Origin of the sequence: Paraburkholderia sp. CNPSo 3274, from assembly GCF_024206475.1 — a bacterium.
Classification (GTDB): domain Bacteria; phylum Pseudomonadota; class Gammaproteobacteria; order Burkholderiales; family Burkholderiaceae; genus Paraburkholderia.
Genome location: NZ_JAMBPR010000055.1, coordinates 1 through 55859, shown reverse-complemented (window position 1 = coordinate 55859; position 55859 = coordinate 1). Strand labels below are relative to the sequence as shown.

Genomic DNA, 55859 nt, shown 5'->3' with positions numbered 1-55859 from the left:
AATGGGCTGCTGAAGCTCATGCACGCTCTGGGCCTCAACTACGGCGCCGCGGATTTCATCCTCACCCCCGACGGCCGTCACTGCTTTCTGGAGGTCAACCCGGTCGGCGAATTCTTCTGGCTGGAAAAGCACCCGGGGTTACCGCTCTCGGGTGCGATTGCCGACCTGCTCGTTTCGAACAAACGAGGTTCGTGACAAAAGGGAGGCGCCGACCTGCGCGCCCCGTCACGGCCTCGACCTCAAATCGGTTTTTCGATCGCCGCCTGGCCGCGAGGCGTCACCGTTTGCTGCCCGTCCTTGTCGAAGCCGCTATAGGTCCAGTCCAGTTTTCCGGAAGTGGTTGCGACCGAGCGGGTCAGGCCGATGCCGTATTGAGTCAGATACGTTCGACGCGTCTTGTTCTGGACGATGCCATCTTTCGTCTGCTCGCAGTCCAGGTCGATCGCTTTGCCGGTGAGCGCGGCGTTGAACTGGGAAGCCGGATAGTAGCGGCTTGTATGGCAGGTCCATGTGAGCGCCCGGAAGTTGACGATCTGGACCGTCGTGCCGAACTCGAACGTCGTGGTATAGGTTTCGTTCTCCTGCGGCACGTTGAAAGCGAACTGGCTGTTGTCGGCGTCGTGCGCGACGAAGGGGATGAACGCCGCCGTCTGCGCGTAGTTCGCCGTTTCCTCTTTCAGGCTGTAAATGTTGAGGTAAGAGAGGCTGAACGTTGCGGCGGCGGGCACACCATTCGCCGAGCTTTCAAATACCTGCTGGACCATGCCCGTATCTTGCGCGTTGATCAGCACGGTTTTGAAGTCGCGCTCGATTCCCGCTGTGCCAACGTGGCCCGTTACCTTGCCAAGCACCGTCAAGACCTTGAAGGGCAGCATGTGCGTGCCCGGTGCCGGCATCTTTTCGCGAACGCTCGTGGGCAAGGAGTCCACCGCAAAGTGCGCCGCGAGATAGCCGGGCTTGTCGTTGGCCATATCCTTGACCGGCACGAACTGGACGCATCCTGACAACAGCGCCGCGGATGTGAGGGCAGTGCCGACGAGCAGGCGGGGTATTCTGTTTCGCATCTTTTTCTTCGATTCTCTGTCAACGGATGGGCTGCCGGTCAAACGAGCACGGCTTGGCATGCATATCGGCGCGGTACGAGAGTTCTTTAATCGAAGATCGAAGCGAGCCCCCTCAACTAACCACCCCGAGTACCGGTAACAGTCTCGCCACACGGCAAAGGCATGTCGACGGCTGACGCTTGCTTCGATGCATAAGATACCGGTTTCCGGGCTCGTGCTGCTGCTGGGCGTGGATCGCTTTCTGAATGAAGCTCGCGCGGTGACGAATCTGATTGGTAACGGCGTGGCGACGATCGTGGTCGCGCGGTATAGCGAAAAACCGCAAACGCGCATGACGAGCCCGAGCACGACCACGACGAAGAAGATCGACGTCACGTACAGACAAAGCATCAACTCGCCAAATGACGCCAGCGTGCCGAGTCCGTACTTCGCGATGGTGAACGCCATGCCGCCAAACGCGCCCACGGGCGCGACGTACATGACGATACGCACGACGCCGAACATGCCCTGCAAAAACATGTCGAGCATATCGACGAGGGGTGCGGTGCGCGGGCCGAGCTTCGCCAGTGCAATGGCGAACAGCACCGAGAAAAAAATAATCGGCAGAATTTCGCCGTTCGCAAACGCGCCGACGATGCTGTTCGGCACGATGCTCATGAGGAACCCGAGCGCCGTGTGGTCGTGGGCCGCGTGCGCGTAGCTGGCGATAGCCGAGCTGTCGAGGTGCGCCGGATCGATGTTCATGCCGCTGCCTGGCTTGATCACGTTCACGACGACGAGGCCCACGAGAAGCGCGATGGTCGAAGCCACTTCGAAGTAGAGCAGCGCCTTCACGCCTACGCGGCCCGCTTCGTGCAGATCGTTCATTCGGGCAATGCCCACGACGACCGAAGCGAAGATGATCGGCGCGAGCGCCATGCGGATCAGCTTGATGAAGAGGTCGCCAAGCGGTTTGAGATCGGCTCCGATATCCGGATAGAAGTGGCCGACGAGAATACCCGCCACAATACCGATCAAGACTTGTATGCAGAGCTTCGAAAGATACTTTTTGAGTTTCGGGGGCCGCATGTCTGTCTCCTGAGCATGGCGCCATCCAGATGAATCCGGGCGACCGCCAACCGCCATGCGTGCGGCGATTGTGTTTTCGGTCGCGCTTTTCTGTTCGCTTCTCTTCGCTTGGGCGTCAAGCCGCGAGCTTCTGCATTTGCTCAAACAGATCGGCTTTGCCCTCAAAGCCGATGCCGGGCAGGTCGGGCATGGTGATGTAGCCGTTGTCGACCTTCACGCCATCGGGGAAGCCGCCATAAGGCTGGAACAGATCGGGGTATGACTCGTTGCCGCCAAGCCCGAGGCCCGCAGCGATGTTGAGCGACATCTGATGGCCGCCGTGCGGAATGCAGCGGGTCGCGGACCAGCCGTGCTGATGCAGCATCTCCAGCGTGCGCAGATATTCGACGAGGCCATAGCTCAACGCGCAGTCGAACTGCAGCCAGTCGCGGTCGGCTCGCATGCCGCCGTAGCGGATGAGGTTGCGCGCGTCCTGCATCGAGAACAGATCCTCGCCGGTCGCCATCGGCTTGTCGTAGTAGTTGCGCAGCGCTGCCTGCAATTCGAAGTCGAGCGGGTCGCCCGGCTCCTCGTACCAGAACAGGTCGTATTGCGGGAGCGCTTTCGCGTACTGGATCGCGGTGTCCAGATCGAAACGGCCGTTGGCGTCGACGGCAAGCTTCTGGCCGTCGCCCAGCACGCTCAGGATCGAATCGATGCGGCGCAGGTCCTCGTCGAGCGACGCGCCGCCAATCTTCTTCTTCACGACCGTGTAGCCGCGGTCGATATAGCTGCGCATTTCGTCTTTGAGCTTGTTGTGGTCCTGGCCCGGGTAGTAGTAGCCGCCCGCCGCATACACGAAGATCTTGCGGTTGGGCTGGCCGTTGCCGTAGCGCTCGGCGAGCAGCTGGAAGAGCGGCTTGCCTTCGATCTTCGCCACGACGTCCCACACCGCCATGTCGATCGTGCCGATCGCAACCGAGCGCTCGCCGTGACCACCCGGCTTTTCGTTGGTGAACATCGTGGCCCAGATCTTGTGCGGGTCGAGGTTGTCGCCCGCGTCGTTCACGAGCGACGCGGGATCGGCTTCGAGAATGCGGGGGATGAAGCGCTCGCTCATCAGCGTGCCCTGGCCATAGCGGCCATTCGAGTTGAAGCCATAGCCGATGACGGGCTTGCCGTCGCGGATCACGTCGGTGACCACGGCGACGAGACTGAGCGTCATCTTGCTGAAGTCGATGTAGGCGTTGCGGATCGAGGAACTGATCGGAACGGTTTTTTCGCGGATTTCAACGATTCTCACGGGGGTGTCTCCTGGTGGCACGGCCAGCATGCGCGGTCGTTCGCGTGGTCGTTCGCGGTTAGCTGGCTGTGGGAGACGCTAGGTTATGCGCCCGGATCGGTACTATGATTCACTTGTTTTCACATCTTTATTAACCTGCGGTGAAGAATGATCTGACCTCCTACTTGGAGTTTTTCGTCCTGCTCGGGCGCTATGGAAGCCTTTCGAGCGTCGCGCGGGACATGGACATCACGCCGCCGGCGGCGACCAAACGGCTCGCGCAGCTCGAGGCGCGCCTGGGTGTGCGGCTCGTCAACCGGACCACCCGTAGCGTGAGCCTGACCGCCGAAGGCGAGACCTTTCTGCACTACGCGACGCGCATTCTCGCCGAAGTGAAGGAAATGGAAGACGTGGTGTCGTCGAGCCGCTCCGTGACGCGCGGCTTGCTGCGTGTGAACGCGACGCTCGGCTTTGGGCGCACGACGATCGCGCCGCTCGTTTCGGAGTTTGCGAGGCGGCATCCGCATGTCGAAGTGCAGCTCGATGTCACCGACCGGCCGATCGACCTCGTCGAAAGCGGCGTGGATCTGGCGATCCGTTTTGGCGAGTTGCCCGACAAGCGGCTCATTGCGCGGCGCATCATGACGAACCGCCGCTTGCTGTGCGCGTCGCCGCGCTATCTGGAGATGCAGGGCACGCCCGCAACGCTTGCCGATCTCGCCAATCATCAGTGCATCGTGCATCGACAGAACGACAATGCCTACGGTATATGGCGCCTCGCGCGCGGTGGCGAGGCGCATTCGGTGAAGGTGCACGGCATGCTGTCGAGCAACGACGGCGATATCGTGCTCGGCTGGGCGCTCGACGGGCACGGCATTCTGCTTCGCTCGGAGTGGGACCTGGCGAAGTATCTGGAGAGCGGGCGGTTGCGCGTCGTGCTGCCTGAGTTCGTGCAGCCGCTTGCCGATTTGTTCGTGTATTACCCGAACAAGCGCAATCAATCGGCGCGTGCGCGTGCGTTTATCGATTTTCTGGCGGAGCGGTTCAATCGGCAGACTGCGGTGGCTGCGCCCGCGCAATCGGGCGCGTGAAGACCTTTAAGGACGAACGACGCTCACGCGCTGGACGCCTCGCTTACAGTCGCGGGGCAGGGCAAATTGGCTCCGCGCTGCGCAGACAGTCCATCCGGCTGGAAAGGGAGCGGTGGTCGTTACAGCCGGCCAATGTTTGCGGTAACGTGCGCGTTTGCAGAGGCTGGATTGACGCGACGAACAGGAGAGAGACAGATGACAAAGCGAGTCATGGTGACCGGCGGCAGCGGCCTTGCCGGCAAATGGGTGGTCGAGAACCTGGTAGCGCACGGCTACGAGGTGTTGAATCTGGACCGTGTGCCCATGCCGAAGCGCATCGCGCGCACGCTGATCACGGACATCACCGACGCGGGCCAGGTTTTCAATGCGATCGCATCGACCACGGCGCCGGTGGAATTCGCCGACGACCTGGAGCCGAAACCGATCGACGCGATCGTTCACTTCGCGGCGATTCCCCGCATCATGTTGACGACCGATAACGAGGTTTACCGGATCAATGTGATGGGGACCTATAACATTCTCGACGCCGCTGCGAAGCTGGGGGTCCGCAAGGTGATCGTGGCCTCGAGCGAGACGACGTACGGCGTGGTGTTCGCCCACCGGCATCGCGATCCCGCGTACTTTCCGCTCGACGAGAACTATCCGGTGGATCCGATGGACAGCTACGCGACCTCGAAAGTGGTCAACGAAGTGACCGCGAAGGCATTTCAGGCGCGCACCGGGTCGGACATCTACTGCTTTCGCATCGGCAATGTGCTCGATCCCGAGGACTACGCGAAGTTCTCCACGTGGCTCAAGGACCCCGCGCTGCGCAAGCGCATTGCGTGGAGCTATATCGACGGGCGAGACCTCGCCAACGCGTGCCGCCTCGCCATCGAAACGGACGGGCTCGGCTTCGAGATCATGAACGTCGCGGCGGATGACGTGTCGTCCGACTTGCCGACCCAGACGCTGCTGGATCGCTACTATCCGGGCGTGCCGGTCAAGAAGGCCCTCGGCGAGTTCGAGACGCTGCTCAGCAACGAGAAGCTCAAACGGCTGCTCGGCTGGCAGCAGCAGCACTACTGGCGCGACGAGGCAAAACGTTTCAATCCGTAAGCGCTGCAAACGCGCGGGGCCAGCAAGTGCTGGCCCCGTTCACGACATCTACGCTCCTGGCGTTATGCCGCCAGCTTGAGCGCTTGCGAGAAGTCCGCGATCAGGTCGTCGATATCCTCGATGCCCGCCGAAAGCCGCAGCATGCCGTCGGAAATGCCCATTGCCTTGCGCGTTTCCGCGCCGGCTTCGAAAAAGATCGTCGGCGCGACGGGAATGATGAGCGTGCGCGTGTCGCCGAGACCGGTCGCCTTGATCGGCAGTTCGAGCGCATTGACGACGTCGATCATGCGCTCCGCGTTGAGTAATTCGAACGAGAGCAGCCATGACGCGCCCTTGAACAGTGCCTGTGCGACCTCGTATTGCGGATGGCTCTTCAAGCCCGGATAGAACACCTTGCCAATGGCGGCGTGGCTTTCGAGAAACTGCGCGAGTGCGAGCGCATTGTCGCTGCTTTGCCTCACGCGCAGGGCGAGCGTTTCCGCGCCCATTGCGATGGCGTGCGCCTGCTCGGACGACAATGATGCGCCCATGTCCCGCAGTCCCTTCTTGCGGATCTGCAAGAGCCCCTGATCTTTCGCCGCCGAACGCCGGTAGTCGTCGGCAATATTCGGGTACGCGCTCCAGTCGAACAGGCCCGTGTCGGTCACCGCGCCGCCAAGCGCGGCGCCATGGCCCGCGATGGTCTTCGTCAACGAGTTGATGACGAGGCTCGCGCCGACCGCCTTCGGCTGGAACAAGGCGGGCGACGTAATCGTGTTGTCGACCACGTAGGCAATGCCGCGCTCGCGGCACAGTTCGCCGATGCCTTGCAGGTCGGGAATCTGCGTGCCCGGATTCGCGATGGTTTCGACGAACACCATGCGCGTATTTGGCTGGATGGCGTTCTTCACGTTCTCGGCGTCGCAGGCGTCGACGGTCGTGATTTCCACGCCGAGCGTGCGCAACGTGCCGAACAGGCTGTTGGTGTTGCCGAACACATAACGGCTCGACACGAGATGATCGCCCGCGCGCAGCAGCGTGAGGAAGGTCGCCGTGATCGCGGCCATGCCGGTGCTGAAGCAGACCGTGCCGGTACCGCCTTCCAGGCTCGTGATCTTGCGCTCGAGCGCGGCCGTCGTGGGGGTGCCTTGCCGCGCGTAGTTGAAACCGCCTTTCTTCGTGCCCTGAAACACGCCGATCAGGTCCTCGACGCGCTCGAAACCATATTGCACGGACGTATGAATCGGCTGGCGCACGCCGCCGTGCTCGGTGCCCGCGATCCTGTCGCCGTGAACGATGCCAGTGGTGAAGCCTTGCTTGCTCATTCTTACTCCGTTTCTCAAGTCGATTGCGCCTGGCACATTATCGCCTGTAACGCGTGTTGCCGGCATTGGGGCGCGCCGAGCCACTGCGCTAACGCAGTTCGGACTCCGACGGTTCCAGCACGCTGCGCAGCTTGCCGAGCAGCCAGTTCACCAGCGCGTTGTTGTGCCGGTAGTGATTCCAGGTGGGAATCTGGCGGGCGCCCAGAATGCGCTTGAACTCATAGGAAGTCGCGCCCAGCTCGATTTCCTCAAAGCCTTCGCGAATGCCGAATTCGACCGTGCGAATGAACATGGCGAAGTACAAGCCGTATTCCTGGCTCTTTTCGTAGTCGAGCCCGATATAACGGTTGACGAGGTGCCGTCCCTTGCCGATCAACTGGGTGAAGCCAATCAACTCGTCGTCCAGAAAGTACAGCAGATAATGGCTAAGGCTGCGGGTATTGGCGAAATACTCCGGCGTGAGCTTCTCGAACTTCAACTCGGCTTTTTGCCAGGTGTTCAGATAGAGCGCATACACACGGGCGACGAGGTGATCGGGCAGGCCCGCGCACTCTTCATAGCGCAGTGCGGCGGCTTTCTTCAGTTTGCGCTTGAGCAGGTTCCTGCGGTCGCTCTTCATGGCCTGGTAGTAGTCCGGGCCGATCGACAGCACGGGCACGGGCAGGCCTTTTGCTGCCACGAAGCCGCGCAGCGGCAAATCCTCGGCGAAACCCTTGTACGCGAGCAGGCTCCCTTTCTTCGCAAGCGCCGCGCTGATGAGCGCGAGCGTCTCCTGCGAGACTTCGCCCTGGATGCGGCCGGCATCGACGGTCGGATGCCCGATGCAGGCCAGCTTGAAGCGGATCCAGCTCAAGCTGCGCTTCAGCCAGCCGCTCGGAAGCAGGGTGTTGAGCCGGAAATCCATCACGAAGTAGGGCGCCACGGTAACGAGCGCGCTGTCCCGGTACACGGCGAAATAACCGAAGCTGAAATCATCCAGCCGGGCCGTCTGAAAGGCTTGGTAAAACTCCGCCCCCTCCGGCTCGTCGCGCAGAAACCCCTCTGGCGGATTGGCCAGATCCTCGATGTACAGCATGGATTGCGGTCCCTTTTTCTGATTGCTTTGTTGACTGCCCAATGTCGGGCACCGATTGTCGGCGATCTTCGCTTCGTTGTCGATTGGCAACGCGGCGCTCGCGCAGGCGTCGCAGACATCATCGACGCGTCACAGCTGCGAATCGAGGAGGGCGGCCGCGTGTTCGAGCAGCTTTTCGTGGAGCGAACGGCGGCGCCAGTCTTCAAGCGTGATGCGTTTCGCCAGGGCGACGTCGGCATCGAAAATGGCCGTCTGCTGGCGCGCGAAATCGCGGTCGTAGATGTTGAGATTGGCTTCGTCGTTGAGCTTGAACGAGCGGCTGTCGAAGTTGGTCGAGCCGACCGACACCAGATACTCGTCGACGACGATCAGCTTGCAGTGGAACATCGTCGGCTGATACTCGTACATCTCCACGCCTGCCGCGAGCAGATCGCCCCAGCACGCGCGCGACGCCTCGCGCACCGTGTGGGTGTCGATGCGCTTGCCGGGCGTGATGATGCGCACCCTCACGCCACGCTTCGCCGCCTCGACGATCGCGTTGATCGTCAGCTTGTCCGGCACGAAGTACGCCGTCGACAGGTGGATCGAGCGCGCCGCGGCGGTGATCGCCATGAGGTACATCAGCTCCATGTCGTCGCTGCCGCCCGAGGGCGAACTGCTGAACACGTGCGCGAGGCCGTTGCCCGCGGCGTCGATCTCGGGAAAGTATTGCGGGCCGTGCAACACATTGCCCGTCGACTTGACCCAGTTGTCCATGAAGACCGCCTGCATCTGTCCGACCGCCGGGCCTTCAACGCGAAAGTGCGTATCGCGCCAATGCTTTTCGTCCTGCGCATGGCCGGTCCATTCGTCGGCGATACCGACGCCGCCCGTGAATCCGATGCGTCCGTCGATCACGAGCAGCTTGCGGTGCGTGCGGTCATTCATGCGGCCAAGACCCGTCCAGTGCGGCTTGTGATACAGCACGAGCTGGGCGCCCGCCTCGCGCAGCATCCGTTGATAGCGCTTGTCCATCTTCGACGAGCCGACCCAGTCGAGCAGCACATGCACGGCGATACCCGCGCGCGCCTTGTCGGCCAGCGCGCGTGCGAATTCCTCGCCAATCGCCCCGGACCAGTAAATGAAGGTCTCGAAGGTGATCGTGTGCTGCGCGGAGCGCATGCCCTCCAGCATCGACGGAAAGATCTCGTCGCCGTTCACGAGCGCCTCGAAGCGGTTGCCTCCCACGACGGGCGGCCCGAGCAGGAGCCCCATCGAGCGGATGAACTGCGGACTGTCGCTCGCGTAAAGCCGTTCGATCTTGTGCTCGATCTTCTTTTCGCCGCTCGTGAGGTTTGCGATCACCAGGATGACGACGAGCGTCACCGCGACCGTCACGACAATGAGGGCAATCGTCGGCATGCGTGGGCCTCGCTTCGCGGATGGGGGCGATGCCTTGCTGTAGCACATTGCATGCGCAAGCGACGCCGGGCGGTCAAGCCGGCTCGTCGGCTCCAGCCATGTGGTCTAGATTCGCCAGCAATTTGTTGATGACGCGGTGCAAGGTCTTGATTTCATTGATGGTCACGCCATCGGAGAGGCGGTTGACCCAAGGGGCCTGAAGACGCATGGCCGCTTCGAAGGCTTGCCTGCCCTCGTCGGTCAAAACGACAAGCTGCGCGCGGCGATGGTGAGGGTTAGCCTCGAAGCGGACCAGACCGTCGTTTGCGAGGTCGTTCACGATCCGTTGCACGTTTTGCCGATTGGCCCCCAGATCCCGGGCGATCCAGGCCACTGGCTGTGGCCGTTGCGCGGCACTGATGGCGCCGAGCATTTGCCAGCGTGCGCTCGTGAGCCCGAGGCCCTCGACCAGGCGGTCGCCCGAGGTGAGCAGTCCGCTATTGAGGCGAAAGAGATCGAGCATGATGCTCGACAGCAGGTCGCCGGCCGGTGTTCTCGCAGGTTCGCGCATATGTCACCATATTTCTAAATTGACATCATCATGCCAATTTACTATAAGTTGACCATGTCCGGTTGACATCATGCTTTTAGAACCAGGAGCGCACCATGCAACTACGACCGCTCGATCCTTCCTGCCCGATCGAACGTCAACTTGAGATTGACGCCGAGCCCGTTGTGCTCGTGAACGTCTTCACACTGGATCTGGCCGATGAGGCGAAATTTCTCGAGGTCTGGAGAGACGATGCTGCGTTCATGAAGCAGCAACCCGGTTTTATTTCAACCCAACTCCATCGCGCGCTCGGAGAGCATCCGGCTTATATGAATTACGCTGTCTGGGAATCCACCGCGCATTTTCGGGTGGCATTCTCTCAGCCGGCGTTCCGGGCGAGCCTGGCCGCTTATCCTTCCTCGGTGACTGCGTCGCCGCATATCTTTCAGAAGATTGCCGTGCCGGGTATTTGCGCGATTTGATTTCAGGTCGCTGCCGGTTGCCGGCCCTTGGCCGCGTTACGGCGAAAAGCCGGCAAATCGTGGATAAACAACGGCATGATCAATGCGTACCGGCGGCCAACACGGTTGAGATCACGCCGGTCGCGCTGGCAACGAGCACGTAGTCGCCGGCTACGCCGACCCAATGGTAGCCGCGCGGGGGCGCTTTCAGGCCATGCTGATTCCAGTTTTCGACTACAAAAATCCGGTCACGATATTCAGGCGGCAGGCGGTCGCCGCGATGCCAGTCGCGATGCGGAATCGCACCGACCGGACGGTTGGCTCTTTCGATCGACGTGGGCGGCGGGTTGCCAGGGCGGTGTTCAGGCTGCGATGCGAACGCGGTGCCTGTCGTTGCGAGCAGGGCGGCAATAATGAAGAATGTCGTGACTTTCGCTTTCATGGTGAATGCTCCAAATAGCGTTCAAGAAAAGAGGAAGTGAGATGAAATTTACTTAGGAGCGTTGATCACTCACTAGTAGTTTCACTTCCTTCGGATTCGTTGGCGCGATGCTCCTCTGCTGCGGCGCGATTCGACGTACGCTTCTTGACCACGGAATCGCCATGCGGGGCGGTGGTCGGCGCTGGCAAGCGGGCCATGGCCATGAACGGCGCCATCATGAGGAGGCCGGCAATCGCGAACGAGGCGTTGAGTCGGTTGATGTACGTGTTCACGTTCTTCTCCCTGACAATGAAATAAAGGATGACTAAATTATCGATGGCTTGACTCGTGGTTCGAGAGAAGCCCCGGGAAGACCGGTTCCGAATCCAAAGCTTACGCCAAGTTTACATTTAGTAAGATTTGCTTTCAAGCAATGGGAGCGAAGTTTTTGTGCGGCGGAACGCCTCACGAAATTGGAGCGCGAACACGGCGGCAGTAGCCGCCAAAGCCACAAAGCGAGCGGCGGGGTGCGTCAGTCATAGACGCCCTGCATTGCACAAGCCAGCCGGGGAAAAGGTCTCAGAGCGCGAGCACGCGAGCCTCGATGCGCGCGAGACGTTTGACGTAGCGCGGCGCGGGTACGAGATCGGCACCCGAAAACAGCACGGGGGCGCCGTGCTGCGCGTCGAGCGCCTTGTCCCCGCATTCGTACGCGACGATCACCTGCTCGCCGACGGGCGTATTGAACAGTTCATGCCACGAGAACGTCACGAAGTAACCGTCATGGCCGACGGCCAGGAAGATCATGCGCTTGAAGTCGCCGTCCACGTCGTTGCGCAGTTCGGCCTGCGCGAGCAGGTCCGTCAGGCGTACGCCGCGATAAGGCGCGACCGTCCGGATGAAGCGCTGCGTCGTGTAGCAGCGCAGGTCGAACGCCGGGCACGTCACGGCCGGATACTGCCTGAGCGCATCTAGCGAGAGGGACAGCGGGCGCACGAGGCTGCCCGTGAGCTGGAGCGGGGCACTTTGCCCAGCGGTGTTGCGGGGGCGGTCGCGATATCCATGCATGAGTCTCCGGGCCGGCATCTGCTCAATGAGCGGTCAATGTAGCGTTCGCTATAGTCTTGCGTATATTACGCTCGCGATCAACCGGAGTCAGCCTGGCCCGCAAGATGCCGGACATGCCGCGGCGGTTATGTCCCCAGGGCGGGCGCGGCAGTCGCATAGAGTCAGGCAATCGCGCCATCCCTTAGCCTGAACGCGGCCACGGTCTCGCGAAGCGCGTGCGCCTGCTCGGCCAGCGCGTACGTCGCCGCCGATGCCTCCTCCACGAGCGCCGCGTTCTGCTGCGTGACCTCGTCCATTTGCGTGACGGCGATATTCACCTGCTCGATGCCCGTCGACTGCTCGCGCGACGCCGTCGAAATATCTTGAACGGTGCCGGAAACTCGCTGCACGGCTTCGACGATCTCGTCGATGATGTGGCCGGCGCTGGCCACCTGAGACGATCCGCTTTCGACGTGTTCTTTCGACTGTTCGATGAGCGCCTTGATCTCGCGCGCCGCGCTCGCGCTGCGCTGCGCGAGCGTGCGGACTTCGCCGGCGACAACGGCGAAACCGCGGCCTTGCTCGCCCGCACGCGCCGCTTCGACGGCGGCGTTGAGCGCAAGAATGTTGGTCTGAAACGCGATGCCGTCGATCAACCCGATGATCTCGCCGACCTTGCTCGAGCTGTCCGCAATGGACTGCATCGTGCCGACCACGCCGCGCATCACCGTGCCGCCGCGCGCCGCGGTCTGCGCCGCCGTACCCGCAAGCGAGCTGACGTGCTCTGCATTCTGGGCGTTCATGCGTACGATCGACGTAAGCTCTTCCATGCTCGCGGCCGTTTCTTCGAGCGACGCTGCCTGCTCTTCGGTGCGCGAGGACAGATTCTGGTTGCCCGCGGCGATCTGCGCGCTCGCCGTTGCGACGCCTTCGGCGTTGGTGCGGACCTCGCTCACGACGCGCGCGAGGCTCGTCTGCATTTTCGCAAGCGCCGTGAGCAGTTCTGCTGTTTCGTCGTCGCCATGCGCATGCAGATCGGTCGACAGGTCGCCGTCGGCGACCTCACGCGCAAAGTCCACGGCGCGGCCCAGCGGGCTCGTTACCGTACGGCTGAACAGCACGCCGCCCGCCAGCGCGAGCAGGAACGCGACCACCATGAGCGCGGCGCTCACGATGGTGGCATGCGCCGCCTGGACCGCGGCCTGTGCGGCCACTTGCGCGTTGGTGGAGGCAATGATCTGCGCGGCGCGGTCGAGCAGTTCGGCTGGCGCGCGGTCGACACCGGCGACCACGGTATCGCCCGCAACGGGATCGGCGGCCGCCGCCTTGAACGCCTCGAAGCCCTTGCGATACCCCTGGCCCATCGCCTCGTGCGCCTCGGCGAACTGCGCGACGAGCGTGCGCGCTTCGCCTTCGGGCAGTTTCGTTTCGAGCGCGGCGGCGAGATCGTTCACGGTGCGCTCGCGCTTCTGAAACGCGCTCCAGTAACGATCGAGTTTTTGCGGGTCCTTGCCGCGCAGGAGTGTGTCTTTCCACTCCTGCACCTGCAGCTTGAACTCGACGAGCGTGGCCGACACCATGCGCTCGTTCGCGGCGGCGTCCTGCACGGTGGTGCGGTAGGTATCGATGGCCTGGTTGAGCGTGTGGATGCCATAGAACGCACCCGCCGACATGAGGGTGAGGGAGGCGGCGAAAGCGAGCGGAATCTTGCGGCTGAGTTTCATGGGGGTCGAATGGCTGAAAATGCAAGGCGCATGACGCGCCGACCTCCTTATTACGGCTCGAGCCTGCGCTTCTTGAGCTTTAGCGCATTTCGCCGCCTTTCGTCATACGTAAGCCGTTGCAAACACCTTGCGCGCGGGCGGGCGCCGCGAACTATAGATCGGCCTCCGCTTCAAACGCTTCGAAATGAAACTCGGCGATGAAGGGAAGGGCGGCATCCACGGGGGACTCGGCCGCAGAGTCCGGGTCTGGTGTTGACGTGCCGCCGCCCCGTGCCGCGCAATTCGAGGCGTGCACGTCGCTCGCAAAAAACACAATGCCGGTTATCACGCAGCCACCCAGCAGCCAGAACAACTCAGGGAAAGCCAGCGTCGCAGCGATTTTGGATGGCCTTTCAATCGCGTAGCCATGAAATAATAAGGTTTGCGAAATAACTAGCTGTCCAGCGTGGCGAGATACGGTTGAGGCGAGGGACGGTGAAGCGACGGATGCAGCGACACCCAGCTCCTGGCGCTTTCCAGTGCCTCGATCTGACCGGTCTGCGAATTGCGCCGATACACGCGCCGGTGTTCAGATAGTGTGGTTCCATTTGCGGACTAATGATGTTGCCCCGCTAACAGAACACCCGGCGTATCGGTCATATTCCAGCTCGCCTGACGCGCACACGTATCCGTTTTTATCGCGTTTGTGTCGGCGGTATGTGCCGCTGGGCTGGGCGCGCGCTTTCACTCGCGGTTGATAGAATTGCGCAGCGCGCAAGCAACCCCTCGATTCGAAGGAGCCAGTCTGAATGGCGCCGAACACGGAAACCGAATTTTTTCGCCTTCTCACAAACAGCTATCGCCGCCTGTTGGGTATTGCGCTCGTGCCCGAAGGCATGAGCGACACAGAGGGCGCGGCCTGGCTCTACGAGCGCGCGCCGTTCGGCTTGCTTGCGCACGGCACGCAGGCGGACCCCGTGTTCATGTATGGCAATCGTCGCGCACAAGCGATCTTCGGCTACGACTGGGGCGAAATCACGGCGTTGCCTTCGCGTCTTTCTGCGCAGGCGCCCGAGCGTAGCGAGCGGCAGGCATTTCTCGATTCGGTGACGCGCGAAGGCTTCGTGAAAGACTATCGCGGCATCCGCATTACGAAGTCGGGGCAGCGCTTCTGGATCGAGCGCGCGACTGTATGGCAGTTGATCGACGAAGCCGGCGTGCTGCATGGGCAGGCTGCGATGATTCCGGAAGTCGCGCCTTGCTGACGCGGGCTTGCGCTCGCGAAGCCCGCGATCATTTTGCGTTCTGCGGACCCTTGCGGTTTGCTTGCGGCGCTGCCACGGCATAGCCCGCGAGAAATACGTCTACTGCCCGGTTCACGACCTCCAGCAATTTCGCGCGCGAGACTTTGACCTCGTAACCAAGCGTCGCGATTTCGACCAACTCGGCTTCGAGAAGCGCCAGCAGATGGTGAGCCGCGACGCCTGGGTCACACGGCCGAATTGTGCCCGCCTCGATCGCGCTATGCGATTTCGCTGATCGTGGTGTTCCTGTGCCTCGCGGGGCTGTACGAGAGCTGGTCGGTACCGCTCGCGGTCATTCTCGTGGTGCCGATCGGCGTGCTTGGCGCGTTGTTGGGCGCGCATTTGCGCGGGCTGTCGAACGACGTCTATTTCAAGGTCGGCCTGCTGACGACAATCGGCCTCGCAACGAAGAACGCGATTCTGATCGTCGAATTCGCGAAGGACCTCCAGGAACAGGGCCGTGGGCTCGTCGAGGCTACGCTCGAAGCGGCGCACCAGCGTTTGCGGCCGATCCTGATGACCTCCCGCGCGCGGAGCTGGCCCCGACGATCGACGCCGGCGGCTCGCTCACGAACACGCGCACCGATGGCGCGGTCAGCCACTCGAACACCGTGTCGATCGGCACGACATCATGGGAAATCGACTTCTTTGGGCGCATTCGAAGCCTGAAGCGCCAGGCGCTCGAGGACTATCTGTCGACGCAGGCCTCGCGCACCAGCACGCAGCTTTCGCTCGTGGCAGATGTGGCGACCGACTATCTGCAATTGCTCTCCGACGAGACTTTGCTGAAGGTCTCGACCGACACCGCCGCGGCCGACCAGAGCACCTACGACCTCACGATGAGCATGATGAAGATCGGCAGCGCGTCGCTTCAGGACGTGCGCGAGGCGCAGACCTCGCTGGCGAGCGCACGCGCGAGCGTGGCGTCGTACACGCGCGCGGTCGCGCAGGACCGCAACAATCTGATCGCGGAGATTGGCTGTCCGTTGCCCGATGACTTCGCCACTGAGCCCACGCTGCTGGAGAGCGACGCCATGTTCGCCGACGTCGATGCGGGCATCCCGTCCGATTTGCTCGCGCGGCGGCCCGATATCATCGAGGCGGAGCATACGCTCAAGGCGGCGAACGCGAACATCGGCGCCGCACGCGCGGCGTTCTTTCCCAAGATCGGGCTGACAGCGAGCGCCGGCACGGCCAGCACGAGCCTCTCGCAGCTATTCAAGGCGAGCACGGGCGCGTGGACGTTCGCGCCGTCGATCACGATGCCGATCTTCGATTACGGCAGCAACAAGGCGTCGCTCGATGTTGCGAAGATCGAGAAGGTTATCGACGTGGCCGATTACGAAAAGGCGATCCAGACGGCATTCAAGGAAGTGTCGAACGCACTGGCGGGGCGCGCGACCTATGTCGATCAGGTCGAGGCGGACCGCGACTACGTGAAATCGGCGCAGGATTACTACGATCTCGCGCAGGCACGCTACAAGACCGGTACCGACAGCTTCCTGACCGTGCTGACCGCGCAGCGCACGCTCTATACCGCTCAGGAGCAACTCGTCACCGACGAGCTCGCGAAGCTCTCGAATCAGGTCACGCTATACAAGGTGCTGGGCGGCGGCTGGTCCGCAACGAGCGTGCATGAGCAAGCTGCCGCGAGCGACCAGGCGCGTTCTTGAAGAATGCAGGTCGAAATGCAGCCGGAAATGCGATCGTGGCGAGCGACCCGCTAGAATTGCGATGGTCGGCGCCGCGTTGTGCAGCGGCGCTTGCGACTTCCTTGCCATTATTTGATTTCATTCACGCGTGAAGACCGCTACCCTCGAACAACTGCGTGACGGGCGACTCGCCGGCGCACGACAGCTCAAGCTCGCCTGCGGGTTGACCGAATTTCCGCGCGAGGTCTTCGACCTTGCCGACACCCTGGAGGTGCTCGACCTCTCGGGCAATGCGCTCACGTCGCTGCCGGACGACCTGGCGAGGCTGCGCCACCTGCGCATTCTGTTCGCCTCGAATAACCGGTTCACCGGGTTGCCGCCCGTACTCGGCGACTGCGAATCGCTGAGCATGGTCGGCTTCAAGGCGAACCGCATCCGCCACGTTTCGGGGCGCGCGCTGCCAGCGCAATTGCGCTGGCTGATCCTGACCGATAACGACGTCGACGTGCTGCCGCCCGAAATCGGCGAGCGTCCGAATCTGCAGAAGCTGATGCTCGCCGGCAATCGGCTGCGCTCGTTGCCCGAGACGATGGCCGCTTGTAGCCGGCTCGAACTGCTGCGGATTTCGGCGAACCGGCTCGACGCCTTGCCCGACTGGCTGTTGCGCTTGCCGCGGCTCGCGTGGCTCGCCTACGCCGGCAATCCCCTGAACGTCGCGCGCGAGCAGATGGCGCTGGCCGATGCGCCGGTGCCCGATATCGACTGGCATACGCTCGCGCTTGGACAAACGCTCGGCGAGGGCGCATCGGGCGTGACGCATCGCGCGACGCGTCTCCTGCGCGACGGGCATCCGGTGACGGCGGTCGCCGTCAAGCTGTTCAAGGGCGCGGTGACGAGCGACGGTTTGCCGGAGCTCGAAATGGCCGCGTGTCTGCAAGCCGGCCCGCACCCGAACCTCATCCCGGTGCTCGGCAAGGCCACGGGTCATCCGCTGGGCGAGCATGGCCTCGTGATGGAGCTGATCCATCCGTCGTTCGCCAATCTCGCCGGGCCTCCGAGCCTCGACTCGTGTACGCGTGACGTTTATGCGGCCGATGTACGGTTCGACCGGCCGGTTGCGTTGCATATCGCACGCGGGATCGCATCGGCGGCGCGGCATCTGCACGGGCGCGGGATCATGCACGGCGATCTCTATGCGCACAACATCCTGCACGACGGCTCAGGGCATGTATTGCTCGGCGACTTCGGCGCGGCGTCCTTTCACGATATCGACGATCGCGCACAGGCGCAGACGCTCGAGCGCATCGAGGTGCGCGCGTTCGGCTGCCTGCTGGAAGAACTCGCGCAACGTCTGGCCGGAGAGGCCCATGATCGCGCCGCTGGGTTCGATGCGCTGATCGCAGAGTGTTTGTGCGAGCAAGTCGAGACGCGGCCTTCATTCGATGAGATTGTCGAGCGGCTATCTGCGTTGAGCGATTGAGCGCTAGCCGTTGCAGGCTCAGGCGTCCGCGCTGACCGGCGCGTAGATCGCGAATTTCAGCGCCGGATCGTCGTTCGCCTGATAGCCTCGATTCATGTGCTTTGCGGCGACGAACGCCGGCCGCCGGTCCGTCCTGCTAATGCGGCAAGCGCCGTTCGAGGCAATTCTTCCGTGGCAAGTGCCCACAGCGAATACGCAACGCCGCGCTGGAACAACAAGCCGACCGCAGAGCGAAGTTCGCCTCTGCCCAGCGCATAGACCGAGTCAGTGACGGCCTTTGCACCGTGCATCAGGACGCTGGCATGCCGGTAGCATCCCATCATGCAGGCGTTGCACGGTTCCCGTTGATCGGGCAGGCGGTCGAGGTCGAAGACGGAGCCCATGGGCTCATGCCACGGTTCGCAACGCCAGACATCGAGGTTCCAGTCGATATAAAAATACTTGCTGCCAGCGATACACGGAATGAGTTGCTGTTCGCCGCGCACGAACCGCGCGACCTCGTCCAGTGCAGCGCCCGGGTCCATTACACGAAAGCGCTTCTTGAGGCGCTCGATTGCACTCAATGCTTCGAGTAGTTCGTCACGGCTGAGGTCGACCAGCGTCGAATTTTCGTCATACACAAGCGATGTGGAACCGAATGCCTCGCGCCTTGGATAGGAAAACACCACGGAATCGAAGCCAAGCCGGTTCAGTGTTTCGGGAAGCGATGCGTAACGGACCAGATGGCTCACCGTAACCGTTGCGCAGACCGGAATGCCGAAGGCGTGCGCCTGAACGATGCCCTCGCGGATGCGGGCCGCAAGGCCGGGCAGGCCGCGATTGCGCTCGTGCTCGCTCATGTCTGCGCTATCGATCGAAATCAGGAGACGCTGGAGGCCGGCGGCGGCCAGTTGCTTGATGTGGCGGGGGAGGAACCAGCCGTTCGTGATCAGGCCGCACTGGATGCCGGCTTTCGTGGCCGAGTCTACGAGCGATTCGATTTGCGGGTGAACCAGAGGCTCGCCGCCCTGCAGCGTCATGTAGCGAATCCTGCGTTTGCGAAGCATCGGCATCGCACGCGCGAACGCATCAGGATCGATATACCGGCGCGGGCCGGCCAGTTTCTTCTCACGCGAAAAGCCGCAGAAGTCGCATGCGGCGTTGCAAACGTTCGTAACCGAAACGTCGCAGACCGCAGGCAGTGGATTGCGCGGCTCGCTCGCGCCGTTGCTTACATTTGGCAAACTGCGCCACTTGATGGTCCGCTCTGTCCTGTCCATGGTGCCCTCACGGTTTGCCGACTCGTTCCGCACGAACCATCATAGGTTACGCCCGGCACGCGCGCTGGATCGGGTACGATATTTTTCCAGATAATGACTCAAACAAATCCTGTTTGACCGGCTAGTGTCAGACGACTTCCAACCCCATACTAGAGATGTCTCACCGGGAAGTCAGTTCCGGGCGAGTTTGTGACCGCTATGCACGGATTGCAGAAGGAGGTGAAATGGTTGACACCACAACCACCAAGCCGCGCGCCATCGGCTTCAACCACGTTGCGCTCGAAGTTGGCGATATCGAGGAAGCGCTGGCTTTCTATGGCCGCATCTTCGACTTTCAATTGCGTGGCAAGAGCAAGACGATGGCCTTCATCGATCTTGGCGATCAATTCATCGCGTTGCAGGCGGGACGCAAACAGCCCGCCGATGACGGCCGGCATGTCGGCCTCGTTGTCGACGACAAGGAGGCGGCGCGCGCCGCGCTCAAGGCGGCGGGAGTCAAGCCGCTCGACGGTCCGTTTCTGGATTTTCGCGATCCCTGGGGCAATCGCATCGAGATCGTGGGCTATGACAATATCCAGTACACGAAGGCGCCGAACGTTCTGCGCGGCATGGGCCTGACGCACCTGACCAAGAACGAAAGCGCGAAAAAGGAGCTGGCCGAAAAAGGGATGGCGGCGAGTTGAAGTCCATCTTTCGGTGATGGCTTATCGGCAGCGCTGCTGCTTCGCTCAATTCGGTTGCGGTTGCGGTTGCGACTGTTGTGGCACAAGTTGCGGCGGCGGCGGCGGCAGCGGCGGCGGTTGCGGCGCCGTGATCGGTTCGAGCCCGCTGCGCGTGATCGCGGGCGCCGCATCCGGCGAGGACAGAAAGCGGATCAGCGCCTCCGCGCCGGCAGGATTTCTCGCTGTGGTCGCGATGCCCCCGGAGTACACCGTGTAACGTTGCACTTCCGCAGGCAAACTGCCGACCACCGTTATCCCTTTCACCGGCAGCAGTTCCACGACCTGCTGCAAGCCGATTTCCGCGTCGCCGTTCGCGACGACAGTGGCGACCCGCTCGGCAGAAACCATGCGGCTCTTGCTTTTCACACGGCCGTCAATGCCCAGACGCGAAAACAGCTCGTTGGCGATATAGATTCCACTCGCGCTTTCCGGATAGACAATCGACTTCGCAGCAAGCAGCGTGCGGCGCAAAGCGTCGACAGTGCTGATGTCCGGTTTCGGCGCACCCTCGCGCACCACCATGCCGATTGGCGAGCGTGCGAAGTCCACCTTGCTGCCGGGCACCACGTTGCCGGCGCGAATCTGATCGTCGAGCGCATAGCTGACCACGATCAGCACGTCGGTCCACTCGCCACGCGCAAACCGCACGGGAATCGCATTCAGGGCCGTGCCCGCAGCGGCCCCCCAGACAGTGGCGAGTGTATTGCCGCTCTCGTCCTCGAATTGCGGGCCCAGGTCGCGATACGCTGGCGCAAACCAGCCCGACATCATGACTTTCACCGGGTCTGCCAAACACGCGCCGGGGCCCAGTAAAGCGAACGCTACGCAGAATGCGAGTGTGCGAACCCTCAGCTTGTGGATAGTCACGGTTGCGCCCCATCTCAATCGGCTGATCCGACACCACGGACATGTATCGCTCCCTATTTGTGACGAATGCGTGCGACGAATGCGTGCGACGAAAGCGTGTCATGGATAGGACCTTTTGCATCGTTTATACAACACGTTCGTTTGGGCACACACTGCTTTTCTTCGCCTCTGATAGTCTTTTCCCAGCGACAGTTCGGGCGGTTAACAAACTTGACGCGTGCGATCGTGAAATCGAAGACAGGGGGGCTTATCCATGTTGCATTGGCTTTCAAACTTGATTGCCCACAATGCCGCAACGCCGGAGAAGCAGGCTCAACGCGCGCTGGGTGAATTGCGCATGGCACTCTTCCAGGCCGAACAGCGGGTTCTCGATGCGCAATTGCAGGCTGAGTATTACCGCACGCGAATTGCGTTTTGCGAGGAAGTGCTGCAGGCAGGCATCGAACAGGTGTCGGACCACCGCAAAGGGCAACGTGAAGCGGTTACGCACGACTTGCGCCCGAACCTGAAGCTGACGACTTCGCAATAGTCATGTAAGGCCGAATCCGTGCGGCGATTTGGGGACAAGGCGTGCGGCCGCATGGATCCGTGCGATGGCTTGAGATGAGCGGCAGCAATTGCGGCTACGGCACCAAACTTGCTCAATCGGTGTGCAGGGAACCCTACTGGTCGAAACAGTAGACCCTACATCAGGAGACGATCATGGACTACCGTGAGCATAGCTACCCCGTGGAGAGCGAGCAGGACGACGCTGATTCGGCGAGCGAACCTTACCTGCATCCGTATCGTGCGTTATTGCACGAGCCTACCGTCGTACTGGTTGGCAACCCGAGTGACCGCGCAGACGTCGCTACGTCGGCGATACTGGGCTACAACTGACGGCAGTGTTTGCGCGTCGATTGGCGGGTCAAATGTTCTGTATTCCGAACTATGTGATTCGCCGAGTCAGCGTTGTCGACAAGCGGCAGATGCGCGCCCATCCGGGCGCATCGCGCTTTTCTTTTCGGTAGTCGGCAGAACAATCGACGAAGCGCTAGATGCGCGGTAGATCGTCGATGGATTTTTCGACGTTACCGTCCGGCACTTCCAGATCGATGCCATCGATCCCATTGGGATGCGGGACCGGCTTGATCTTCGGGCCAAGAAATCTCATGCCGCCCAGCGTAAATACCGAATAAACCACTGCGCCCAAGCGGATGTCGTTTGTGACGGCCCCCACCTCGGAGATGGTGGGTGTCGAGAGCCAATCGTGCGTCTGGGGGTCGATTTGCGCCCAGCGCACGTGTGTTACCCGGTCCGTTGAGGAACTGATGCGTACACCGTCGACACCATAGGTAGCCATAGCCGTCACCCTCGAGACGAGAACTCAATAATGGTAGTCCGATCGCAGCGCGGGTGGTAGCGCGCCGTCGGCCAGGAGGTGTCCTTCACGCTGGGCCAGTCCTGCTCAGCGGTTTCGAGGGTCGTACCGTGTGGCGCCGCCGCGCGGCAGTATGAGGCCGGATACTTGCCAATCAACCGCGCTCACCACACCGCCTGGCTCGTGATTGCAAACTGCTTGAACTGGGCATCGACGCGCAAAGGCGCGCCGCGTTCGGTCTTCTCGATGTGATCGACGAGCGGCAGCCCCACGCCTTCGAGCCAGTCGGAGAGGCCAAGATCGACGGGCGTATCGATGCGCACGAACATGCCCGCGTTGGAGGCGAGCCAATGGCTGATCAGCGCCTTGGCGCGGCATGCATCGGGGGAATCCGGGGCGATGACGGGGCCGATCACGTGCCCGTCGCCAAAGCGGCGAAAGAGCGCGAAGCCGATCAGGTCGCCGTCGCGGTCGAGCGCGATGCCGCTCGCTTGATCGAGCAGTTTCGGCAGCATGTCCGAGCGGTCGAGGCCACTTGCGCGCGTAGCCAGCTCGATGAGGCGGGGCCGGTCGCTCGCGCCGATCGGGCGCAGCCGCTCGCCTGCGGGCAGCGAGACGAGCGGCGGCTGGAACGCCGCGCCCTGGTGCTGGTGAATGCGGCCGATGCGCGTAAAGCCGAGCCGCTCGACAAGCGGCCAGCCCGTGTCGCTTGCATGGAGCAGTAGCGTGCGCGAGGCGAGCGCCTGCATCCAGTGTTCGATCATGGCCCGGCCAATGCCGCGGCGCTGATGACTGGGCTTGACGATCAGCATGCCGAGTGTCGCTGCGTTGGGACCGAACAGCCAGGAGAAAGCCGTGCCGACGAGCGAGCCGCTTTCGTCCACGGCCACGATGCCTTCGCCGATGCGGGCGGCGAACCGCCAGTCTTCGGGGCGGTGCCGCCAGCGCACTGCTGTCGACAACGCGTGCGCGGCGGCCAGATCGTCGGCAGTAAAGGCGCGGTAGGTAATGACGCTGCTCAGGTTTGGGTCGGACACGCCGGCCTCCGGATTCTGTATACGCGTACCGTGACTATCGCATTGGCAGCCGTGGCTGACTAGGACGATCTTCCTGTTTGGGCGCGCGCCGGGCCTGCGCCCGTGATGCAATGCAAAACGCGGGGTTGGACGGTCAATAACGCGTCGATTCTGCTGATTGCGCTTTTTTGTCGGCGAAATATGCGGTGGCAGTGGATCTACGATATTTCCCATCGAGACCAAGTCGAGGGAACCCAGCCATGGACCAGTTCGATCCCGCCGCAGTGGCTGCTGCAGTGGCTGAAAAAGCCGGCCATTTTATTGGCGGAGAATGGGTCGCTGACGGCGCGGCGCGCATCGGGGTCGCGCGGCCATCGGACGGCGTTGTCTTTGCCTCGGTGCCGCTTGGCGATGCGCAACTTGTGGACCGCGCCGTCGATCACGCGAAGCGAGCGTTTCGCGAGAGCGGCTGGCCACGCATGGCGCCGCGCGAGCGTGCCCGCATTCTGCGCCGCTTCGCGGACCTGATCGCCGCCGACACCGCCACGCTCGCGCCGCTCGAAGCGCTCGGCTCGACGCGCCCGGTGCGCGACGTGTGCGCGTGGGACCTGCCGTTCACGGCGGAAGGCATCCGCTTCTATGCCGAGTTCGCCGACAAGATCGGCGGCGAGGTCGTGGCCACCGATCACGACCATCTGGGCATGACGATCGCCGAGCCTTATGGTGTGGTTGGCGCGATCGCGCCGTGGAATTTTCCGCTCGTGATGGCATCGTGGAAGATCGGTCCGGCGCTCGCCGCGGGCAATGCCGTGGTGCTCAAGCCTTCGGAAATGACGCCGTTCTCCGTGCTGCGTCTGGCCGAACTCGCAATCGAGGCGGGCATTCCGCCGGGCATCTTCAACGTGGTGCAAGGCGACGGCATGACGACCGGCGACGCACTCGTGCGCCACCCGGACGTCGCGAAAGTCACGTTCACGGGATCGACACGCGCGGGCGCTGCGATCATGGCGGCGTGCGCGCAAAGCGGCACGAAGCCGGTCACGCTGGAGCTGGGCGGCAAGAGCCCGCACCTCGTGTTCGCGGACGCGCCGAAACTCGACGAGGTCGCGCATCGCATTGCGGGCGCGATTGCGGTGAACGCTGGGCAGGTGTGCGTGGCCGGTTCGCGGCTGCTGGTCGAGCGCGCCGTTGCGGAGGAACTCGTTTCACGCATCGAGCAGGCGTTCGCTTCGCTGCGCGCCGGCGCGACGTGGGCTTCGGGCACGACGCTGCCACCCATCATTTCGGAAACCCAGGCCGCGCGCATCGAAGCCATTGTCGAGCGCAGCGTGGCCGAAGGCGCAACGCTGTACTGCGGCGGCCGCCGGGCGGACGCGCCTGTGCCCGGCGCGTTCTACCTGCCCACCATCCTCACCGGCGTGACGCCGCAAACCGAGGCGGTGCGCGCCGAGATCTTCGGCCCGGTGCTCACGGTGCAGACCTTCGACACAGAGGAGGAAGCGCTCGCGCTCGCCTCGCATCCCGAATACGGCCTCGCCGCCGGCGTGCACACCGCGGACATCGGCCGGGCGCTGCGGCTCGTGCGCGCGCTGGAAGCGGGCACCGTGTGGGTCAACCGCTACGGACGCAGCAACGACTTCATGATTCCGACGGGCGGGTACAAACGCTCAGGTCTGGGCAAGGATCTCGGGCGCCAGGGTTACGAAGCGCACCTGCGTTTCAAGAGCGTGCTGATCGATACGCGGACCTAACGGAATGCTGACGGTAATGCGGACAAATCACCCTGGAAAACGCACGGTCATGCGGCTATCACGCGCTCGATGGCGCCACCGCAGAATCTGCTGCTGCGGCCCCTGCAAACGCGTGATTTATACCGTGAATGCCCCACGATTCGACGCCAACCCCAAATTTTGCGCTGTTTAAATTTTCCACAGGGACGCACTTCCCCCTGTTTTCGCCACTGAGCCCCGGAGCGGGTTCATCACACGAAAGGACTGCCATCATGATCGATTTCGAGCCGAAGTACATCACGTTCGACTGCTACGGCACGCTCACGAAGTTCCGCATGGCCGACATGGCGCGCGAGCTGTACGGCGACCGCCTCAAGGGCGCCGATCTCGAGAAGTTCGTCACGTTCTTCGCGGGCTATCGCCTCGACGAGGTGCTCGGCGCATGGAAGCCGTACCGCGACGTGCTCGTCAATTCGGTGCGCCGCGCCTGCAAGCGCATGAACGTCGAGTTCATCGAGTCCGAAGCCGAAAAGTTCTATACCGCCGTGCCGACGTGGGGCCCGCACCCGGACGTGCCGGAAGGTCTATCGCGCCTGGCGAAGAAGTACAAGCTCGTGATTCTCTCGAACGCTTCGGACGACCAGATCCAGAGCAACGTCGACAAACTCGGCGCGCCGTTCCACCGCGTGTTCACGGCGCAGCAGGCGCAGTCGTACAAGCCGCGCATGCAGGGCTTCGAGTACATGTTCGACCAGTTGAACTGCAACCCCGGCGACGTGCTGCATGTTTCGTCGAGCCTGCGTTACGACATCATGACGGCGCACGACTTGGGCATCAAGCACAAGGCGTTCGTGAAGCGCGGCCACGAGCCGGGCACGCCGTACTACGAGTACTACGAAGTCGAGACGATCGGCGAACTCGCGTCGCAACTGGGTCTGTGAGAGCAGCGATAGGCGAGGCCGCCCGATGAAGCTCGACTCCTACTGGCTCGATACCGCCCCTGGCGGTCTGCTCGCAAGCGAGGGACCGGTGGAGGGCCGCGTGGACGTCGTCGTGGTTGGCGGCGGCTTCACGGGGTTGTCCGCGGCGCTCGCGTTTGGCCGCCGCGGCGCGAGCGTCGCGGTGCTGGACGCGGGCCGCATGAGCGGCGGCGCATCGGGGCGCAACGGCGGCCAGTGCAATACCGGCGTGGCGCAGGACTATGCGGCGCTGCGCGGGCAATTGGGCATCGAGCGCGCGCAGGGTTGCTACCGCGCTTACGCGGCGGCCGTCGATACCGTCGAGCGGTTGATTCGCGAAGAGGACATCGACTGCGACTACCTCGCCTCGGGCAAGCTCAAGCTCGCGGCGAAGCCCCATCACTTCGAACACCTCGAACGCACGGCCGAGCTGATTCGCCGCGAAGTCGATCCGGACGTCGAGATCATCGGCCGCGAACAGATTCGCAGTGAGGTGGAATCGGACAGCTTCCATGGCGGACTGCTTCAAAAGCGCGGTGGCCAGATGCACATGGGCCGCTTTGCGGTTGGGCTTGCGAACGCCGCTGTACGGCGCGGCGCACGGCTCTACGAGCACGCCGCCGTGACGTCCATCGCGAAGGAGAGCGGCGGCTATCGCGTGGAGTCGACGCGCGGGACGTTGCGCGCGCAACAGGTATTGATCGCCACGGGTCCTTCGCGGCATGGGCCGTTCGCGTGGTACCGGCGGCGTCTTGCGCCGGTCGGCTCGTTCATCGTCGTGACGGAACCGCTGCCGCCCGCGCAGCTCACGCGGCTCTTGCCCAACCGCCGCTCGTACACGACGAGCCGCCTCATGCACAACTATTTTCGCGTGACGCCGGACTCGCGCTTACTGTTCGGCGGGCGGGCGCGCTTCACGGCGTCGGAGCAGCCGTCCGACGCCAGGAGCGGCCGCATCCTGCAGCGCAATCTCGCGCAGCTCTTCCCGGCGCTCGCGAGCGTGCGTATCGATTACTGCTGGGGCGGGCTCGTCGATATCACCGCGGACCGCTTGCCGCGCGCGGGCCAGCACGAAGGCGTGTGGTTCTCGATGGGCTACAGCGGTCACGGCACGCAGATGTCGACGCATATGGGCCAGGTGATGGCCGAGGTGATGAGCGGCAACCCGTCCGCGAACCCGTGGCGCGATTTCGCGTGGCCCGCCATTCCGGGTCACACGGGCAAACCGTGGTTTTTGCCGCTCGTCGGCGCGTACTACCAGATCAAAGACGCTTTTTACTGACCCTGCTTTTCCACAACACACAGCCTCGATACGTCGAGCTGCGGCCCCCCACATCAGACGCGGAGAAGTTCATGAGCATCGACAAATCGCTTGAAGACATCGCTCACCCGGGCGTGCGGCTCGAGGCGTTGACGAAGCGCGGCGCCTCGCGCCGCGACCTCCTTCGCGCGATGGTCGCGGGGGGCATGATGTCGATGACGGGCGCGGGCCTGCTCGCCGCGAGCGGCGCGGCCTTCGCGCAGGAAAAGCCGAAGCAGGGCGGCAAGATCCGTGTGGCGACGCAGTCGTCGTCCGCCTCCGACACGCTCGATCCCGCGAAGGAGTCGGTGTCCACCGACTATGTGCGCGCGAACATGCTGTACAACGGCCTGACCGAGTACGACTCGCACCTTGGCGCGCAGATGGCGCTCGCGCAGTCGCTCGAAACGAAGGACGCGACGGTGTGGGTCGTGAAGCTGCGCAGCGGCGTGCAGTTCCACGACGGCAAGGCGCTCGCGCCCGCCGACGTCGTGTACTCGCTCATGCGCCACAAGGACGCCGCGGCGGGCTCGAAGGTCAAGACGCTCGCCGACCAGTTCCAGGACGTGAAGGCCACGGGCCCGAACGAAGTGACGATCACGCTCTCGGGCGCGAATGCCGACCTGCCCGTGATCCTCGCCGACTCGCACTTCATGATGGTCAAGGACGGCACGAACGACTTCAAGACTGCCGTGGGCACCGGCCCGTTCAAGCTCAAGGAGTTCTCTCCGGGCGTGCGCACGGTCGTCGTGCGCAACGAGCGCTACTGGAAGCCGGGCCTGCCGCATCTGGATGAGATCGAGCTGGTCGGCATCGGCGACGAATCGGCGCGCGTGAACGCGCTGCTCTCGGGCGACGTGCAACTCATCAACCAGGTGAGCCCGCGCTCGACCTCGCGCATCAAGGGCACGCCGGGCTTCGCGGTGAAGGAGACGAAGACGGGCCAGTACACCGACCTCATCATGCGCGATGAAGGCGGCGTTACGGGCAACGCCGACTTCCGCCGCGGCATGATGCACCTGTTCGACCGCGAGCAGATCCGCAGCGCCGTGTTCCTCGGCTATGGCGCGATCGGCAACGACCAGCCGATCGATCCGACCAACAAATATTACTTTGCCGGCCTGCCGGAACGCACGTTCGATCCGCAGAAGGCGAAGTTCTACTTCCAGAAGGCAAAGCTCGGCAGCACGCCGCTGCAGATCTATGCCTCCCCGGCGGCGGACGGCTCCGTCGAAATGGCGATGCTGCTGCAGCAGGTCGCGCCGCAGGCTGGCCTGAACCTTCAGGTGGTGCGCACGCCCGGCGACGGCTACTGGTCGAACCACTGGATGAAGCACCCGCTGACCTTCGGCAACATCAACGCGCGCCCGAGCGCCGACGTGATCTTCACGCAGTTCTTCAAGTCGGATGCGCCGTGGAATGAAGCGAACTGGAAGGACCCGAAGTTCGACCAGCTGCTGCTTGCCGCGCGCGGCGAGCCCGACGACGCGAAGCGCAAGAAGATCTACGGCGACATGCAGGTGCTCGTGCATAGCGACGGCGGCATCGGCATTCCGCTGTTCCTGAGCTCGCTCGACGCGCATACGACGAAGCTCAAGGGCCTCGGTTCGATTCCGATTGCCGGACTCATGGGCTTCAAGTTCGCCGAGAACGTCTGGCTCGAGGCGTAGTTCGAGGTGTGATGTTTGCGGCCGGTGTGCGTCTGGATGTGCGCCCGGCCACCGATCCCCCGTTTCATGATGCTCAGGGAGGCGACATCCGATGAAAGCTCACGCGCAACGTCTCATTGCCGCGCGTCTCGGTCTCGCGCTGCTCACGTTGCTGATCGTCTCGGCAATCGTGTTCGGCCTCACGGGCCTCTTGCCCGGCGACGCCGCGCAGCAGGCCCTCGGCCAGGCGGCCACGCCTGAGCAGGTGGCCGCGCTGCGGCACCAGTTCGGCCTCGACCAGCCCGCGCTCACGCGCTATGTCCACTGGCTCCTGCAGGCGGTGACCGGCAACTTCGGCACGTCGGTGTCGAACAACCAGCCGGTGAGCGAACTGATCGCCACGCGCCTGCCGAATTCGCTCGTGCTGGCGGGACTCACCACGCTCGTTTCGGTGCCGCTGGCGCTGGCCATCGGCATCTTTTCCGCCGTATTCCGCGGCTCGCTGCTCGATCGCGCGCTCAACGTGCTCACGCTCTCCGCCGTGGCCGTGCCCGAATTTCTGGTCGCCACCATCGCCGTGCTGGTTTTCGCGGTGAAGCTGCGCTGGCTGCCCGCGCTCTCGTATCTCTCGGAGGTGGACTCGTTCGGCACGCTCCTGCGCATCTACGCGATGCCGGTTATGACGCTGTGCTGCGTGATCGTCGCGCAGATGGCGCGCATGACGCGCGCAGCCGTGCTCGACCAGCTGAACGCGCCCTATGTGGAAATGGCGCGCTTGAAGGGTGCGTCGCCCGTTCGCATCGTGTTGCGCCACGTGCTGCCGAACACGATCGGCCCGATCGCCAATGCCGTCGCGCTGAGCCTCTCGTATCTCTTTGGCGGCGTGGTGATCGTGGAGTCGATCTTCAACTATCCGGGCCTCGCGAGCCTGATGGTCGACGCCGTGACGAACCGCGATCTCCCGCTCGTGCAGGGCTGCGTGATGGTGTTCTGCGCCGCGTATCTGGTGCTCGTGCTGATCGCGGACCTGTGTCAAATCGTATCCAACCCGAGGCTGCGTCAACGATGAACCGACCCGCCACATCCCATGCCGCGACCGTGCTCTACGCGACCAGCGAGAGCGGGGAACGGCCCGCCGCCGACGTCGTCAAGGACGGACTGAGCGGCGTTCCCACGCCGCCGCGCTCGCCGCTGCGCCGCATCGTCGGGCGCCTCTCGGTGCTCGGCCTGATCGGCCTTGCGATCGTCGTGTTCTGGCTCGGCGTGGCCTTCATCGGGCCGCTCGTCGCGCCATACAAGGGCGGTGCGATCACCTCCACGGAGATCTTCGGCTCGTATAGCGCGGCGCATCTTCTCGGCACCGATTTCCTTGGCCGCGACATGCTGAGCCGGGTGCTCTACGGCACGCAGTACACCGTGGGTCTCGCGCTCGCCGCAACGCTGCTCGCAAGCGGTATCGGTACATTCTTCGGACTGCTTGCGGCGGTTGCGCCGCGCTGGATCGACGAGGTGCTGAGCCGACTTTTCGACGCGCTGATCTCCATTCCGAGCAAGGTGCTCGCGCTCGTCGTGATCGCGGCGTTCGGCTCCTCGGTGCCGATGCTCATCACCGTCGCGGCGCTCGCCTATATTCCGGGCGCGTTCCGGATCTCGCGCTCGCTGGCCGTGAACCTGATGACGCTCGAATACGTGCAGGTCGCCAGAGCGCGCGGCGAAGGGCTCTTCTATATCGCGCGCGTGGAAGTGCTGCCGAACATGATCCACCCCATGCTCGCCGACTTCGGCCTGCGCTTCGTGTTCATCGTGCTGCTGCTGAGCGGCCTCTCGTTCCTCGGCCTCGGCGTGCAGCCGCCGGACGCGGACTGGGGCTCGCTCGTGCGCGAGAACATCGGCGGCCTCGCGGAAGGCGCGCCCGCCGTGCTGATGCCGGCCGTCGCCATCGCGACGCTGACCGTGGGCGTGAACCTGCTGATCGACAACCTGCGGCGTCATGGCGGCCGCGCGCATGGAGGCGGAAAATGAACATGATCGAAGTGACGGGCCTGCGTGTGGTCGCGGGCGCGGCGCCCGATCCGGTCGTCGAGATTGTCAAGGGCGTCGACTTCACGGTGAAGAAGGGCGAAGTGCTCGCGCTGATCGGCGAGTCGGGGTCGGGCAAGACTACCATCGCGCTCTCGCTGCTCGGCCACGCGCGCGACGGCTGCGCCATTGCAGGTGGCAGCGTAAAGATCGGCGGCACGGATGTGCTTGCGCTCGACGAACGCGGCCGGCGCGCGCTGCGCGCGCGCACGGTGGCTTATGTCGCGCAGAGCGCCTCGGCGGGCTTCAATCCGGCGCGCACGATCATGGATCAGGTGACCGAGCCCGCGCTGCTGCACAAGCTGATGTCGCCCGCGGCGGCGCGCGAGAAGGCGGTGAGCCTGTTCCGTGCGTTGGCGTTGCCTTCGCCCGAGACGATTGGCGCGCGCTATCCGCACCAGGTGTCGGGCGGCCAGTTGCAGCGATTGATGGCGGCGATGGCGCTCATTACCGACCCGGCCGTGGTCGTGTTCGACGAGCCCACCACAGCGCTCGACGTAACCACACAGATCGAAGTGCTTGCGGCCTTCCGCAAGGTCGTGAGGGAGCTGGGCACCACGGCCGTGTACGTGTCGCACGATCTCGCGGTCGTTGCGCAGATGGCCGATCGTATCGTCGTCCTGAACAACGGCGCGGTGCGTGAGAACGGCACGACGCTCCAGGTGCTCGACGCACCCGCCGACGACTACACGCGCGCGCTGCTGGCCGCGCGCCGCCATCCCGACCCCGGTCCGCCCGCCGTCCCGCCTGCCGCCGAGGTGCCGCTGCTCGAAGTGCGCAGCCTGATCGCTGGCTATGGCCGGGTCGATGCGAACGGTGTGCCCGCCGTGCGCGTGCTGGAGGACGTGAGCCTGCGCATCCCGCGCGGCAGTGCGCTCGGCGTGATCGGCGAATCGGGCTCGGGCAAGACGACGCTCGCGCGCGTGGTGGCCGGGCTGGTCGAGCGCGCGCGCGGCGAGGTGCTGCTCGACGGCGTGCCGCTGCCCGCCAAGCTTTCGGCGCGCACGCCCGACCAGTACCGGCGCATCCAGATCGTGTTCCAGAACGCCGACACGGCGCTCAACCCGAGCCGCACGATTGCCGATATCCTCGCGCGGCCCATGTGCTTCTATCACGGCCTGCGCGGCGCGCGGGCGCAAAAGCGCATGCTCGAACTGCTGGATCTCGTGAAGCTGCCCGCATCGATTGCGAAGCGTCAGCCCGGCGGTCTTTCGGGCGGCCAGAAACAGCGTGTGAACCTGGCCCGCGCCCTTGCGGCCGAGCCTGCGCTCATTCTTTGCGACGAGGTGACGTCCGCGCTCGATACCGTCGTTGGCGCTGCGATTCTCGACCTGCTCGCCGAACTGCGGCGCGAGCTGGGCGTGTCGTACATGTTCATCAGCCACGATATTTCGACGGTGCGCGCGATCTGCGACGACGTTGTCGTGCTGTACGGCGGCCAGTGCGTCGAGGCAGGCCAGCGCGACGTGCTGGAGGCCCCGCCTTATCACCCGTACACGGGTTTGCTCGTCGATTCGGTGCCGGCCCTGCAGCCGGGTTGGCTCGACGCACGGCGTGCCGTGGCGGGCGCGGCACTGCCGCCGCTCGGGGCGTCGGCCGAGGTGCGCGAGCTGTGCGCGTTCCGTGCGCGTTGCCCGGTGCGTATCGACGGCGCGTGCAATGTTTCGGCACCCGCGATGAAGCGCTTGCCGAGCGGCGCGCAGATTCTTTGCCATCACACGACAGCGGAACTGGCGCGCTTGCAGACCGCACAGGCCGCGCAAGTCGCACAAGCGACCCAATCCGCCCAATCCACCCAATCCACCAAGAGGGCGGCCGCATGAGCGCGCGTTTCGTGAGAGTGGCGGAAGCGGGCCGGCCAACCTTCGACATCGAGATCGACGGCCGCACGGCGCAGGCCGCCGAGGGCGATACGCTGATGGTCGCGCTGCTCGCCGCGCAGGACGCGCTGCGCGACTGCGAGTTCGATGAAGGGCGCCGCGCCGGCTTCTGCCTGATGGGCGCATGCCAGGACTGCTGGGTGTGGACCGCGCAGGGCGAGCGGTTGCGTGCCTGCACGACGCCCGCGACGCCTGGCATGTCGATCGTCACGCGCAACGTACTTGGGGAGGGCGTATGGCCGCGCGCGCAGAACTGAAGGTTGTTGTGATCGGCGCGGGACCGGCGGGCGTGCGCGCGGCGCAGACGCTGGTCGCGGCGGGCCTGCGTCCCGTCGTCGTGGATGAAGGGCGGCGCGACGGCGGGCAAATCTATCGACGTCAGCCAGAAGGCTTCAAGCGCAGCTACGACACGCTCTATGGCACCGAGGCCGAACGCGCGGCGTCGCTGCATCGCGACTTCGACGCGCTGCGCTCGCAGATCGATTACCTGCCCGACACGCTCGTATGGAACGTCGGGCCGAAGTCGGTGCATCTCGCGTGCGGCGCACGCTACCACGAGCTGGCCTTCGACGCGCTGATCGTCTGCAGCGGCGCGACCGACCGGCTCATGCCCGTGCCGGGCTGGCATCAGGCGGGTGCCTATAGCCTGGGCGGCGCGCAGGTCGCGCTGAAGTCGCAGGGCTGCGCCATCGGCGCGCGCACCGTCATGATGGGCACGGGCCCGCTGCTTTACCTCGTCGCCGCGCAGTACGTCAAAGCGGGCGCGACGGTGAGCGCGGTGCTCGATACGTCCACCCTTGGCCAGCGCATGCGCGCGTTGCCCGATTTGCTGCAAGTGCCCGCCACGTTGCGCAAGGGGATGGCGCTACTGCGCACGCTGCGCCGCGCGGGTGTGCCGATGCATCGGGGCGTGACACCGCTCGCGATTGAGGGCTCGCCCGAGCACGGCGTGACGGCGGTGCGCGTGAAACTCGCGAACGGCGGCGAGCAGCGCGTGGCGTGCGACGCCGTAGCGCTGGGCTATCACTTGCGCCCGGAAACGCAAATCGCCGATCTCGCGGGTTGCGCATTCCATTTCGATCGAGCCGCGCGGCAATGGCTGCCCGAAGTCGATCAGGACGGCCGCAGCAGCGTGGCAGGCGTTTATCTGGCCGGGGACGGGGCACGCGTGCGCGGCGCCGACGCGGCCGAGCGCGCGGGCCGTCTCGCCGCGCTGGCGGCATTGCAGGATGCGGGCGCAGGTTCATCGACTGGAGCACTCGCCGAAGCGGCAAGACTGCGTGTCGAACTCGCACGTTTCACGCGCTTCGCACAAGGCTTGCGCCAGGCATTTCCGTGGCCCGCGCATTTCGCGGCGACGCTGCCAGACGACACCGTCGTGTGCCGCTGCGAGGCCATCACGGCAGGCGAATTGCGCCGCGTGGTGCGCGAGACAGGCGCGACGGAAGCGAATCGCGCGAAGGCGTTTTCACGCGTAGGGATGGGGCGCTGCCAGGGCCGCTTCTGCGCGCATGCAGGGGCCGAAGTCATCGCAGCCGAGGCGCGTGTGCCGCTGGAAGCCGTGGGCCGGCTGCGCGGGCAGGCGCCGGTCAAGCCGCTGACGATGGCGCTGAGCGCCGCTGGGAATGGCATCGACGAAGCGCAGGACGGCGTGGCGGCAGCCGCGCAAACGCAGCACGGCGCATGCCGCACAAAGGAGTTCAGCGAATGACGGATCGCGCCGATGTGATCGTGATTGGAGGCGGCATCATCGGGACGTCCACGGCGTTCTTCCTGAGCCGTCGCAAGCGCTCAGTGATCTTGATCGAACGCGGGCTCACGGGCCAGCAGGCGAGCGGCGTGAACTTCGGCGGCGTGCGCCGCCAGGGCCGCGCGCTCTCGCAGCTTGCCATGTCCAATCGCGCGCTCGATATCTGGTATCGCGCGCAGTCGCTGCTCGGCGAGGATGTCGAGTTTCTGCCTTCGGGGCACACGCGCGTGTGCTACCACGCACACGACGCCGAGTACTTTCATCGCTACGCCGAGCAGGCGCGCGCCTACGGGCTCGATCTCGAAGTGCTCGAAGGCCCAGCGATGTTCAAGCGCTTTCCGTTCCTTGGCCGCGAGGTGCTGGCCGCCTCCATCTCGCCGCGCGACGGCCATGCCAATCCACGTCTGGCCGCACCGGCCTTCGGCCGCGCCGCCGCGCGACTCGGGGCGAATCTCGTGGAGAACACCGAGATCGTGCGCGTGGAAAAGGAAGCCGGCGGCTTTCGGGTGGAAAGCGCGACGGGCGCCGTGTGGCGCGCGGAGCAATTGCTCATCTGTGCGGGGGCGTGGGCGGGTGCCTTGTCCGCGCAATTCGGCGAGCCGGTGCCGCTCGTGGCGCGCGGCCCGCAAATGGCCGTGACCGAGCCCGTGCCCTACCGCTTCATGCATTCGATGGGCGTCTATACGTCGATCAAGGAAGAGAGCGTGTACTTCCGGCAGATCCCGCGCGGCAACCTCGTGCTGGGCGGGGGCGCCCCAGGGCCCGCCGACGCAGGAACGCGCCGCGCCGGCGTGCTGCCTGGCAACACCGTGCAGCAGATCGCGCAGTTCCGCCGGCTCGTTCCCGCGCTCGCGCCGCTGCATGTGATCCGCGTGTGGAGCGGCGTGGAAAGCTACCTGCCGGATTCGGAGCCGGTGATCGGCCCGAGTTCGACAACGGATGGCCTTTTCTATGCGTTCGGCTTCAGCGGCTCGGGCTTCCAGATCGGGCCGGGCGTGGGCGAAACGCTCGCGGAACTGCTCGACGCCGGCGCAACCGACATACCGCTCGAATCGTTTTCGATTGCGCGCTTCGGGCGCGCGGCATCCGCTGTAAGCGCGCACGCATCGACTGCCAGCGAGGCTTGATCATGCATCACGCGAATGCATCCGTTGCCGCGCCAATCGCCACGCTTCGCGACGCGCTTGACTATATCGAAGCGAATTTCGACAAGACCGTGAGCCTCGCGGAGTTGGCCGAGGTGTCGGCGCTCAGCGTCTCGCGATTCGCTACCGTGTTTCGTCAGCAGGTCGGCCTTTCGCCATACAAGTACCTGTGCGAAGTGCGCGTGCGCCGCGCGCAGCTATTGCTGCTGGCGGGCGTGCCGGGCGCGGTGGTCGCGACGCAGGTCGGCTTCTTCGACCAGAGCCATCTGGCTCGCCATTTCAAGCGCTTTTGCGGCGTGACGCCCAGCACCTTCCTGCAGCAGGCGAGGGCGCTCGAAGCGGCTTGAGCGCCTTCTTTCCTGCGTCGCGCGTCACAGAATGACGTAGGCCTTGCGCATCGTTTCGTCGACTTCCCACGTGCCTTCCGCCTGCACGTCGACGCTTTGCGCGATCTGTTGAACTTTCATCATTCGTTCGTTAGCCTGAATAAAACGAGAAGGCGCTTCAGCGCTTCTGAACGATGCGCTGCTCGATCTTGCCGAGCCGCACGACGGTGACGCCCGGGCGCAACTGGCGTAGCGAAGGCATCACGAGAATGCAGTCGTCGTAGGGCGTGACTACGGGCTCGCCGTTGGACCAGCCGATCACGGCGCCGGCCTTGGGGAACACTTCGAGGCCCGTGTACTCGCCTGCGAAACGGAAGTCCATGCTCTTCGCCACTACGGGTTCGGTCACGCGCACGACGCGCATTTCCGGCGGCAGCGGTTGCAGCCAGTCCGTAGGCAGATCCGCTTCGTCCACGACACCCGCGAGCAGCAGAAAGCGCGCTGTGACATCGCGCGCCACGGTCACGGCACTCGCTTCCCAATGCTGCCCACACTCGATCAACAGCGCGTTTTTCGCGCTCGCCGCGTCGCCGAAACCTTCGTAATCGCGCATGCGGCGGCCTTCCGGGTGGCCTTCGTCGCAAATGACGGTGGCCGGCGCGCCAAGCCGCGCAGAGAGTTCGACGCCCTTGGCGAGCGGCCCCGCGACGATGAGCGGCATGCACTTCTCGTGCATCGAATGGAGGTCGAGCAGCAGATCGACGTCGTCGATCACGGGCCGCATCGCACGGGCGCGACGCAGTTCGCTCGATTCGCGCGTGAGATCGCCTGGCGCCTGCGCGGTCCACACGCGGTTGAAGTCCTGATCGACGAAACGCGCGGCGTCGGGGTGCGCGGGGTCGAAGCGGCGGTAGGCCTCCACGTTCGCGAACGCGAGCGTGAGCTTGCCGCGTCGCGGCCGCAGCCGCGCGCGCAGCAGCGCATCGACGACGATCGCGCCGCACACCTCGTTGCCGTGCGTGAGCGCATTGATCATCACATGCGGGCCGGGCGCGCCCGAGTCGAACGTATGCACATAGGGGATGCCCGTCTCGCTGCGCTCGTGCGCGGCGATGTCGGGGAACGCGACTTCGATCGCATAGGTGCTCATGCAAGCCCTCCCTGGCAGAGATATTTGATGGAAAGGTAATCGTCGAGCCCGTACTTCGAGCCTTCCCGGCCATAGCCCGATTCTTTCACGCCGCCGAACGGCGCCGCTTCGCTAGCGAGCGCGCCTTCGTTGATGCCGACGATACCCGCTTCGAGCTGCCGCGCGACGCGATCGATGCGGCGCACGTCCTGGCTGTAAAAGTAGGCGGCGAGACCATACGGCGTGTCGTTGGCGGCGCGGATTGCCTCGGCTTCGTCGTCGAAGCGGAACAACGGCACAACGGGGCCGAAGGTTTCTTCGCAGCTTAGCTGCATGTCGGGCGAGGCGTCCGCGAGCACGGTGGGCGCGTACCAGTTCGCGCCCAGCTCGCTCAGGCGCTTGCCGCCCGTGAGCACGCGTGCGCCGCGGCTCACGGCGTCGTCCACGTGGCGGGTGATCTTCTCGACCGCACGCGCGTTGATCATCGGGCCGATCTGCGCGGCGGGGTCGGTAGCGGGCGCGACTTTCAAAGCGGCCACGCGCGTGGCGAGTTTGTCGGCGAAGCGCTCGAACACGCCCGATTGCACGTACACGCGATTGGGGCACACGCAGGTCTGGCCGCCGTTGCGGAACTTCGCGGCCATGAGGCCAACGACCGCGGCGTCGAGATCCGCGTCGTCGAACACGATGAACGGCGCGTTGCCGCCCAGTTCGAGCGAGAGCTTCTTCAACGTGCCCGCCGATTCCTTCGCGAGGTGCTTGCCCACGGGCGTCGAGCCGGTGAAGGTGATCTTGCGCACCCGGCCGTCCGCGAGCCAGTCGGCGACGGCGCTCACGCCGCGCTCGCGCGACGCGCAGATGAGGTTCAGCACGCCGGGCGGCACACCTGCCTCGTGCGCGAGCATGACGAGTGCGAGCGCGGTGAGCGGCGTGTCCTCGGCGGGCTTGCCGACCACCGTGCAGCCCGCGGCGAGGGCGGGGGCGATCTTGCGCGCGATCATCGCGAGCGGGAAGTTCCAGGGCGTGATCGCCGCGACTACGCCAACGGGCTCCTTCACCGCGCTCATGCGCTTGCCGCGCTGCTGCTGCGGGATGAGATCGCCGTAGATGCGTGTGGCCTCCTCGGCGAACCAGGCGACGTAGGACGCGCCATACATCGCTTCGCCGCGTCCCTCGTGCAGGGGCTTGCCTTGTTCGAGCGAGATCAGTTGACCCAGTTCGTCGGCGTTCGCGACGATCAGCGCATGCCAGCGGCGCAGCACGGCGGCGCGTTCCGTGGGCAGCGTGTCGCGCCAGGCGGGGAAGGCGCGGGCGGCGGCGTCGGTGGCGGCGCGTGCGTCGTTCGCATCGCTATCGGCGACCTCGGCGATCGTTTTGCCGGTCGCGGGATCGGTCACGGCGAAGCGCGTACCGGAGGCCGCGGGTACCCATTGCCCGTCGATGAAGTTGTCGCTGCGAATCAGCGCGCTCAAGGGATAACGCGTAGTCATATGCCGATTCCTTTCCGCACCTGCGGAAGAAGATGGATCGATGCCGGGAAGTGAGCGCGCACGACGAGCGCGCCGAAGCCGTGAGGTTTCGGCGCGAAGCGCGCGCGAGAAAATGGAAGCGGGACGCAGGAGCGCGAGGCGCGTGCCTCACGTTCGTCGCCCATGCTCAGGAATGCAGGTTCTGCGAGAACAGCGTTTCGAGCGGGTAGTGCGTCTTGATGAACGCCGTCTTGATGATCACGTAGCTGAAGTACTTCTCGATGCCGATATCGCGCTCCAGCAGCCCCTCGACAATGCTCTGATAATGGCTCACGCTGCGCGCGACAAACTTTAGCAGATAGTCGTAGCCGCCGCTCGCGAGATGGCACTCGACCACCTCGTCCACCTCGCGTATTGCCTTCTCGAACTTGATGAAGTCCTCGCGGCGATGGTCGGCGAGCGTGACTTCGGTGAACACCATCTGCACGTCGCCCAGCTTTTCCAGCTGGATCTGCGCGCCGTAGCCAGCGATGAACCCCGCCTTCTCCAGACGTTTTACGCGGATCAGGCAGGGGCTTGGCGACAGCCCGACTGCGTCGGCCAGTTCGACATTCGTGATGCGCCCCCGCTTCTGCAGTTGCGAGAGGATGCGCAGATCGATTCGGTCCAGCTTGCAGTCGTTGCTCATCGCGATGGGGGCGGCCCTGCATGTCGAAGTGTCGAGTGATGTTATCACGCGGCGACACGGGCGCTGACCCCATTCTTCGTCCCGTTCCCGGCCTTCAATGCGGCGCGCACTTCGGGCTGCGCAAGCACGTCGTCGAGCGTTTTTTCGAGGCGCTCGAACAGCAGGTCGAACTCGCTTTCGGTGTACGAAAGCGCGGGCGCGAAGCCGAGAATGCCGTCGCCGAACGCGCGGAATACGAGGCCGTTGCCGTACGCGGCGGCGGCAATGCGATCGGGCAGGCCGAGCGATGCGTCGAAGTGCTGCTTGCTCTCCTTGTCGGCGACGAGTTCGAGCGCGCCGAGCAGACCGCGGTGACGCGAGTCGCCCACGAGCGGGTGGGCGAGCAGCGCGTCGAGCCCCTGAGCGAAGCGCGGCGCGCGCGCGACACCGTTCGCGACCAGGCCGCCTTCGTGATAGAGGCGCATGACTTCGAGGCCGATCGCCGCGCTCACCGGGTGCGCCGAATAGGTGTGGCCGTGGCCGATCACGGCGGCGGCGTCGCCATCGGCAATGCCTTGATAAATGGCATCCGACATCAGCACGGCGCCCATCGGCGCGTAGCCAGCGGTGAGGCCCTTGGCCACGGTCATCAGATCCGGCTCGACGTCTTCGGCCTGGCACGCGAAGAGCGGACCCGTGCGGCCAAAGCCTGTAATCACCTCGTCGGCGACGAAGAGAATGTCGAGCTTGCGGCACGCTTCACGCATGGCTTTCAGCCAACCGAAGGGCGGCACGATCACGCCGCCCGAACCCTGGATCGGCTCGCAGAAAAACGCGGCGACGTTTTCGGCGCCGAGCGCTGCGACCTTCGCTTCGAGCGCGGCGACCGAAGCGGCGATGAGCGCCGCGTTGTCCGCATGCTCGCTGCGATACGCATAGGGCGAGGGAATGTGATGCTGCGTGGCGAGCGGCAAGTCGAAGTTGCGATGGAACGCGGGCAGCGCAGTCAGCCCCGCGCCGACTGCCGACGAGCCGTGATAGCCGCGCTCCTGCGCGACGACGTGCTTCTTCGCGGGGCGGCCCGTTGCGTTGTAGTAGTGCGTGATGAAGCGCAGCGCCGAATCCACCGCATCCGAGCCGCCCAGCGTGAAGTACACGTGTTGCAGCGAAGCGGGCGCGCGCTCCACGAGCAGCGCGGCCAGTTCGATGGCAGGCTCCGAGCCGAAGTGGAAATAGCCCGTCGCGTAGGGCAGGCGCGCCATCTGGCGCGCCGCGGCTTCGACGATGCTTTGATGGCCGTAGCCCGTGTTGACGCACCAGAGGCCGGAGAACGCGTCGAGCAGTTCGTGGCCAGCGGCGTCGCGCAGGAACACGCCCTGGGCGGATTCGAGCACGGTCACGCCGCGCGCTTCGTGCGCGCGGTAATTCACGACGGGATGGATCAGATGTTTGCGGTCGGCTTCGATGAGCGAGCGATTCGGCATGGTTCGGTTCCCGGCTGAAAAGTCAGAGGAGTGCGGCGCTTGGCCGTTGATTCACCGTTCCATGCTACCGGGCCGATACCGGTGCACGCTTCGCCAAATAATTCGCGAAATAGCGTGTTTGTGGCGTTTTGATCGGGGGGCGCAGCATATTCTGCTGAGCCCCCGGCGCGGTCGCTCGCCTCAGTAGCCGCGCGTCCGGTCGATGAGGCCGAGCATCGGCACGCCGTCGCGGTGGCGGCGGATGTTCTCGAGCACGACATCGACGGCCGTTTCGGGCCGCGTGGCGCTGGCAATGTGCGGCGTGAGGCGCACGCGCGGATGCGTCCAGAACAGATGCTCTGGCGGCAGCGGCTCGGGGTCCGCGACGTCGAGAATCGCATTGCGCAGGTGAGCGCTATCGAGCGCGTCGAGCAGCGCTTGCTGGTCCAGTTGCGGCCCGCGCCCGACGTTAATGAACGACGCGCCCCGCGGCAGCTTCGCGAAGAGCGTGGCGTCGAGCAGGCCGCGCGTGGCTTCGGTGAGCGGCAGCAGGCAGATGAGGATATCGGTGCGCGCGAGGAAGGCGTCGAGCGCCTCGGCGCCCGCGTAGCATTCCACGTCGGGCAAGACGCGCGGCGAGCGGCTCCAGCCCGCGCATGCGAAGCCGAAGAGGCGCAAGCGTTCGAGCACCGCGCTGCCCAGCATGCCGAGCCCCAGCACGCCAACGCGGCGCGACGCGGCGGCGCGCACGGGCAGGGCGCGCCACACGCGCTGCTGCTGTTGCAGGGCGTAATCGAACAGATCGCGATGGATGGTCAGGACCGACTGCGTCACGTACTCGACCATCCCCTCGACAATGCCCGGCTCGACCATGCGCACCACGGCAACGTGCTCCGGCACGCCGGAAAGATCGAACTGGTCGATTCCCGCGCCCACGGAGAAGATCACTTCGAGATTGGGCAGCGTGCGCGCGGGGTCCTCGGGCGGCTGCCACGCCGCGAGATAACGCACGGCGGCGAGGTCGCCGGTATCGGGCCAAAGGCGGAAAGGAATCTCGGGAGCCTTGTGCGCGAAAAGCTGCGCCCATTGCTTGCCCCGCTCGGGGTCGGCTTTGTAGAGGAGCGTCATGAAGGCGGTTCCCCCAGTCAGCCTAGCGCCTGATTGACGATGGCGAACTGCAGCACGCCCGGATCGTGCGCGGGCGCGCCGTTGCGCGCCATCTTCACGACCGTGTCGACGCGCGCGAGGCCGACCGATTCGAGCCAGGGGCCGAGGCCCTGCTCGTCAGGTGTATCGAGGCGCGTGAAGGCCCCCGCGTTGGCGGCCAGGCGGTTGGCGATCAACGCTTTGGCGCGCTGCAGGTGCAATCCATCGTCGGCCGCGACCGAAACCGGACCGATCGCATGGCCGCGGCCGAAAGGCCGCAACAGCGCGAAGCCGAGCACCGTGTCGTCGCGCACCAGCGCGACGCCCTGGGACACATCGAGCAGCGGCGGCACGAGTGCGCTGCGGTCGAGCCCGCTCGCGCGCGACGCGAGTTCGATGAGGCGCGGTGTATCGCCCGGTTCGAGCGGCCGCAAACGCTCGCCCGGCGGCGGCTCGACAATGGGCGCCGCAACGCTGTCGCCCTGGTGCTGATGCAGCAGGCCGATCTTCTTGAAGCCGAGCTTTTCGTAGAGCGGCTGGCCTGCCTCAGTGGCATGCAGCACGGTCATGCGCGTTCCGAGCGCTTCGAGCAGGCGCTCCATCAGCATCCGGCCGATTCCGCGGCCTTGCTGGCCGGCCGAGACGATCACGAGCCCGAGCGTCGCGCCATGCTTGCCCCAGGGCCAGCACAGCGCCGTGCCCACCACGGTCTTGCCTTCGCGAACCACGAAGCCTTGCCCGGCCGCGGCGGCGAAACGCCAGTCGTCGCTACGATGCGGCCAGCGGAATTGCAGGGAAAGCGCGTGGGCGCCCTCGATGTCGGATTCGGTGAAAGTCTCGCAGACGAGGCTCGAGGACGCAGGCTGGCCGCACACGGAGGGCTCCTTGATCGAAGTTCGATGAGTCACTTTGACAGGACGCGCGCGCCGGGAATAGGACGATCCTGCTGTGCTGCCGATCGAATCCGCTGAAGCGTCCGCTTCTAAGTCCGCTTTTAAGTCCGCTCGTGAGTGCGCGAATCAAGGTCCGCTGCCGCGGGCAGTACGCACGGTCAAGTGGTTCGACACCGAGGTGACGCCGTTCACCGACCCGGCCGCGTCGCCGGCCCGCGCGATCTGCGATTTGTGCGGTACCGACCCCGTCAAGGAGACGACGCCGTCACGCGCTGTGACGTGGATGTTGGCGAAATTCAGTCCCGTTGTGCGCGTGAAGGCCCGGCGGACGTCACGCACCAACGCGCTGTCCGAGCGGCCCGATTGCGCGGGCGCGCCTGCTTGAGCGGACGCCTCGCCGGGCGTGCTCGCGGCCGTTTGTGCGTGGGCATAGCCCGCGCAACTCGCGATGGCCATGAAGACCAGCGCGCGGGCGATTTGGCTTTTACCGTTAGTTTTCATCCTTCTTCCCTTTGCCAGGTTCTGCAGGTTCCCCAAGGTTCCGCGCCAGCCACCAGAAAGCATCGAAAACAAGCGGCGGATCAGTACGTTGTAGGAGAAATCTTTGGCGAGGAGAAGAAGGCTGCCAGGAGGTCGCCGACAACCCATGGCGCATGCGTGGACGGCGCCTCCTGCGTAGCGCTTACTTTCCTTGAAGGAGCAGGCCGAGCGGCGCGAGCGGGCCCACCGGCAGCAGATCGAACGCGAGGATGCCGGCCTGGGTGAGCGGCAGCGTATCCAGCGTGGCCTTCACATCGTCGACCGAGCCCGAGCTCATGAGAAACACCACTCCCGGTTTGTCCTGGCGAAACCAGTACTGCTCGATTTTGCCGTCCAGGTAGAGCTTGAGCGTGGCCGGCACCTCCTGCGGCATGATCTCGTCGCGCTGCGCGGGCGTGAGTTCCTTGACGATCGATCCAATAGCGAGAACCTTCATGACAACCTCCTTGGTCAACGTTTGTTGCGACTTGCAACACGATTGAGTGTATCGTTGGGGTCTCGTCGGCTGTACTGTCACAAACGACAACTTTAGAGGCATTTACGCCATGCGCATTTCTGTCCTGGCTCTCGACGGCGTCTTCGATACCGGGCTCTCAGTCACGCTCGACGCGTTCTCGGTCGCAAACAAGCTTTCAGCCGCGGCCATGGGCGGCGTTCCGCGTTTCGACGTCACGCTCGTGGGGGTGAGAAAGCGGGTGCGTTCGGCCCACGGCCTGGCGGTGCCGGTGCAGCCGCTCGCGCCGAATTCGAAGCCCGATTGGGTAATCGTGCCGGCATTGGTGACGTTGTCCGCGCAGGAGCTGATGCAGTCCTTCGAGCGCCGGGACGTCGAAGAGGCCATGGCGCGATTGCTCGAATGGCAAACGGGGGGCGTGCGAGTCGGCGCTTCGTGCGTGGGGACGTTCATCCTCGCGGAGGCGGGGCTGCTCGATCACCGCGAAGCCACGACCAACTGGGCGCTCGCGCCGTTCTTCCGGCAACGCTATCCACATGTGCAGTTGAACGAATCGCGCATGCTCGTGCCTTCGGATATTGGCGTCACGGCCGGTGCGGCCATGGGGCATCTGGATCTCGCGCTCTGGCTGATCCGCTCGGCGAGCCCCGAACTGGCGTCGCTCGTTTCGCGCTACCTGCTGGCCGACATCCGCTCTTCGCAGGCGCCGTACATCATCCCGAATCATCTGGCGCAAGCCGATCCGCTCATTCAGCGTTTCGAACAATGGGCGAGAAAAAATCTCAAGTCGGGATTCTCGTTGCAGGACGCCGCGAAGGCGCTGGCAACGAGCTCGCGCTCATTGCAGCGCCGCTGCCAGGAGGTGCTCGGCAAGTCGCCGCTGGCGTACTTTCAGGATTTGCGGGTCGAGCACGCGCAGTCGCTGCTGCGCAGCGGCAAGCTCGACCTGGAGAGGATTGCCGCCGAAGTCGGTTACGGCGACGGCGCGACGCTGCGCAGCCTGTTGCGGCAGCGATTGGGAAGAGGGGTGCGGGAACTGCGTGCCGACTTGTTGTGACCGTGCGGCTTTGCTATGGCGCGACGCCAAGCACCGTGAGATGCATCTCGCGGCGCTCGACAAAGCCCAGTGTGCGATAGATGGAAATGGCGCCGTGATTCGACGTGAGCGCGTGCAGGAAGGGGGTCTCGCCGCGCGCGCAGATTGCGGCGATCAGGAGCTTCATGAGGGACGCCGCGAGCCCTTGCCCTCTGAACGCTGGGTCTACGCACACAGCGCTGATTTCGGTATGCCCTTCGATCTTCATGCGCTCGCCTGCCATGGCGACGAGCTTGCCCTCCCTGCGCACGCCGACGTAGCCGCCGAATTCGATGGTGCGTGGGCCAAACGGGCCCGGCTGCGTTGCCGCGGCCAGCGCGAGCATCTCCGGCCCGTCATGCTCCGTTAGCCGGACATGCTCCAGCGAGGTGGGCGCTTGGGCTTCGCCTTGCCAGACCATTTGCAGCAGCGTGGCATGCCTGATCAGGGCGAAGTCGGCGGGAGGCTCCACGGCATCCAGCGTGGTCAGGGCAACGGGTGCGTGCTCTTCGATCAGTCCTCGCAAGGCGTCGAACGATTCAGGCGTGGTGTCCGTCATCGCCGCGAAGGGGGCGACGGTGGGCATATACCGCACTGCGCGATCGTTTCCAACGGCAAGATGGCGCTGGCGGCCGGTGAGCGCGTGCCATGGCACGCTGTCCAGCGCGGGTGTGCTGCCCGCAGGTTTCGTTGCCAGCACATCGAACATGATTCGCGCTCCGGGAAGGGATGTGAACAGTTTGCGACGACAGTCTAGACGAGGCGCGTTCGGCGGACCACGGCCGAACGCGCCAACTTTGGCGTCATTCGCGCCAATGCCTTTCGTTACGCACCGCTTACCAGCGCATCGAGCACGGTGTCCAGTTCGACATGCCCGCGAAGGATGTCATCGGCGGGCTTCGAGAAACAGATCCAGCCCTCGTTGAATCCGTCCAGCATGCGCATACGCGGCAAGGGATGCTTCATGCCTTGTGACAGAAAGCGCGACTCCCATTCCTGCCGGTTCACCGCCACCGCACGCACAGGCCTGCCAAGCACGCGGGCAAACGCGCAAGCAATGTCGTTCGCGCTCACGCGGCGCGGTCCCTCCAGCTCGATCACGCGTGTGCCGCTCCACGTCTGTTGGAGCGATTCGGCGGCGAGGCGGCCGACGTCCGCGGTTGCGACCATCGGCACGGCCTGGTCGAGCGGTTGCAGGTAGCTCTCGATCACGCCATCATCGCGCGCGCCCGCGACATCCCACGCAGCGTTCTCCATGAACCAGCCGGGCCGCAGGAAAGTCACCGGCACAGGCAGCGCGGCTAGCGCCTGCTCCATCAACGAAAGTTGCGTGAGCAGATTGCTCTCGTGCGCCTGCGCGCCGATGGTCGACAGACAAACGACTTTACCGGGCTGTGCCTTGTGAATCGCGGTGCAAACGGCATCGATGACCGCGCGCGATTCCGGAAAGCCAGGCGAGGGATCGAACTGCGGAGGCAGCAGGATAAACACGCCCTGCGCACCGCTGAATGCAGCGGTAAGCGCCGCGGCGTCTTCCATGCTTGCCGTCACCAACTCGCATCCTTGTGCTTGCCACGACGCGGCGCGCGCAGCGTCGCGCACGACTGCCCGCACCGGTTGCCCCGAGCCAAGCAGCGCACGTGCGAGTGCGCCGCCCACTTTTCCCGTAATGCCTGTAATTGCGTACACTTGAAACCCTCCGGATACGACGACGAGATTGTCGAAAGAGCCGAACACGATGGCAGCAAGGTGCTGCCTGGTGCCGTTTCGGTGAGACGCATTCTGGACGCAGGGCGGCCGAAACTAAATGCTGCGAAGGGCACTAGATCAGTGACTCGGGCGCACGAATCGGATTGCCGATCCATCATCGCCGAAGGCTGCCAGGGGCTGCCGTACAGGCTGCCATTGGAACGACGACATTGAGAACGACACTCGAGAACATTTCCGGCGCAATCAGCGTGTTTGCTGCCGTCGTCGACGCGGGGACGTTTGCCGCCGCGGCAGACGTGCTCGGCATGTCGCCGCCAGGTGTGAGCCGCGCGATTGCGAGGCTGGAGAAGCGGCTCGATATCCGGCTCTTCAATCGCACGACGCGATCGATTTCGCTTACCGAAGGCGGGCGCCGTTTCTACGAGCAGGTCGTCCCGCATCTCGCCGGGCTCGAGGAAGCGGCCATCGCGGCATCGGGCAACGCGTCGGCGGTGCGGGGCAGGCTGCGCGTCAATCTGGACCCGGTGTGCTATCGGGCGATACTCGGCACGGAACTCGACCGGTTCATGGACGCCCATCCCGATCTCGAGATCGAACTGATCGCGAGAGATAGTCTTGGCGACCTGGTTGCGGAGGGATTCGATGTCGCAATGCGATTCGGCAAGCCGAAATCTTCCACACTAGTTGCCCGCAAGGTGCTCGATTCCCCCGTGGTGACGGTCGCGGCGCCGGCCTATCTCTCGCGCAGGGGAAGGCCGCTGCACCCCGAAGATCTCGAAGGCACCGCTCACCGGTGCCTCGAATTCCGTGATCCCGAAACAGGCAAGCCTTATCCCTGGGAGTTTCATCGCAAGCGTAAACATGTCGTCGTGGCGACGCATGGGCGGCTGACCGTGAACGATCCGGGCGCATTGCTCAATGCGTGTCTGGCTGGTTCCGGCATTGCGCAAATGCTGCTTCTCGGCGCCGAGCCTCTGATTGCCGATGGCAGGCTGGTGAATCTGTTCCCGGATTGGCCCGACGAGCGCTTCCCGCTATACGCGTACTATCCGTCGCGCCACTACACGCCCGCGAAGACGCGCGCATTCATCGATTTCATCGTCGGCTGGGCCGCTGCGCATTGATTGCGGCGACATCACAGCGGCACGCGTTGCCGGCAAACCGCTAGCACGAGTTGCCGCAGCCAGCGATGGACGGGATCGGCCTCGATGCGCGGATGCCACATCTGCGACACCGTGATTTTTTCGGTCGTGACCGGAAGCTCGAAAACGTGGATTCCAGCGGACTGCGGCGATTCGCGCAGTTCGTCCTGTTGTTCCTGCGGTTGTTCACGGTCATTGCACAGAAACGATCCGGGCACGAGCGCAATCAGATCGGAAGCGCGCGCCACGGCTAGCGCGGCAGGAAAGCTGGGCACCACGGCGACGATCGTTCTTTCCAGTCCCAACGCGGCTAATGCGACATCGACCGGTCCACTGCCGCGGCCGCTTCGCGACGCGACAACGTGCCCGAAGGCGACATACCGTTCGGCGCCCGGCCCGCGTTCCAGCGCTAGCGGATGGCCTTTTCTGACGACGCCGACGAAGCGGTCCCTGAAGAGCGCCTGCACGCGGATTTCCGGACCCATCTCGCCCAGCACGCCGATCTCGAGGTCGGCGGAACCCTCGCGCAAATGCGCCGACGTCTTCTCCGTCTTGGGCGCGAAGCGCAAGCGCACGAACGGCGCGACCGCTGTGGCCGCGGCGATGAGCGGCGCGCCGAAGGCTTCCACGAAACCATCGTTGGCGCGAATGGTGAAGGTCCGCTGCAAGGTGGCGAGATCGGGCTCGGTGACCGACGGCACAAGGACGGCGCGTGCTTCGCGAACCGCGTTTCGCGTGCGCTCGCGCAGCGCCTGCGCATGCGAGGTGAGCACCATGCCGCGGCCGGCGCGAACGAGGAGCGGGTCGCCGGTCGCCTCGCGAAGGCGGGTCAAGGTCCGGCTCATTGCCGAGGCGCTCAACCCCAGTCGACGCGCCGCGCCAACCACGCTGCCGTCGTCGAGCAATGCGTCGAGCGCGATAAGGAGATTCAAATCGGGTTCGGACATGCGCGATGCTAGCACGGTACTTTTTGGCATGGCTTTCCGTGCAGCTTATCGCTGCAAGCCATGCGCCTTCCGCCACGTGTGAGGCGCCACTATATTCCCCATATCGACTGAATAGAGGGAAATAGCCATGCAGGCATCACCGCATCAAAAAACGGTCCTTCTCATCGGCGCGTCGCGCGGACTTGGCTTCGCCATGGTCGAGGAATACCTCAAGCACGGCTGGCGCGTGATAGCCACCGGCAGAGCGGGCTCGATGGACCGGCTTGCGAAGACGGCGCAGGCCTCGCAAGGTGCGCTCGAAGTCGACTCAGTCGATATTACGGTGCCGGAGCAGGTCGCCGCACTGCACGATCGCCTTCAGGATCGCCGGGTGGACATGCTATTCGTGAACGCCGGCATCACGAATGATCATCGTGAAACGATTGCAGATGTTTCAACCGATGAATTCGTTCGCGTGATGGTGACGAACGCGTTAAGTCCGATGCGCGTTGTCGAGGCATTTCAGGACCTGGTGCAACCGGCCGGGACGATAGGCGTCATGTCGTCCGGGCAAGGAAGCGTCGGCAACAACACAAATGGAAACCACGAGGTCTACCGGGGCAGCAAGGCCGCACTGAACATGTTCATGCGCAGCTATGCGGCTCGCCATCAAACCGACGCGAAAACCTTGTTGCTCATGGCCCCCGGATGGGTGCGCACGGACATGGGCGGTCCGCAAGCGCGCCTGAGGATCGAGGAGAGCATCCCCAACCTGGTCAGCACAATCGAAGCGTACGAAGGCCGTACCGGACTCCATTACCTCGACTACCTCGGGAGAGTCGTTCCCTGGTGAGCCACCTCGACAGGCTGGAGAGGTGATTCGTGCTCAGTGCTTGCCCGGAAACGAGAACGTCGCACGCGCGCTGCCGTTGCCGGCGACGTTCACGCGCTGCGTCCTTGTTACCTCGTTATAGGTGGCGGTGATCGTATAGCGTCCGCTGGGCAGCCGCACGAGCATGTACGGACCGTGCGAACGCGTGTCGAGCACGGACGTGCCGCCGGCGTTCGATATCTGTACCTGCACGTCCGCAACATAGCTCGAACCGGGACCGGTAAACAGCAGCGAGAGCGGCCACTGGCTGCGCGCGTGCCGCAGCGCCGTGGACTCGTCGCGGCCAACCCCGCCGGACACGAACGAGACGTCACCTTGCTGCTCCGTTTGCGGCATGCCCGTTTGCGCGAGTGCGCCGCTTGCCAGAGCGAGTGCGCACGCAGCAGCGAGCAGGGTCGAAGCGATTCGGGGAGCCTTGCGTTGCCTTTCCATCGTGGCCACTCCTTACAGTGATGTCGATTTCGCGCGCGCCAGCGCGAGCGCCGCCGCATGCGCGGGCCTCGTAACAGATTAACTTTTTTTCGGCCCGCGACGCGCACTACACGCTGCGCTCACGGGACGCCGCTCCGAATTCGCGAGCGTCATGCAATTCACATCGAATTCCGATTTTCCGTTGCGTTCGCAACAATTGCATTACGCAGTTATTACGTTTAACTGTCGATTTCGCTCCTTTCATGCATGTTAGCTACCGCCAGCCGGGAAAACACCGAGATAAAAGCCCGTAAGACTACTCAATAGTTTTTATATGATTATTTGGAGTTTTGCTACATCAACCGGCGAGGTCCACGCGGACGTACAGAAGCAAACGTTTGCGCTTCGCGGCTCAACCGGTTTCCCCCGCAGGAAGTTTGCCGGCACCTGACGCGGCCGGCCGCTCTGCCAGACCCTGTTTACGAGTCTGATCAGTACTCCATAACGTATTCGAACTCTCGGAGAGACATATGAGGATCACCCGTTGGCCCACCGCCGCCGTGTTGGTTGCGATGGCCGCTACCGCCTATGCCGGCGACAGCAGCAACGACGTACCTTATCCGTTGCCGATGCCGCTGATGGCCGTCCCCCAAAACCTCGGCGCGCATGTTCGGGCGGACCTGCTGCTCAAGCGCATGACGCAGGACGAGAAGCTCCAGTTCATCCATTCCGAATATCAAATGAGCGCCGTGCCCGGCGGCGGCGCGGGCTACATTCAGGGCGTGCCGCGCCTGGGTATTCCCGACCTGAATATGGTTGATTCCGCAACGGGATCAGGCAGCACGAACCAGAAGAGCACGACCTTTCCGGCGACGATCGCGCTCGCGGCAAGCTGGGACCCGTACCTCGCGCGCGACTTCGGCGCACGCATAGCCGACCAGTTGCGCGAGCAAGGATTCGGCATGGGTCTGGGCGGCGGCACGAACCTCGCGCGCGAACCGCGCGGCGGGCGCCTCTTCGAGTACCTCGGCGAAGACCCCGTGCTGGCGGGCGAAATGCTGGCGGCGCGCACCATCGGCACGCAAAGCCAACAGGTGATCGCCACGATCAAGCACTACGTTGGCAACGAACAGGAAACGGGCCGCCAGGGCGGCAACAGCCAGATCGACGAGCGCACGCTGCGCGAACTCTATCTGCTGCCGTTCGAAATCGCGGCGAAGGAAGCGCGGCCTGGCAGCGTGATGTGTAGCTATAACCGCCTGAACGGCACATACGCGTGCGAGAACACGCATGTGCTGACCGACGTGCTGAAGAAGGACTGGGGCTTCCAGGGCCAGGTGCAGTCGGACTGGGGCGCGACACATAGCACGGCACCGGCGATCAACGCGGGTCTCGACGAGGAAGAGGACGTGGGCCCGACGGTCTACCTCACGCCCGATCTGGTCAAACAGGCGATCGCCTCGAAGGCAGTCTCGCAGGACCGTCTGGACGACATGGTGCGGCGCAAGCTCTATGTGATGATCAGCACCGGCGTGCTGGACCATCCGGCGCAGGGCGGCGCCACGATCGACTTCGCGAAGTACAACGCGTTCACGCAGGCCGCAGAAGAGCAATCCATCGTTCTCCTGAAGAACGACAGCAGCCAGCTGCCGCTTTCGGCGCCGAGCCTGCACAAGATCGCGGTGATCGGCGCTCACGCCGATACGGCCGTGCTGACTGGCGGCGGCTCGGGCAATACGCGCGATCCGGTCACGGGCAACTTCTCGGGCTGCGGCGGCCTTACGTTCGCTTCGTCCACGGGCTGCGGCTGGTGGACCAACCCGTGGCTCAAGCTCAATACGCCTATCACCCAGGCGATCCAGCAGCTCGCGCCTTCGGCACAGGTCAGCTTCGCGGGCAACACCGACCAGACGCAGCCGTTCCGCGCCTATACGCAGCAGGAGATCACCCAGGCCGCGACACTCGCCAGCCAGTCCGATGTCGCGATCGTCGTCGTGGCGCAGCCGGCGGGTGAGGACTTCGGCGATCTGCAAAGCCTGAGCCTCGCGAACCCGTCGAATCAGGATCAGCTGGTCGAGGCCGTTGCGAAGGCCAACCCGCGCACGATCGTGATCATCGAGAGCGGCAATCCGGTACTGATGCCGTGGAAGGACCAGGTCTCGGCAATCGTCGAGGCATGGTATCCGGGCGAGGGCGGCGGCAAAGCGATCGCGAACGTACTGTTCGGTCAGGTGAACCCTTCGGGCAAGCTGCCGGTCACGTTCCCGGTGCGCGATCAGGACACGCCGACGTGGGGGGCGAACGGCGCCTTCGCGACCGACCCCGTGTACGCCGAAAAGCTGGACATGGGCTATCGCTGGTATGACGCGAACAACATCACGCCGCTTTACGAGTTCGGCTATGGCCTTTCATATACGCACTTCAGCTATTCTGGACTGACGGTAAAGCAGGGCCCGGGGCATACACTCACGGCGTCGTTCACGGTGCACAACGATGGCCGTGTAGCCGGTGCAGAAACGGCACAGGTTTATCTGGGTGTGAGTTATGCCGGCGAACCGCCGCGTCGTCTGGTTGGTTTCCAGAAGGTGTTCCTGAAGCCGGGCCAGTCGCAGCCGGTGCGCGTGACGATCACGGAACGTGCACAGAGCGTTTGGGACACGACGCGTAACGACTGGGCCTATGTGCCTGGCAGTGCGGTGTATGTGGGTGCCTCGTCGCGCGATATCCGCCTGCAAAGCCGGTAAGCAAGAGGGCGTTTGGAGGCTGCGTCGGGGGCCTCCGGCTTCTATGCTCGAGAACGGCCGGCTCGCGAACGTTTGCGAGCCGGTTCAAAATTAAGCTCGCAATACTTTCCGTATCTATCATTCGCGCGCGCAAAAGCGCAAATGCAAATGCCCGCACACGTAAATGACTTCCGCGGGTAATCCCCATTCATTCTGAATATGGAAACCGGGTAGACTTACCCACCCGTCCGTGGGCCTTCCTCCGTTTGCGCGTTTTCCAGACATACGTTGTCACGCTTTACAGTGACGCTGTCTCGTAGTGCTGCGCGCACGCGACGCATGGAAGCTGAACCAAGAAGAATACTAAATCAGCCATGAGACTGATCACACGCGCAGTGAACTGGCTTACCGAAGGCAACCGCCGCGGTCGAATCGCTGCGGTGCTCGTCCCTATGTGGGGGAGTGCCGTAGCGGTGGCCGTGCTCGCTCAGCACGCCCGTGTTGCCATAGCGTGGCTCGTTGCGGTGCTCGCTTGCACCGCCATGCTATTGCTGCTGCACCTTTCCCGGTGCCTTGCCGCCCGTTTGCGTTTGAGCGAGGAGCGTCTCAGCCTCGGGTTCGAGGGCATCAATGCTGGACTGTGGGACTGGGACCTGGTCAGCGACCGTGCCTACTATTCTCGCTATCTGTACCAGCAACTCGGCTATGGCGCCGGCGACCTCCCCATGGACACCCGCGCTTTCAATGCGCTCGTGCATCCTGCGGATCTGCTCCGCTTGCGCCAGACCATCATCAACCACCTGAAGCATGACAGCCTCTACGACGTCGAGTACAGGTTGCGAATGGCGGATGGTCAATACCTGTGGTGCCGGGGGCGCGGCAAGGCCATACGTGACGAGAGCGGCCGGGCGACGCGCATCGTCGGTTGCCTCTTCGATATTTCCGGGTTCAAGCGGGCAGAAGCGGCCGCCGCGAAAGAAAAGAGCCTCACCGAAGCCACGCTCGCTTCGATCGACGACGGTGTGATCCGCATGGACAACCAGGCGAGCGTGACCTATTGCAACGCCGCCGCCGAGCGCATGCTCGGGCGTCCCTCGCGCGATATTTACCAGAAGCCGTTGTTCGATGTTTGTGATCTCTACGACGAGCGGTCGGGCAATATCGTCACCGCTCAATGCCTGCACAACCGTGCAGCAGCGGCCGACGACGCGCAGCGCAGACTTTCGGTGACGCGCCCGGATGGCTCGCTCCTGCCCGTGGCCTGCTCTGTGGCAACGATCCGCGACGACGAAGAGGAAATGCTGGGCACGGTGATGGTGCTTCGAGACGCCAGCACGGAGCGCAAGCATGCCGCCGAACTCGAATATCAGGCTACGCACGATCATCTAACGGGTTTGCTGAACCGTCGCGAATTCGAGCGCCGGCTATCGGGCTTGCTCGAAAAGGCCGGGACACACCCGCATGCGGTGATGTTCCTCGATCTCGATCAGTTCAAGGTCGTCAACGATACGTGCGGCCACGCGGCCGGTGATGAACTGATTCGCAGCGTAGGCAGCGCCTTGAAACAACAACTGCGCGCCGCCCATATCCTCGCACGCCTGGGCGGCGATGAATTCGGCGTCGTGCTGCCCGAGTGCTGCATCGACGACGCCCTGCGGGTCGCGGAGGATCTGCGGGAGGCCGTGACAGTCATCCGGCTACCCTGGGACCAGCGTTTGCTGACGACTGGCGTGAGCATTGGCGTTGTGGACGTGGACGCCACGCAGACCTCGACGTGGGACATCATGAAGGCGGCCGACGTCGCCTGTTATATGGCCAAGGAAAAAGGCCGCAACCGCGTGCATCAGTACTGCCTCGAAGATCAGCTCCAGTCGACCACCCATACGCAGATGGAGTGGGTGGCCCGCGTGAAAGCGGCGCTCGAGCACGACCGTTTCCGCCTGTACGCGCAACAGATCAAGTCGCTCAAAGAGGGCGGTCCCGGCGAGGAAGTGCACGTCGAGTTGCTGCTGCGCATGGTCGACGAATCGGGTGAGGTGATTCCTCCCGGGTACTTCATTGGCGCGGCCGAGCGTTTCAACTTGATGCCGCTCGTTGACCGATGGGTGATCGGCCGTGCTTTCGAAGCCATCGCGGCGGGGCATCTTGCGGCAAACGTCTGGTCGATCAACCTCTCCGGCGCGTCGCTCGGCGACGAGGACCTGCTCGCGTACATCGTTCAGCAGCAGCAGCGCTGTGCAATCAGCTTCGCAAGCGTCTGCTTCGAGATCACGGAAACGGCAGTGATCACCAATCTCTCGAAAGCGATTGCGCTCATGGAGAGCCTGCGCGCGCTTGGCTGCCGATTCGCGCTCGACGATTTCGGCTCCGGCATGTCCTCGTTCACATATCTCAAGCGCCTGCCCGTGGACTACCTGAAGATCGACGGCAGCTTCGTGCGCGGTATTGCCAGCAGCGACCTCGATCGGACGATCGTCCAGTCCATTCACCAGGTGGCCCACGCAGCGGGCAAGGCGACCATCGCCGAATTTGTGGAAAGCGAAGCGATCATTGGGCGCCTCAGCGGGATTGGCATCGATTACGCGCAAGGGTTTTGTGTCGGGTTGCCCCAGCCCCTTCCCGAAGGAATCGTTGAGACCGTCAGCACTTGATCAACAACGACATCACCTGCGCTCGAATCCGATTGTGCTGCGGGCCGGGTGCGGCGGCCGTTCCCCGATCTGGTGACAGAAGGGGCGATCTATCACGCGTTGGTGCCGCTGGATGCCGACAAGCCCGTGCACATGCGAGCCTTCCTCGGTTGGCTGCAACTGAACGGGGAAGCGAGCGGCAATGCGACTCGAAATAGTCGGCGTAGCGGCCCCCAAATTAATATTCGAAAGTCGCTTGACGATATCCGGAATGACCCGCATAATTCGCCTCCTTCGCTAATCGCTGCGAACGAAAACGAAGCGATTAAGACGAATTGCTCTTTAAAAATTTACAGCCGATAAGTGTGGGCGCTTGATGCGGTGGCGGCCTGATGATGTTCTTCGGAGCATTGTCGGGAGCAGCAAAAGTATCAAGAGTCTCACACTAAAGTAAGTCAGGTTTTTGAATTTATTCAGATACCTGTCAGCTTTGAGTGAGCGACCGGTCTCGAGAGAGACCGAAAACAGTAACAGGTTTAAACTGAAGAGTTTGATCCTGGCTCAGATTGAACGCTGGCGGCATGCCTT

Annotated in this window: 52 protein-coding genes and 4 pseudogenes (1 of these 56 running past the window's edge); 28 read left to right on the top strand and 28 right to left on the bottom strand. The window is 64.0% G+C overall.

From position 1 onward, the window contains the following. A protein-coding gene (locus M3I54_RS30600) for an MvdC/MvdD family ATP grasp protein (protein ID WP_254342687.1) crosses the window boundary here: on the top strand, positions 1–195 show its 3' portion. The gene continues 807 nt to the left of window position 1, outside the view; the window shows 195 of its 1002 coding nt (coding positions 808–1002); its start codon lies beyond the left edge, outside the window; its stop codon occupies positions 193–195. Between the two features lie 1056 nt (positions 196–1251). After that, a pseudogene (locus tag M3I54_RS45420) lies at positions 1252–1311 on the top strand (hypothetical protein); the annotation flags it as partial. 8 nt (positions 1312–1319) lie between these two features. Here M3I54_RS45420 and M3I54_RS30590 read toward each other — a convergent pair. Together M3I54_RS30590 and M3I54_RS30585 are read right to left on the bottom strand one after the other, a co-directional pair. Further along, positions 1320–2132 (bottom strand): annotated as a pseudogene (locus M3I54_RS30590) (cation:dicarboxylate symporter family transporter); the annotation flags it as partial. Positions 2133–2247: 115 nt separating this feature from the next. Then, the gene (locus M3I54_RS30585; protein WP_309249652.1) at positions 2248–3414 is read right to left on the bottom strand and encodes a mandelate racemase/muconate lactonizing enzyme family protein; all 1167 of its coding nucleotides are present in this window, start codon (positions 3412–3414) and stop codon (positions 2248–2250) included. Between the two features lie 140 nt (positions 3415–3554). Here M3I54_RS30585 and M3I54_RS30580 point away from each other — a divergent pair, with 140 nt between their 5' ends. Together M3I54_RS30580 and M3I54_RS30575 are read left to right on the top strand one after the other, a co-directional pair. After that, on the top strand, positions 3555–4484 hold the full coding sequence (locus M3I54_RS30580) for a LysR substrate-binding domain-containing protein (protein ID WP_254342677.1): 930 nt from the start codon (positions 3555–3557) through the stop codon (positions 4482–4484). A 195-nt stretch (positions 4485–4679) separates the two neighbouring features. Beyond that, positions 4680–5582, top strand: coding sequence for an NAD(P)-dependent oxidoreductase (locus tag M3I54_RS30575; protein ID WP_254342669.1), 903 nt, complete (start codon positions 4680–4682; stop codon positions 5580–5582). A gap of 62 nt (positions 5583–5644) precedes the next feature. On the opposite strand, the gene M3I54_RS30570 is transcribed toward M3I54_RS30575, so the two are convergent. From M3I54_RS30570 to M3I54_RS30555, 4 genes are all read right to left on the bottom strand, one after another. Then, entirely contained in the window at positions 5645–6886 is a 1242-nt protein-coding gene (locus M3I54_RS30570) for a cystathionine gamma-synthase family protein (RefSeq protein ID WP_254342667.1), read from the bottom strand. An 88-nt stretch (positions 6887–6974) separates the two neighbouring features. Further along, positions 6975–7961 carry a GNAT family N-acetyltransferase gene (locus M3I54_RS30565; protein WP_254342665.1) on the bottom strand — a complete coding sequence of 329 codons (987 nt, stop codon included), beginning with the start codon at positions 7959–7961 and terminating at the stop codon, positions 6975–6977. A 129-nt stretch (positions 7962–8090) separates the two neighbouring features. Further along, positions 8091–9362, bottom strand: coding sequence for a cardiolipin synthase (cls, locus tag M3I54_RS30560; RefSeq protein WP_254342663.1), 1272 nt, complete (start codon positions 9360–9362; stop codon positions 8091–8093). A 73-nt stretch (positions 9363–9435) separates the two neighbouring features. Then, complete coding sequence (locus M3I54_RS30555; protein WP_254342661.1) at positions 9436–9912, bottom strand: MarR family winged helix-turn-helix transcriptional regulator; 477 nt, start codon at positions 9910–9912, stop codon at positions 9436–9438. A gap of 95 nt (positions 9913–10007) precedes the next feature. Here M3I54_RS30555 and M3I54_RS30550 point away from each other — a divergent pair, with 95 nt between their 5' ends. Beyond that, positions 10008–10373, top strand: coding sequence for an antibiotic biosynthesis monooxygenase (locus M3I54_RS30550; RefSeq protein WP_254342659.1), 366 nt, complete (start codon positions 10008–10010; stop codon positions 10371–10373). A gap of 79 nt (positions 10374–10452) precedes the next feature. Here the strand turns inward: M3I54_RS30550 and M3I54_RS30545 are convergent, their stop codons facing one another. From M3I54_RS30545 to M3I54_RS30525, 5 genes are all read right to left on the bottom strand, one after another. Further along, complete coding sequence (locus M3I54_RS30545; protein ID WP_254342657.1) at positions 10453–10794, bottom strand: RcnB family protein; 342 nt, start codon at positions 10792–10794, stop codon at positions 10453–10455. A gap of 65 nt (positions 10795–10859) precedes the next feature. Beyond that, positions 10860–11066 (bottom strand): hypothetical protein, encoded by a 207-nt coding sequence (locus M3I54_RS30540; protein ID WP_254342655.1) that lies wholly within the window; start codon positions 11064–11066, stop codon positions 10860–10862. 286 nt (positions 11067–11352) lie between these two features. Continuing rightward, a complete protein-coding gene (locus M3I54_RS30535) occupies positions 11353–11841 on the bottom strand; it encodes a molybdopterin-dependent oxidoreductase (RefSeq protein WP_254342653.1) in 489 nt (162 codons plus the stop codon). Positions 11842–12002: 161 nt separating this feature from the next. Then, positions 12003–13544 (bottom strand): methyl-accepting chemotaxis protein, encoded by a 1542-nt coding sequence (locus tag M3I54_RS30530; protein ID WP_254342651.1) that lies wholly within the window; start codon positions 13542–13544, stop codon positions 12003–12005. A gap of 151 nt (positions 13545–13695) precedes the next feature. Continuing rightward, on the bottom strand, positions 13696–13896 hold the full coding sequence (locus M3I54_RS30525; RefSeq protein WP_254342649.1) for a hypothetical protein: 201 nt from the start codon (positions 13894–13896) through the stop codon (positions 13696–13698). Positions 13897–14332: 436 nt separating this feature from the next. On the opposite strand from M3I54_RS30525, the gene M3I54_RS30520 reads away from it, so the two are divergent. Further along, on the top strand, positions 14333–14788 hold the full coding sequence (locus M3I54_RS30520; protein ID WP_254342647.1) for an MEKHLA domain-containing protein: 456 nt from the start codon (positions 14333–14335) through the stop codon (positions 14786–14788). A 28-nt stretch (positions 14789–14816) separates the two neighbouring features. Here the strand turns inward: M3I54_RS30520 and M3I54_RS45415 are convergent, their stop codons facing one another. Continuing rightward, on the bottom strand, positions 14817–14987 hold the full coding sequence (locus M3I54_RS45415; protein WP_375542241.1) for a hypothetical protein: 171 nt from the start codon (positions 14985–14987) through the stop codon (positions 14817–14819). Between the two features lie 59 nt (positions 14988–15046). On the opposite strand from M3I54_RS45415, the pseudogene M3I54_RS30515 reads away from it, so the two are divergent. The 3 genes and pseudogenes from M3I54_RS30515 to M3I54_RS30505 form a co-directional block, all read left to right on the top strand. Further along, positions 15047–15358: pseudogene (locus M3I54_RS30515) on the top strand (efflux RND transporter permease subunit); the annotation flags it as partial. Further along, a pseudogene (locus M3I54_RS30510) lies at positions 15349–16500 on the top strand (efflux transporter outer membrane subunit); the annotation flags it as partial. The pseudogenes M3I54_RS30515 and M3I54_RS30510, both read left to right, overlap by 10 nt. 127 nt (positions 16501–16627) lie before the next feature. Further along, positions 16628–17959, top strand: a complete 1332-nt coding sequence (locus tag M3I54_RS30505; protein WP_254342645.1) for a protein kinase — start codon at positions 16628–16630, stop codon at positions 17957–17959. Between the two features lie 92 nt (positions 17960–18051). Here the strand turns inward: M3I54_RS30505 and M3I54_RS30500 are convergent, their stop codons facing one another. After that, entirely contained in the window at positions 18052–19218 is a 1167-nt protein-coding gene (locus M3I54_RS30500) for a radical SAM protein (protein WP_254342643.1), read from the bottom strand. Between the two features lie 224 nt (positions 19219–19442). On the opposite strand from M3I54_RS30500, the gene M3I54_RS30495 reads away from it, so the two are divergent. Continuing rightward, positions 19443–19901, top strand: coding sequence for a VOC family protein (locus M3I54_RS30495; protein WP_254342641.1), 459 nt, complete (start codon positions 19443–19445; stop codon positions 19899–19901). Between the two features lie 45 nt (positions 19902–19946). On the opposite strand, the gene M3I54_RS30490 is transcribed toward M3I54_RS30495, so the two are convergent. Continuing rightward, complete coding sequence (locus M3I54_RS30490; RefSeq protein ID WP_254342695.1) at positions 19947–20711, bottom strand: substrate-binding domain-containing protein; 765 nt, start codon at positions 20709–20711, stop codon at positions 19947–19949. 370 nt (positions 20712–21081) lie between these two features. On the opposite strand from M3I54_RS30490, the gene M3I54_RS30485 reads away from it, so the two are divergent. Then, positions 21082–21336 carry a hypothetical protein gene (locus M3I54_RS30485; RefSeq protein WP_254342638.1) on the top strand — a complete coding sequence of 85 codons (255 nt, stop codon included), beginning with the start codon at positions 21082–21084 and terminating at the stop codon, positions 21334–21336. 173 nt (positions 21337–21509) lie between these two features. Next, entirely contained in the window at positions 21510–21686 is a 177-nt protein-coding gene (locus M3I54_RS30480) for a hypothetical protein (protein ID WP_254342636.1), read from the top strand. A 154-nt stretch (positions 21687–21840) separates the two neighbouring features. On the opposite strand, the gene M3I54_RS30475 is transcribed toward M3I54_RS30480, so the two are convergent. After that, positions 21841–22149, bottom strand: coding sequence for a hypothetical protein (locus M3I54_RS30475; protein WP_254342634.1), 309 nt, complete (start codon positions 22147–22149; stop codon positions 21841–21843). 182 nt (positions 22150–22331) lie between these two features. Beyond that, positions 22332–23204: a GNAT family N-acetyltransferase gene (locus M3I54_RS30470; RefSeq protein ID WP_254342632.1), complete on the bottom strand. Its 873-nt coding sequence runs from the start codon at positions 23202–23204 to the stop codon at positions 22332–22334. Between the two features lie 239 nt (positions 23205–23443). Here M3I54_RS30470 and M3I54_RS30465 point away from each other — a divergent pair, with 239 nt between their 5' ends. The 11 genes from M3I54_RS30465 (at position 23444) to M3I54_RS30415 (ending at position 36022) form a co-directional block, all read left to right on the top strand. After that, a complete protein-coding gene (locus M3I54_RS30465; protein WP_254342630.1) occupies positions 23444–24934 on the top strand; it encodes an aldehyde dehydrogenase in 1491 nt (496 codons plus the stop codon). 251 nt (positions 24935–25185) lie between these two features. Beyond that, the gene (locus M3I54_RS30460) at positions 25186–25854 is read left to right on the top strand and encodes a haloacid dehalogenase type II (protein ID WP_254342628.1); all 669 of its coding nucleotides are present in this window, start codon (positions 25186–25188) and stop codon (positions 25852–25854) included. 25 nt (positions 25855–25879) lie between these two features. Next, complete coding sequence (locus M3I54_RS30455) at positions 25880–27154, top strand: FAD-binding oxidoreductase (protein WP_254342626.1); 1275 nt, start codon at positions 25880–25882, stop codon at positions 27152–27154. A gap of 71 nt (positions 27155–27225) precedes the next feature. Beyond that, on the top strand, positions 27226–28842 hold the full coding sequence (locus tag M3I54_RS30450) for an ABC transporter substrate-binding protein (protein ID WP_254342624.1): 1617 nt from the start codon (positions 27226–27228) through the stop codon (positions 28840–28842). Positions 28843–28933: 91 nt separating this feature from the next. Next, positions 28934–29890, top strand: a complete 957-nt coding sequence (locus M3I54_RS30445; protein ID WP_254342623.1) for an ABC transporter permease — start codon at positions 28934–28936, stop codon at positions 29888–29890. Beyond that, complete coding sequence (locus tag M3I54_RS30440; RefSeq protein ID WP_254342621.1) at positions 29887–30843, top strand: ABC transporter permease; 957 nt, start codon at positions 29887–29889, stop codon at positions 30841–30843. Before M3I54_RS30445 ends, M3I54_RS30440 begins: the two co-directional genes overlap by 4 nt. Next, positions 30840–32723, top strand: a complete 1884-nt coding sequence (locus tag M3I54_RS30435) for an ABC transporter ATP-binding protein (protein WP_254342619.1) — start codon at positions 30840–30842, stop codon at positions 32721–32723. Before M3I54_RS30440 ends, M3I54_RS30435 begins: the two co-directional genes overlap by 4 nt. Then, entirely contained in the window at positions 32720–33037 is a 318-nt protein-coding gene (locus M3I54_RS30430; protein ID WP_254342617.1) for a (2Fe-2S)-binding protein, read from the top strand. Before M3I54_RS30435 ends, M3I54_RS30430 begins: the two co-directional genes overlap by 4 nt. Then, a complete protein-coding gene (locus M3I54_RS30425) occupies positions 33016–34491 on the top strand; it encodes an NAD(P)/FAD-dependent oxidoreductase (RefSeq protein ID WP_254342615.1) in 1476 nt (491 codons plus the stop codon). The genes M3I54_RS30430 and M3I54_RS30425 overlap by 22 nt, the downstream gene beginning before the upstream one ends. Continuing rightward, positions 34488–35657 carry an FAD-binding oxidoreductase gene (locus tag M3I54_RS30420; protein ID WP_254342613.1) on the top strand — a complete coding sequence of 390 codons (1170 nt, stop codon included), beginning with the start codon at positions 34488–34490 and terminating at the stop codon, positions 35655–35657. Before M3I54_RS30425 ends, M3I54_RS30420 begins: the two co-directional genes overlap by 4 nt. A gap of 2 nt (positions 35658–35659) precedes the next feature. After that, a complete protein-coding gene (locus tag M3I54_RS30415) occupies positions 35660–36022 on the top strand; it encodes a helix-turn-helix domain-containing protein (RefSeq protein WP_254342611.1) in 363 nt (120 codons plus the stop codon). Positions 36023–36179: 157 nt separating this feature from the next. Here the strand turns inward: M3I54_RS30415 and M3I54_RS30410 are convergent, their stop codons facing one another. The 8 genes from M3I54_RS30410 to M3I54_RS30375 form a co-directional block, all read right to left on the bottom strand. Next, the gene (locus M3I54_RS30410; RefSeq protein ID WP_254342609.1) at positions 36180–37151 is read right to left on the bottom strand and encodes a succinylglutamate desuccinylase/aspartoacylase family protein; all 972 of its coding nucleotides are present in this window, start codon (positions 37149–37151) and stop codon (positions 36180–36182) included. After that, on the bottom strand, positions 37148–38620 hold the full coding sequence (locus tag M3I54_RS30405; protein WP_254342607.1) for an NAD-dependent succinate-semialdehyde dehydrogenase: 1473 nt from the start codon (positions 38618–38620) through the stop codon (positions 37148–37150). The genes M3I54_RS30410 and M3I54_RS30405 overlap by 4 nt, the downstream gene beginning before the upstream one ends. Positions 38621–38786: 166 nt before the next feature. Next, positions 38787–39287 (bottom strand): Lrp/AsnC family transcriptional regulator, encoded by a 501-nt coding sequence (locus M3I54_RS30400; RefSeq protein WP_254342605.1) that lies wholly within the window; start codon positions 39285–39287, stop codon positions 38787–38789. Positions 39288–39331: 44 nt separating this feature from the next. After that, complete coding sequence (locus M3I54_RS30395; RefSeq protein ID WP_254342603.1) at positions 39332–40750, bottom strand: aspartate aminotransferase family protein; 1419 nt, start codon at positions 40748–40750, stop codon at positions 39332–39334. Between the two features lie 180 nt (positions 40751–40930). After that, positions 40931–41857 (bottom strand): glyoxylate/hydroxypyruvate reductase A, encoded by a 927-nt coding sequence (locus tag M3I54_RS30390; RefSeq protein ID WP_254342601.1) that lies wholly within the window; start codon positions 41855–41857, stop codon positions 40931–40933. A 17-nt stretch (positions 41858–41874) separates the two neighbouring features. Further along, a complete protein-coding gene (locus M3I54_RS30385; protein ID WP_254342599.1) occupies positions 41875–42750 on the bottom strand; it encodes a GNAT family N-acetyltransferase in 876 nt (291 codons plus the stop codon). 144 nt (positions 42751–42894) lie between these two features. Beyond that, positions 42895–43416 carry a BON domain-containing protein gene (locus M3I54_RS30380; RefSeq protein WP_254342597.1) on the bottom strand — a complete coding sequence of 174 codons (522 nt, stop codon included), beginning with the start codon at positions 43414–43416 and terminating at the stop codon, positions 42895–42897. 34 nt (positions 43417–43450) lie between these two features. Continuing rightward, positions 43451–43744: a hypothetical protein gene (locus tag M3I54_RS30375; RefSeq protein WP_254342596.1), complete on the bottom strand. Its 294-nt coding sequence runs from the start codon at positions 43742–43744 to the stop codon at positions 43451–43453. Positions 43745–43853: 109 nt separating this feature from the next. Here M3I54_RS30375 and M3I54_RS30370 point away from each other — a divergent pair, with 109 nt between their 5' ends. Then, complete coding sequence (locus M3I54_RS30370) at positions 43854–44819, top strand: GlxA family transcriptional regulator (protein WP_254342594.1); 966 nt, start codon at positions 43854–43856, stop codon at positions 44817–44819. Positions 44820–44832: 13 nt separating this feature from the next. Here M3I54_RS30370 and M3I54_RS30365 read toward each other — a convergent pair whose 3' ends face one another. Beyond that, complete coding sequence (locus tag M3I54_RS30365; RefSeq protein ID WP_254342592.1) at positions 44833–45546, bottom strand: GNAT family N-acetyltransferase; 714 nt, start codon at positions 45544–45546, stop codon at positions 44833–44835. Positions 45547–45662: 116 nt separating this feature from the next. Further along, positions 45663–46526 (bottom strand): NmrA family NAD(P)-binding protein, encoded by an 864-nt coding sequence (locus tag M3I54_RS30360; RefSeq protein ID WP_254342590.1) that lies wholly within the window; start codon positions 46524–46526, stop codon positions 45663–45665. A gap of 230 nt (positions 46527–46756) precedes the next feature. Here M3I54_RS30360 and M3I54_RS30355 point away from each other — a divergent pair, with 230 nt between their 5' ends. Further along, positions 46757–47671, top strand: coding sequence for a LysR family transcriptional regulator (locus M3I54_RS30355; protein ID WP_254342582.1), 915 nt, complete (start codon positions 46757–46759; stop codon positions 47669–47671). An 11-nt stretch (positions 47672–47682) separates the two neighbouring features. On the opposite strand, the gene M3I54_RS30350 is transcribed toward M3I54_RS30355, so the two are convergent. Continuing rightward, on the bottom strand, positions 47683–48636 hold the full coding sequence (locus M3I54_RS30350) for a LysR family transcriptional regulator (RefSeq protein WP_254342580.1): 954 nt from the start codon (positions 48634–48636) through the stop codon (positions 47683–47685). Positions 48637–48763: 127 nt separating this feature from the next. Between M3I54_RS30350 and M3I54_RS30345 the strand changes: the two genes are divergently transcribed. Continuing rightward, entirely contained in the window at positions 48764–49468 is a 705-nt protein-coding gene (locus M3I54_RS30345) for an SDR family NAD(P)-dependent oxidoreductase (protein WP_254342578.1), read from the top strand. Between the two features lie 33 nt (positions 49469–49501). Here M3I54_RS30345 and M3I54_RS30340 read toward each other — a convergent pair whose 3' ends face one another. After that, positions 49502–49939, bottom strand: coding sequence for a DUF4493 domain-containing protein (locus M3I54_RS30340; RefSeq protein ID WP_254342576.1), 438 nt, complete (start codon positions 49937–49939; stop codon positions 49502–49504). A 509-nt stretch (positions 49940–50448) separates the two neighbouring features. Here M3I54_RS30340 and M3I54_RS30335 point away from each other — a divergent pair. Both M3I54_RS30335 and M3I54_RS30330 read left to right on the top strand, forming a co-directional pair. Then, positions 50449–52662 carry a glycoside hydrolase family 3 C-terminal domain-containing protein gene (locus tag M3I54_RS30335; RefSeq protein WP_254342574.1) on the top strand — a complete coding sequence of 738 codons (2214 nt, stop codon included), beginning with the start codon at positions 50449–50451 and terminating at the stop codon, positions 52660–52662. 353 nt (positions 52663–53015) lie between these two features. After that, positions 53016–55292, top strand: a complete 2277-nt coding sequence (locus M3I54_RS30330; RefSeq protein ID WP_254342567.1) for an EAL domain-containing protein — start codon at positions 53016–53018, stop codon at positions 55290–55292. The last annotated feature ends 567 nt before the right edge of the window (positions 55293–55859 follow it).

What these genes read in the sequence shown, in the direction of transcription:
- M3I54_RS30575 (WP_254342669.1), top strand. Translation starts at nt 4,680, where the DNA reads ATGACAAAGCGAGTCATGGTGACCGGCGGCAGCGGCCTTGCCGGCAAA.
- M3I54_RS30570 (WP_254342667.1), bottom strand. Translation starts at nt 6,886, where the DNA reads ATGAGCAAGCAAGGCTTCACCACTGGCATCGTTCACGGCGACAGGATC.
- M3I54_RS30565 (WP_254342665.1), bottom strand. Translation starts at nt 7,961, where the DNA reads ATGCTGTACATCGAGGATCTGGCCAATCCGCCAGAGGGGTTTCTGCGC.
- cls (WP_254342663.1), bottom strand. Translation starts at nt 9,362, where the DNA reads ATGCCGACGATTGCCCTCATTGTCGTGACGGTCGCGGTGACGCTCGTC.
- M3I54_RS30555 (WP_254342661.1), bottom strand. Translation starts at nt 9,912, where the DNA reads ATGCGCGAACCTGCGAGAACACCGGCCGGCGACCTGCTGTCGAGCATC.
- M3I54_RS30550 (WP_254342659.1), top strand. Translation starts at nt 10,008, where the DNA reads ATGCAACTACGACCGCTCGATCCTTCCTGCCCGATCGAACGTCAACTT.
- M3I54_RS30545 (WP_254342657.1), bottom strand. Translation starts at nt 10,794, where the DNA reads ATGAAAGCGAAAGTCACGACATTCTTCATTATTGCCGCCCTGCTCGCA.
- M3I54_RS30535 (WP_254342653.1), bottom strand. Translation starts at nt 11,841, where the DNA reads ATGCATGGATATCGCGACCGCCCCCGCAACACCGCTGGGCAAAGTGCC.
- M3I54_RS30530 (WP_254342651.1), bottom strand. Translation starts at nt 13,544, where the DNA reads ATGAAACTCAGCCGCAAGATTCCGCTCGCTTTCGCCGCCTCCCTCACC.
- M3I54_RS30520 (WP_254342647.1), top strand. Translation starts at nt 14,333, where the DNA reads ATGGCGCCGAACACGGAAACCGAATTTTTTCGCCTTCTCACAAACAGC.
- M3I54_RS30500 (WP_254342643.1), bottom strand. Translation starts at nt 19,218, where the DNA reads ATGGACAGGACAGAGCGGACCATCAAGTGGCGCAGTTTGCCAAATGTA.
- M3I54_RS30495 (WP_254342641.1), top strand. Translation starts at nt 19,443, where the DNA reads ATGGTTGACACCACAACCACCAAGCCGCGCGCCATCGGCTTCAACCAC.
- M3I54_RS30490 (WP_254342695.1), bottom strand. Translation starts at nt 20,711, where the DNA reads ATGATGTCGGGCTGGTTTGCGCCAGCGTATCGCGACCTGGGCCCGCAA.
- M3I54_RS30480 (WP_254342636.1), top strand. Translation starts at nt 21,510, where the DNA reads ATGGACTACCGTGAGCATAGCTACCCCGTGGAGAGCGAGCAGGACGAC.
- M3I54_RS30475 (WP_254342634.1), bottom strand. Translation starts at nt 22,149, where the DNA reads ATGGCTACCTATGGTGTCGACGGTGTACGCATCAGTTCCTCAACGGAC.
- M3I54_RS30465 (WP_254342630.1), top strand. Translation starts at nt 23,444, where the DNA reads ATGGACCAGTTCGATCCCGCCGCAGTGGCTGCTGCAGTGGCTGAAAAA.
- M3I54_RS30460 (WP_254342628.1), top strand. Translation starts at nt 25,186, where the DNA reads ATGATCGATTTCGAGCCGAAGTACATCACGTTCGACTGCTACGGCACG.
- M3I54_RS30455 (WP_254342626.1), top strand. Translation starts at nt 25,880, where the DNA reads ATGAAGCTCGACTCCTACTGGCTCGATACCGCCCCTGGCGGTCTGCTC.
- M3I54_RS30450 (WP_254342624.1), top strand. Translation starts at nt 27,226, where the DNA reads ATGAGCATCGACAAATCGCTTGAAGACATCGCTCACCCGGGCGTGCGG.
- M3I54_RS30445 (WP_254342623.1), top strand. Translation starts at nt 28,934, where the DNA reads ATGAAAGCTCACGCGCAACGTCTCATTGCCGCGCGTCTCGGTCTCGCG.
- M3I54_RS30440 (WP_254342621.1), top strand. Translation starts at nt 29,887, where the DNA reads ATGAACCGACCCGCCACATCCCATGCCGCGACCGTGCTCTACGCGACC.
- M3I54_RS30435 (WP_254342619.1), top strand. Translation starts at nt 30,840, where the DNA reads ATGAACATGATCGAAGTGACGGGCCTGCGTGTGGTCGCGGGCGCGGCG.
- M3I54_RS30430 (WP_254342617.1), top strand. Translation starts at nt 32,720, where the DNA reads ATGAGCGCGCGTTTCGTGAGAGTGGCGGAAGCGGGCCGGCCAACCTTC.
- M3I54_RS30425 (WP_254342615.1), top strand. Translation starts at nt 33,016, where the DNA reads ATGGCCGCGCGCGCAGAACTGAAGGTTGTTGTGATCGGCGCGGGACCG.
- M3I54_RS30420 (WP_254342613.1), top strand. Translation starts at nt 34,488, where the DNA reads ATGACGGATCGCGCCGATGTGATCGTGATTGGAGGCGGCATCATCGGG.
- M3I54_RS30415 (WP_254342611.1), top strand. Translation starts at nt 35,660, where the DNA reads ATGCATCACGCGAATGCATCCGTTGCCGCGCCAATCGCCACGCTTCGC.
- M3I54_RS30410 (WP_254342609.1), bottom strand. Translation starts at nt 37,151, where the DNA reads ATGAGCACCTATGCGATCGAAGTCGCGTTCCCCGACATCGCCGCGCAC.
- M3I54_RS30405 (WP_254342607.1), bottom strand. Translation starts at nt 38,620, where the DNA reads ATGACTACGCGTTATCCCTTGAGCGCGCTGATTCGCAGCGACAACTTC.
- M3I54_RS30400 (WP_254342605.1), bottom strand. Translation starts at nt 39,287, where the DNA reads ATGAGCAACGACTGCAAGCTGGACCGAATCGATCTGCGCATCCTCTCG.
- M3I54_RS30395 (WP_254342603.1), bottom strand. Translation starts at nt 40,750, where the DNA reads ATGCCGAATCGCTCGCTCATCGAAGCCGACCGCAAACATCTGATCCAT.
- M3I54_RS30390 (WP_254342601.1), bottom strand. Translation starts at nt 41,857, where the DNA reads ATGACGCTCCTCTACAAAGCCGACCCCGAGCGGGGCAAGCAATGGGCG.
- M3I54_RS30380 (WP_254342597.1), bottom strand. Translation starts at nt 43,416, where the DNA reads ATGGGTTGTCGGCGACCTCCTGGCAGCCTTCTTCTCCTCGCCAAAGAT.
- M3I54_RS30375 (WP_254342596.1), bottom strand. Translation starts at nt 43,744, where the DNA reads ATGAAGGTTCTCGCTATTGGATCGATCGTCAAGGAACTCACGCCCGCG.
- M3I54_RS30370 (WP_254342594.1), top strand. Translation starts at nt 43,854, where the DNA reads ATGCGCATTTCTGTCCTGGCTCTCGACGGCGTCTTCGATACCGGGCTC.
- M3I54_RS30365 (WP_254342592.1), bottom strand. Translation starts at nt 45,546, where the DNA reads ATGTTCGATGTGCTGGCAACGAAACCTGCGGGCAGCACACCCGCGCTG.
- M3I54_RS30350 (WP_254342580.1), bottom strand. Translation starts at nt 48,636, where the DNA reads ATGTCCGAACCCGATTTGAATCTCCTTATCGCGCTCGACGCATTGCTC.
- M3I54_RS30345 (WP_254342578.1), top strand. Translation starts at nt 48,764, where the DNA reads ATGCAGGCATCACCGCATCAAAAAACGGTCCTTCTCATCGGCGCGTCG.
- M3I54_RS30340 (WP_254342576.1), bottom strand. Translation starts at nt 49,939, where the DNA reads ATGGAAAGGCAACGCAAGGCTCCCCGAATCGCTTCGACCCTGCTCGCT.
- M3I54_RS30335 (WP_254342574.1), top strand. Translation starts at nt 50,449, where the DNA reads ATGAGGATCACCCGTTGGCCCACCGCCGCCGTGTTGGTTGCGATGGCC.
- M3I54_RS30330 (WP_254342567.1), top strand. Translation starts at nt 53,016, where the DNA reads ATGAGACTGATCACACGCGCAGTGAACTGGCTTACCGAAGGCAACCGC.